General features: G+C 66.8%; 54 protein-coding genes (2 of these 54 running past the window's edge). 42 read left to right on the top strand and 12 right to left on the bottom strand.

Annotated elements, in window-relative coordinates; translation table 11 throughout:
- From infA to glmM, 10 genes are all read left to right on the top strand, one after another.
- Positions 1–142, top strand: the 3' portion of a protein-coding gene (gene infA / locus QNO00_RS05515; protein WP_055239372.1) for a translation initiation factor IF-1. It extends 80 nt beyond the left edge of the window; 142 of the gene's 222 nt are visible here — the last part of the coding sequence; its start codon lies beyond the left edge, outside the window; it ends in the stop codon at positions 140–142.
- A gap of 86 nt (positions 143–228) precedes the next feature.
- Positions 229–342 carry a 50S ribosomal protein L36 gene (rpmJ, locus tag QNO00_RS05510; protein ID WP_012397712.1) on the top strand — a complete coding sequence of 38 codons (114 nt, stop codon included), beginning with the start codon at positions 229–231 and terminating at the stop codon, positions 340–342.
- 157 nt (positions 343–499) lie between these two features.
- A complete protein-coding gene (gene rpsM, locus QNO00_RS05505; protein ID WP_210228092.1) occupies positions 500–877 on the top strand; it encodes a 30S ribosomal protein S13 in 378 nt (125 codons plus the stop codon).
- A 65-nt stretch (positions 878–942) separates the two neighbouring features.
- Positions 943–1,344 (top strand): 30S ribosomal protein S11, encoded by a 402-nt coding sequence (rpsK, locus tag QNO00_RS05500; RefSeq protein ID WP_104052715.1) that lies wholly within the window; start codon positions 943–945, stop codon positions 1,342–1,344.
- Between the two features lie 185 nt (positions 1,345–1,529).
- Complete coding sequence (locus QNO00_RS05495; RefSeq protein ID WP_210228094.1) at positions 1,530–2,540, top strand: DNA-directed RNA polymerase subunit alpha; 1,011 nt, start codon at positions 1,530–1,532, stop codon at positions 2,538–2,540.
- A 63-nt stretch (positions 2,541–2,603) separates the two neighbouring features.
- Complete coding sequence (gene rplQ, locus QNO00_RS05490) at positions 2,604–3,146, top strand: 50S ribosomal protein L17 (RefSeq protein ID WP_229964899.1); 543 nt, start codon at positions 2,604–2,606, stop codon at positions 3,144–3,146.
- Between the two features lie 37 nt (positions 3,147–3,183).
- Positions 3,184–4,125 carry a tRNA pseudouridine(38-40) synthase TruA gene (truA, locus tag QNO00_RS05485; RefSeq protein ID WP_284023884.1) on the top strand — a complete coding sequence of 314 codons (942 nt, stop codon included), beginning with the start codon at positions 3,184–3,186 and terminating at the stop codon, positions 4,123–4,125.
- Positions 4,126–4,367: 242 nt separating this feature from the next.
- Positions 4,368–4,811 (top strand): 50S ribosomal protein L13, encoded by a 444-nt coding sequence (gene rplM, locus QNO00_RS05480; protein ID WP_229964901.1) that lies wholly within the window; start codon positions 4,368–4,370, stop codon positions 4,809–4,811.
- Positions 4,812–4,850: 39 nt separating this feature from the next.
- A complete protein-coding gene (gene rpsI, locus QNO00_RS05475) occupies positions 4,851–5,348 on the top strand; it encodes a 30S ribosomal protein S9 (protein ID WP_229964902.1) in 498 nt (165 codons plus the stop codon).
- Between the two features lie 245 nt (positions 5,349–5,593).
- Positions 5,594–6,958, top strand: coding sequence for a phosphoglucosamine mutase (gene glmM / locus QNO00_RS05470; RefSeq protein ID WP_229964903.1), 1,365 nt, complete (start codon positions 5,594–5,596; stop codon positions 6,956–6,958).
- Between the two features lie 57 nt (positions 6,959–7,015).
- Here glmM and coaA read toward each other — a convergent pair whose 3' ends face one another.
- Positions 7,016–7,933, bottom strand: a complete 918-nt coding sequence (coaA, locus tag QNO00_RS05465) for a type I pantothenate kinase (protein WP_229965057.1) — start codon at positions 7,931–7,933, stop codon at positions 7,016–7,018.
- A 207-nt stretch (positions 7,934–8,140) separates the two neighbouring features.
- Between coaA and glmS the strand changes: the two genes are divergently transcribed.
- The 12 genes from glmS to tsaD all read left to right on the top strand — a co-directional run bounded on the left by glmS (position 8,141) and on the right by tsaD (position 23,490).
- Positions 8,141–10,036 (top strand): glutamine--fructose-6-phosphate transaminase (isomerizing), encoded by a 1,896-nt coding sequence (glmS, locus tag QNO00_RS05460; protein ID WP_229964904.1) that lies wholly within the window; start codon positions 8,141–8,143, stop codon positions 10,034–10,036.
- Between the two features lie 2 nt (positions 10,037–10,038).
- Positions 10,039–10,389: a holo-ACP synthase gene (locus QNO00_RS05455; RefSeq protein WP_229964905.1), complete on the top strand. Its 351-nt coding sequence runs from the start codon at positions 10,039–10,041 to the stop codon at positions 10,387–10,389.
- A 9-nt stretch (positions 10,390–10,398) separates the two neighbouring features.
- Positions 10,399–11,976, top strand: a complete 1,578-nt coding sequence (locus QNO00_RS05450) for an NAD(P)H-hydrate epimerase (protein WP_284023883.1) — start codon at positions 10,399–10,401, stop codon at positions 11,974–11,976.
- Between the two features lie 77 nt (positions 11,977–12,053).
- Complete coding sequence (gene glgX / locus QNO00_RS05445) at positions 12,054–14,243, top strand: glycogen debranching protein GlgX (protein WP_229964907.1); 2,190 nt, start codon at positions 12,054–12,056, stop codon at positions 14,241–14,243.
- Positions 14,240–16,582: a malto-oligosyltrehalose synthase gene (gene treY / locus QNO00_RS05440; RefSeq protein WP_284023882.1), complete on the top strand. Its 2,343-nt coding sequence runs from the start codon at positions 14,240–14,242 to the stop codon at positions 16,580–16,582. The genes glgX and treY overlap by 4 nt, the downstream gene beginning before the upstream one ends.
- On the top strand, positions 16,579–18,324 hold the full coding sequence (gene treZ, locus QNO00_RS05435; protein ID WP_284023881.1) for a malto-oligosyltrehalose trehalohydrolase: 1,746 nt from the start codon (positions 16,579–16,581) through the stop codon (positions 18,322–18,324). Before treY ends, treZ begins: the two co-directional genes overlap by 4 nt.
- A 35-nt stretch (positions 18,325–18,359) precedes the next feature.
- Positions 18,360–19,406 (top strand): L-glyceraldehyde 3-phosphate reductase, encoded by a 1,047-nt coding sequence (gene mgrA / locus QNO00_RS05430; RefSeq protein ID WP_284023880.1) that lies wholly within the window; start codon positions 18,360–18,362, stop codon positions 19,404–19,406.
- A 90-nt stretch (positions 19,407–19,496) separates the two neighbouring features.
- Positions 19,497–20,663: an alanine racemase gene (gene alr, locus QNO00_RS05425; protein ID WP_229964911.1), complete on the top strand. Its 1,167-nt coding sequence runs from the start codon at positions 19,497–19,499 to the stop codon at positions 20,661–20,663.
- Positions 20,660–21,253, top strand: coding sequence for a tRNA (adenosine(37)-N6)-threonylcarbamoyltransferase complex ATPase subunit type 1 TsaE (tsaE, locus tag QNO00_RS05420; protein ID WP_284023879.1), 594 nt, complete (start codon positions 20,660–20,662; stop codon positions 21,251–21,253). Before alr ends, tsaE begins: the two co-directional genes overlap by 4 nt.
- Before the next feature lie 10 nt (positions 21,254–21,263).
- Positions 21,264–21,932, top strand: coding sequence for a tRNA (adenosine(37)-N6)-threonylcarbamoyltransferase complex dimerization subunit type 1 TsaB (gene tsaB / locus QNO00_RS05415; RefSeq protein WP_284023965.1), 669 nt, complete (start codon positions 21,264–21,266; stop codon positions 21,930–21,932).
- A gap of 23 nt (positions 21,933–21,955) precedes the next feature.
- Entirely contained in the window at positions 21,956–22,426 is a 471-nt protein-coding gene (gene rimI / locus QNO00_RS05410; RefSeq protein ID WP_229964913.1) for a ribosomal protein S18-alanine N-acetyltransferase, read from the top strand.
- Positions 22,423–23,490: a tRNA (adenosine(37)-N6)-threonylcarbamoyltransferase complex transferase subunit TsaD gene (gene tsaD / locus QNO00_RS05405; RefSeq protein ID WP_229964914.1), complete on the top strand. Its 1,068-nt coding sequence runs from the start codon at positions 22,423–22,425 to the stop codon at positions 23,488–23,490. Before rimI ends, tsaD begins: the two co-directional genes overlap by 4 nt.
- Before the next feature lie 30 nt (positions 23,491–23,520).
- On the opposite strand, the gene QNO00_RS05400 is transcribed toward tsaD, so the two are convergent.
- Complete coding sequence (locus tag QNO00_RS05400; RefSeq protein WP_284023878.1) at positions 23,521–24,978, bottom strand: HNH endonuclease; 1,458 nt, start codon at positions 24,976–24,978, stop codon at positions 23,521–23,523.
- Between the two features lie 176 nt (positions 24,979–25,154).
- Positions 25,155–26,303: a glutamate--cysteine ligase gene (locus QNO00_RS05395; RefSeq protein WP_284023877.1), complete on the bottom strand. Its 1,149-nt coding sequence runs from the start codon at positions 26,301–26,303 to the stop codon at positions 25,155–25,157.
- Positions 26,304–26,460: 157 nt separating this feature from the next.
- On the opposite strand from QNO00_RS05395, the gene QNO00_RS05390 reads away from it, so the two are divergent.
- Positions 26,461–27,273, top strand: coding sequence for a shikimate 5-dehydrogenase (locus QNO00_RS05390; protein ID WP_284023876.1), 813 nt, complete (start codon positions 26,461–26,463; stop codon positions 27,271–27,273).
- A gap of 33 nt (positions 27,274–27,306) precedes the next feature.
- On the opposite strand, the gene QNO00_RS05385 is transcribed toward QNO00_RS05390, so the two are convergent.
- The gene (locus QNO00_RS05385) at positions 27,307–28,527 is read right to left on the bottom strand and encodes a THUMP-like domain-containing protein (RefSeq protein ID WP_284023875.1); all 1,221 of its coding nucleotides are present in this window, start codon (positions 28,525–28,527) and stop codon (positions 27,307–27,309) included.
- Between the two features lie 54 nt (positions 28,528–28,581).
- On the opposite strand from QNO00_RS05385, the gene QNO00_RS05380 reads away from it, so the two are divergent.
- Together QNO00_RS05380 and QNO00_RS05375 are read left to right on the top strand one after the other, a co-directional pair.
- On the top strand, positions 28,582–29,751 hold the full coding sequence (locus QNO00_RS05380; RefSeq protein WP_349643466.1) for a MalY/PatB family protein: 1,170 nt from the start codon (positions 28,582–28,584) through the stop codon (positions 29,749–29,751).
- Between the two features lie 123 nt (positions 29,752–29,874).
- Positions 29,875–30,264, top strand: coding sequence for a hypothetical protein (locus QNO00_RS05375; protein WP_284023874.1), 390 nt, complete (start codon positions 29,875–29,877; stop codon positions 30,262–30,264).
- Here QNO00_RS05375 and QNO00_RS05370 read toward each other — a convergent pair.
- The 4 genes from QNO00_RS05370 to QNO00_RS05355 form a co-directional block, all read right to left on the bottom strand.
- A complete protein-coding gene (locus tag QNO00_RS05370) occupies positions 30,261–31,019 on the bottom strand; it encodes an iron ABC transporter ATP-binding protein (RefSeq protein WP_229964919.1) in 759 nt (252 codons plus the stop codon). The two genes, QNO00_RS05375 and QNO00_RS05370, sit on opposite strands and share 4 nt — an antisense overlap.
- Positions 31,016–32,026 carry an iron chelate uptake ABC transporter family permease subunit gene (locus tag QNO00_RS05365; RefSeq protein WP_284023873.1) on the bottom strand — a complete coding sequence of 337 codons (1,011 nt, stop codon included), beginning with the start codon at positions 32,024–32,026 and terminating at the stop codon, positions 31,016–31,018. The genes QNO00_RS05370 and QNO00_RS05365 overlap by 4 nt, the downstream gene beginning before the upstream one ends.
- The gene (locus tag QNO00_RS05360) at positions 32,019–33,080 is read right to left on the bottom strand and encodes an ABC transporter permease (RefSeq protein WP_269439122.1); all 1,062 of its coding nucleotides are present in this window, start codon (positions 33,078–33,080) and stop codon (positions 32,019–32,021) included. Before QNO00_RS05360 ends, QNO00_RS05365 begins: the two co-directional genes overlap by 8 nt.
- Before the next feature lie 66 nt (positions 33,081–33,146).
- On the bottom strand, positions 33,147–34,097 hold the full coding sequence (locus tag QNO00_RS05355) for a siderophore ABC transporter substrate-binding protein (RefSeq protein WP_284023872.1): 951 nt from the start codon (positions 34,095–34,097) through the stop codon (positions 33,147–33,149).
- Positions 34,098–34,466: 369 nt separating this feature from the next.
- Between QNO00_RS05355 and groES the strand changes: the two genes are divergently transcribed.
- The 11 genes from groES (at position 34,467) to QNO00_RS05300 (ending at position 49,270) form a co-directional block, all read left to right on the top strand.
- Entirely contained in the window at positions 34,467–34,763 is a 297-nt protein-coding gene (groES, locus tag QNO00_RS05350; protein WP_152219702.1) for a co-chaperone GroES, read from the top strand.
- 80 nt (positions 34,764–34,843) lie between these two features.
- Complete coding sequence (gene groL, locus QNO00_RS05345) at positions 34,844–36,454, top strand: chaperonin GroEL (protein ID WP_229964922.1); 1,611 nt, start codon at positions 34,844–34,846, stop codon at positions 36,452–36,454.
- Positions 36,455–36,773: 319 nt separating this feature from the next.
- Positions 36,774–38,294, top strand: coding sequence for an IMP dehydrogenase (gene guaB / locus QNO00_RS05340; protein ID WP_284023871.1), 1,521 nt, complete (start codon positions 36,774–36,776; stop codon positions 38,292–38,294).
- 215 nt (positions 38,295–38,509) lie between these two features.
- Complete coding sequence (locus QNO00_RS05335; RefSeq protein WP_284023870.1) at positions 38,510–39,649, top strand: GuaB3 family IMP dehydrogenase-related protein; 1,140 nt, start codon at positions 38,510–38,512, stop codon at positions 39,647–39,649.
- 71 nt (positions 39,650–39,720) lie between these two features.
- The gene (locus tag QNO00_RS05330; RefSeq protein WP_229964925.1) at positions 39,721–41,445 is read left to right on the top strand and encodes a glycerol-3-phosphate dehydrogenase/oxidase; all 1,725 of its coding nucleotides are present in this window, start codon (positions 39,721–39,723) and stop codon (positions 41,443–41,445) included.
- Between the two features lie 55 nt (positions 41,446–41,500).
- On the top strand, positions 41,501–41,941 hold the full coding sequence (locus QNO00_RS05325; protein ID WP_229965062.1) for a PTS sugar transporter subunit IIA: 441 nt from the start codon (positions 41,501–41,503) through the stop codon (positions 41,939–41,941).
- Positions 41,942–42,028: 87 nt separating this feature from the next.
- The gene (locus QNO00_RS05320; protein ID WP_284023869.1) at positions 42,029–42,868 is read left to right on the top strand and encodes an SURF1 family protein; all 840 of its coding nucleotides are present in this window, start codon (positions 42,029–42,031) and stop codon (positions 42,866–42,868) included.
- Positions 42,865–43,287, top strand: a complete 423-nt coding sequence (locus QNO00_RS05315; protein WP_229964927.1) for a DUF3817 domain-containing protein — start codon at positions 42,865–42,867, stop codon at positions 43,285–43,287. The genes QNO00_RS05320 and QNO00_RS05315 overlap by 4 nt, the downstream gene beginning before the upstream one ends.
- Positions 43,288–43,392: 105 nt before the next feature.
- Positions 43,393–44,982: a glutamine-hydrolyzing GMP synthase gene (guaA, locus tag QNO00_RS05310; RefSeq protein WP_229964928.1), complete on the top strand. Its 1,590-nt coding sequence runs from the start codon at positions 43,393–43,395 to the stop codon at positions 44,980–44,982.
- A gap of 134 nt (positions 44,983–45,116) precedes the next feature.
- The gene (locus tag QNO00_RS05305) at positions 45,117–49,022 is read left to right on the top strand and encodes a DUF4011 domain-containing protein (protein ID WP_502863121.1); all 3,906 of its coding nucleotides are present in this window, start codon (positions 45,117–45,119) and stop codon (positions 49,020–49,022) included.
- Complete coding sequence (locus tag QNO00_RS05300) at positions 49,019–49,270, top strand: hypothetical protein (protein WP_284023867.1); 252 nt, start codon at positions 49,019–49,021, stop codon at positions 49,268–49,270. Before QNO00_RS05305 ends, QNO00_RS05300 begins: the two co-directional genes overlap by 4 nt.
- Before the next feature lie 77 nt (positions 49,271–49,347).
- On the opposite strand, the gene cpaB is transcribed toward QNO00_RS05300, so the two are convergent.
- The 3 genes from cpaB to QNO00_RS05285 form a co-directional block, all read right to left on the bottom strand.
- Positions 49,348–50,022, bottom strand: coding sequence for a Flp pilus assembly protein CpaB (cpaB, locus tag QNO00_RS05295; protein WP_284023866.1), 675 nt, complete (start codon positions 50,020–50,022; stop codon positions 49,348–49,350).
- A 115-nt stretch (positions 50,023–50,137) separates the two neighbouring features.
- On the bottom strand, positions 50,138–50,455 hold the full coding sequence (locus QNO00_RS05290) for an FmdB family zinc ribbon protein (protein WP_229964932.1): 318 nt from the start codon (positions 50,453–50,455) through the stop codon (positions 50,138–50,140).
- 91 nt (positions 50,456–50,546) lie between these two features.
- The gene (locus tag QNO00_RS05285) at positions 50,547–51,176 is read right to left on the bottom strand and encodes a 5-formyltetrahydrofolate cyclo-ligase (protein WP_284023865.1); all 630 of its coding nucleotides are present in this window, start codon (positions 51,174–51,176) and stop codon (positions 50,547–50,549) included.
- An 80-nt stretch (positions 51,177–51,256) separates the two neighbouring features.
- Between QNO00_RS05285 and galU the strand changes: the two genes are divergently transcribed.
- The 4 genes from galU (at position 51,257) to QNO00_RS05265 (ending at position 55,189) form a co-directional block, all read left to right on the top strand.
- The gene (gene galU / locus QNO00_RS05280) at positions 51,257–52,162 is read left to right on the top strand and encodes a UTP--glucose-1-phosphate uridylyltransferase GalU (RefSeq protein WP_229964934.1); all 906 of its coding nucleotides are present in this window, start codon (positions 51,257–51,259) and stop codon (positions 52,160–52,162) included.
- A 4-nt stretch (positions 52,163–52,166) separates the two neighbouring features.
- The gene (locus QNO00_RS05275; RefSeq protein ID WP_284023864.1) at positions 52,167–52,781 is read left to right on the top strand and encodes a GNAT family N-acetyltransferase; all 615 of its coding nucleotides are present in this window, start codon (positions 52,167–52,169) and stop codon (positions 52,779–52,781) included.
- Between the two features lie 90 nt (positions 52,782–52,871).
- Positions 52,872–53,876 (top strand): hypothetical protein, encoded by a 1,005-nt coding sequence (locus tag QNO00_RS05270; protein WP_284023863.1) that lies wholly within the window; start codon positions 52,872–52,874, stop codon positions 53,874–53,876.
- A 14-nt stretch (positions 53,877–53,890) separates the two neighbouring features.
- Positions 53,891–55,189 carry a phosphotransferase family protein gene (locus tag QNO00_RS05265; RefSeq protein WP_284023862.1) on the top strand — a complete coding sequence of 433 codons (1,299 nt, stop codon included), beginning with the start codon at positions 53,891–53,893 and terminating at the stop codon, positions 55,187–55,189.
- Between the two features lie 7 nt (positions 55,190–55,196).
- Here QNO00_RS05265 and QNO00_RS05260 read toward each other — a convergent pair whose 3' ends face one another.
- Positions 55,197–55,670: an Lrp/AsnC family transcriptional regulator gene (locus tag QNO00_RS05260; protein WP_229964938.1), complete on the bottom strand. Its 474-nt coding sequence runs from the start codon at positions 55,668–55,670 to the stop codon at positions 55,197–55,199.
- A 208-nt stretch (positions 55,671–55,878) separates the two neighbouring features.
- On the opposite strand from QNO00_RS05260, the gene QNO00_RS05255 reads away from it, so the two are divergent.
- Together QNO00_RS05255 and QNO00_RS05250 are read left to right on the top strand one after the other, a co-directional pair.
- Positions 55,879–57,120, top strand: a complete 1,242-nt coding sequence (locus QNO00_RS05255; RefSeq protein ID WP_284023963.1) for an MFS transporter — start codon at positions 55,879–55,881, stop codon at positions 57,118–57,120.
- Positions 57,121–57,186: 66 nt separating this feature from the next.
- Positions 57,187–57,520, top strand: the start of a protein-coding gene (locus QNO00_RS05250) for an N-acetylglucosamine kinase (protein WP_284023861.1). It continues 593 nt past the right edge of the window; 334 of the gene's 927 nt are visible here — the first part of the coding sequence; the start codon lies at positions 57,187–57,189; its stop codon lies off the right edge, out of view.

The raw sequence follows: 57,520 nt of genomic DNA, 5'->3' as shown, positions 1-57,520 counted from the left end.
GGCCAATGGCCACATTGTGCTCGCACACATCTCGGGAAAGATGCGTCAACACTACATTCGCATCCTCCCCGGAGACCGCGTTGTGGTGGAACTCAGCCCGTACGACCTCACTCGGGGCCGTATCGTCTACCGCTACAAGTAAGAACCGCTGCATCGGCAGGCTGTGTCCCGGACAAGTGGGACGCCGGCTGCGAGCGGCTTAACCCTGCAACCACGCAAAGGATAACCATGAAGGTCCAGCCGAGCGTCAAGCAGATCTGCGATAAGTGCAAGGTGATTCGCCGTAACGGTCGAGTCATGGTGATCTGCGAGAACCCGCGCCACAAGCAGCGCCAGGGCTAATTTCCTGCTCTCAGGGACAGCCCACGCGTAGTAGTAATTGAATATGGCAGTGCAGCGTTGATACGCGTAACGCATACCCCCGGCCCGGAGGCCGGGGACCTGGCAACAGGGATGCACTGCTTCAGACCTCCGGTGACACAAAAGGAGAACCGCCGATATGGCACGTCTCGCTGGCGTTGACATTCCCCGCGAAAAGCGGGTTGTGATTGCGCTTACTTATATCTACGGCGTGGGTAAGACCCGTGCAGACCAGACCCTGGCAGAGACCGGCATCAGCCCGGAAACTCGCGTCAAGGACCTCACGGATGCTGAACTCGTTCAGCTGCGTGACTACATCGAGGGCAACTTCAAGGTTGAGGGTGACCTCCGCCGCGAGGTAGCCGCCGACATTCGCCGCAAGGTTGAAATCGGCAGCTACCAGGGTATCCGCCACCGTCGTGGCATGCCCGTACACGGCCAGCGCACGAAGACCAACGCTCGTACCCGCAAGGGCCCGAAGCGTACGGTTGCCGGTAAGAAGAAGGCCGCCCGCTAAACCTAGCGGTGTGAGGCCATGGCCCCTCGCGGGCCACCTAAACCAAACTCTTTGTAGGAGAAGTAATGCCCCCCAAGACTCGTGGAGCGGTCCGCAAACCGCGTCGCAAGGATAAGAAGAATATCGCGCTTGGCCAGGCGCATATCAAGAGCACTTTTAACAACACCATCGTTTCCATCACGGATCCGTCGGGTGCTGTTATCTCATGGGCTTCCGCCGGTGAGGTTGGCTTCAAGGGCTCGCGTAAGTCCACCCCGTTCGCTGCGCAGATGGCTGCTGAAGCCGCTGCAAAGCGCGCCCAGGAGCACGGCGTCCGCAAGGTCGACGTCTTCGTAAAGGGTCCGGGTTCAGGCCGCGAAACCGCCATCCGTTCGCTCCAGGCCACCGGCCTGGAGGTTGGCTCCATTTCGGATGTCACCCCGAGCGCGCACAACGGCTGCCGTCCTCCGAAGCGCCGCCGCGTTTAAGCAGCACTGCGGTACCGGTTGTATCCGGCGGGCGGTCCATCCTTCGGGGCGGGCCGCCCATCGGACGCCTCCGGCTCCGGGCACGTGGCTGCTAGCCGTCCAAGACGCCCGCGGAAGACCCGTCGTCGTCGTTTCCACCATTTGTGTTGCGTCATATAGCGGACGCTCGCTGAAAGGAAATGCAAGTGCTCATTGCACAGCGCCCTACCCTCACTGAAGAAGTCGTAGCTGACAACCGCTCGCGGTTCATCATTGAACCGCTGGAACCCGGTTTCGGCTACACCCTTGGCAACTCCCTTCGCCGTACGCTCCTGTCCTCGATCCCCGGTGCTGCAGTAACCAGCATTCGGCTCGAAGGCGTGCTGCACGAGTTCACCACGGTTCCGGGCGTGAAGGAAGATGTCACCGAGATCATCCTGAACGTCAAGAACCTGTCGGTCTCCTCCGAGCACGACGAACCCGTTGTCGCCTACCTGCGCAAGCAGGGTCCCGGCGTCGTGACGGCTGCGGACATCGCTCCGCCGGCCGGCGTGGAGTTCCACAACCCGGATCTGCACATTGCCACCCTGAATTCGAAGGGCAAGTTCGAACTCGAGCTGACCATCGAACGCGGGCGCGGCTACGTTTCCGCCAGCCAGAACAAGTCCGGTGACCAGGAAATCGGCCGTATTCCGGTCGACTCCATCTACTCACCGGTCCTGAAGGTGACCTTCCGCGTGGAGGCCACCCGTGTTGAACAGCGCACCGACTTCGATCGCTTGATCGTTGACGTTGAGACCAAGGATGCCATTGCACCCCGCGACGCCGTCGCGTCCGCCGGCACCACCCTGGTTGAACTGTTTGGCTTGGCTCGCGAACTGAACAGCGCTGCTGAAGGTATCGAAATTGGTCCGAGCCCGACGGATGCCGCACTGGCAGCCGACATGGCCCTGCCGATCGAAGACCTTGAGCTGACCGTGCGTTCCTACAACTGCCTCAAGCGTGAAGGCATCCACACTGTGGGTGAACTCGTTGCCCGCTCCGAGGCTGACCTGATGGACATTCGCAACTTCGGTGCAAAGTCCATTGATGAGGTAAAGGCAAAGCTGGTCGAGCTTGGTTTGTCCCTGAAGGATTCCCCTCCCGGATTTGACCTGGCCGCCCGTGCCGCAGCTATTGAAGAGGACGAGTCCGAATACTCGGACGACGAGCTCTAACACACGCAAAATTTTGCCGTCCGGGCCCAAGCCCGGTGCGGCACCGTTTGAGGAGAAAATGTAATGCCTACACCCACCAAGGGTAAGCGCCTCGGAGGCAGCCCGGCCCACCAGCGGCTGATGCTTGCGAACCTGGCTGCCCAGCTGTTCGAGCACAAGCAGATCACCACCACGGTGACGAAGGCCAAGCGCCTGCGTCCCTACGCCGAGCGCCTGATCACGTTCGCAAAGCGCGGAGACCTGTCTTCACGCCGCCGCGTCCTGGGCCTGATCTCGGACAAGGGCATCGTCCACGAGCTCTTCACCGACATTGCTCCGGCAGTCGAGAAGCGCGACGGCGGCTACACCCGCATCACGAAGATCGGCAACCGCAAGGGCGACAACGCTCCCATGGCTGTCATCGAACTGGTTCTCGAGCCCGTCTCGGCCAAGCAGGCCGTAGTGGCCGAAGCCGAAACCGCTGCAGCCGTTGCTGCTCCGGCGCCGGTTGAAGAATCCGCTGAGTCCGCCGACTCTGCCGATTCCGCTGAGTCTGCCGATTCGGCCGAGTCCGCTGAGTCTGCCGATTCCGCTGACGAAGCAGTGGAGACTGAAGAGAAGAAGTAATTTTTCCTTCAGCTCCGTGTCCCTTAATATTGAGGGCATGAGTATCGAAAGGCCCGCCGCGCCATCACTGGACGGCGGGCTTTTTCGTGTCCGGATGGATCTCTCCTACGACGGCGCCTCGTTTTACGGGTGGGCCGTCCAGGATGGCCTTCCCACCATCCAGGGCACCCTTGAAGCGGCCCTGGAGGTCCTGGTCCGGCGCCCGATCCGGCTGACGGTCGCCGGCCGGACGGATTCGGGCGTGCACGCCCGGGGGCAGGTGGTCCACTTTGACCTCACCCGCGCCGAGTGGGAGGGCCTTTCCCGGGGTGCTGCACTGACCCCGGAGGAGGCGCTGATCCGCCGCATGAGGGGGATCCTGAACAAGGACCTCACCATGCCGCTGCGCAAGGCCAAGGCACCCAAACGGGTCATCCACGCCATGGAGGGCGCCATTACGGTCCACTCCGCGTCCCTGGCCCCGGAGGGCTTCGACGCCCGCTTCTCCGCCCTGTGGCGCCGCTACAGTTACCGGATCGCCGACCGGGAGGCCAGCCGTGATCCGCTCACCCGGACGGTCACGCTCTGGCACGACTTTGCGCTGGACGAGCACCGGATGAACGCCGCAGCCCAGGCGGTCCTGGGCGTGCGGGACTTCCTCTCCTACTGCAAGCCCCGCGCCAGGGCAACGACGGTCCGGGAGCTGCAGGAGTTCTCCTTCCTGAGGCGGCCCGACGGCGTGATCGAGGCTCACCTGCAGGCCGACGCCTTCTGCCACAACATGGTCCGGTCGCTCGTCGGCGGAGCCATGCTGGTCGGGGCGGGGGAGCGGACCCCCGAATGGCTGGGGGAAAGGCTGCAGGCGCGGATCAGGGATTCGAAGTCCCTGCTGGCCGCTCCCCACCCGCTGATCCTTGAAGAGGTAAGGTATCCGGCCGATGAAGAAATGCAGCGGCGGGCCGAAAGCACGCGCACCCTGCGCGCGCTGTCCGGCTTTTGACCTGACTCCGTAAGCAGGCTATTGTTTATAGTCGTTGTGCGTGTCCTACCTCGATAGGTCTATGCCCACGGGAGCGGCTCGGTTGCAGAGCCACCTGGCCCCGGGGAAATAGCCGAGTACATCAGGACCACTGGTTACATCAGTCCTCACCTGACCATCCGGTAAACGCATAGAGAAGCTGTGGCTCATATGGCCTCCATGTGAGCCGCGCCACCTAAGAAGAAGAAACGAAGGCAAAAACCGTGCGTACGTACACCCCGAAGCCCGGCGACATCAACCGCCAGTGGCACGTCATTGACGCCACCGACGTTGTCCTAGGCCGTCTTGCCAGCCAGACCGCAACACTGCTGCGCGGAAAGCACAAGCCGACCTTCGCTCCCCACATGGACATGGGCGATTTCGTCATCATCATCAACGCTGAGAAGGTAGCCCTCACCGGCGCCAAGCTCGAACAGAAGCGTGCCTACCGCCACTCGGGTTTCCCGGGCGGTCTGTCCTCCGTCAACTACGCAGAACTGCTGGAGTCGAATCCGGTACGTGCAGTTGAGAAGGCCATCCGCGGCATGCTGCCCAAGAACTCCTTGGCTGCACAGCAGATCAGCAAGCTCAAGGTCTACCGCGGTGCAGAGCACCCGCATGGAGCCCAGCAGCCCAAGACCTTCGAAATCACCCAGGTCGCCCAGTAGTTCTGGCCCGCCAACTAAAGAATTTAATCAAGGAGAATCGTGGCTCAGAACACTGAAGAGCTCAATGAAACAACCGAGGAGCTTTCCAGCTACACCTCGGAAACCCCTGATGCAGCCGAGGCTGCGGTCAAGGAACGCCCGGCCCTGACGGTCGCCGGCTCCGCCGTTGGCCGCCGCAAGCAGGCAATTGCCCGCGTGCGCGTTGTTCCGGGCACCGGCAAGTGGCTGGTAAACGGCCGCGACCTGGCTGCTTACTTCCCGAACAAGCTGCACCAGCAGGATGTCAACGAGCCGTTCAAGGTCCTCGACCTTGACGGCGCCTACGACGTCATCGCCCGCATCCACGGCGGCGGCGCTTCCGGACAGGCCGGCGCGCTGCGTCTGGGTGTTGCCCGCTCGCTGAACGAGATCGACCGCGACAACAACCGCGCGACGCTCAAGAAGGCCGGCTTCCTGACTCGTGACGCACGCGTCATTGAGCGCAAGAAGGCTGGTCTCAAGAAGGCACGCAAGGCTCCGCAGTACTCGAAGCGCTAATCCAGCGCTACACGAAGAAGCCCGTTACGGAAGTCCTCGGACTCCCGTGGCGGGCTTTTTCGTGGCAGCTGCCGGACGCTCAGCAGCTTCAACTATTTACCTGAATTACCCGTGGCCTTGGCCCGTGAAACCACCTCGCAGCCTCCGGTGCTTAGTCGCCGGCGGTGCAGGAGTGGCACAATGGCCCAGTGGGCTCTCCCGCCTGAATGCCTACGGCCCCGCCCCAAGTTTGAGGATTATGTGCGATGACTAGATTGTTTGGAACCGACGGTGTCCGTGGATTGGCCAATGGCCTGATCACCGCCGAAGTGGCCTTGGGGCTGGCACAGGCGGCCGCCGTCGTTCTGGGGCACCGGCGTGTGCAGGGCGGCCGCAGGCCCGTGGCGGTAGTGGCCCGGGATCCCCGCATCAGCGGGCATTTTATTTCCGCGGCTGTGGAAGCCGGACTGGCGAGCTCCGGCATTGACGTGTTCGACGCCGGCGTCCTGCCGACTCCCGCAGCGGCCTTCCTGGTGGCTGATCTTGATGCCGATTTCGGCGTGATGATTTCCGCCTCGCACAATGCGGCTCCGGACAACGGCATCAAGTTCCTGGCCCGCGGCGGCCAGAAGCTCGACGACGCCGCCGAAGACGCCATTGAAACCGAAATGGCAAAGCCCAGCCTGCGCCCCACGGGAGCCGATGTGGGACGCATCCACCGGTTCGCCGATGCCGAGGACCGCTACGTCATCCATTTGCTGCAGACGCTGCCGAACCGGCTGGAGGGGCTCAAAGTCGTCCTGGACTGCGCCCACGGTGCTGCCAGCGGCTGCTCGCCGCAGGTCTTTGCCGACGCCGGCGCGGAGGTGGTGGTCATCGGAGCAGAGCCCGACGGCCTGAACATCAACGAGGGCTGCGGCTCCACCCATCTGGAAATGCTTCAGGCGGCAGTCCTGGAACACGGGGCCGACCTGGGCGTTGCGCATGACGGGGACGCCGACCGGTGCCTGGCGGTGGACCATGAAGGAACCGTCATCGACGGTGACCAGATCATGGCCATCATGGCCGTGGCGCTGAAGGACGCCGGCAAGCTCAAGGACGACACCCTCGTGGCCACGGTGATGAGCAACCTGGGCCTGAAGCTCGCGCTGCGCGACGCCGGCATCACTCTCCTGGAGACCGGAGTGGGGGACCGGTACGTTCTGGAGGGCATGCGCGCCGGCGGCTATAGCCTTGGCGGCGAGCAGTCCGGACATGTGATCTTCTCCGAATTCGCCACCACCGGTGACGGCGTCCTGACCGGCCTGCAGCTCGCAGCGCAGGTGAAGCGCACCGGGAAGACGCTCAAGGAGCTGGCGCAGGTCATGAACAAGCTGCCCCAGGTCCTGATCAACGTCAAGGGCGTCGACAAGGCTGCGGTAAGCAGCAACGAGGCCGTTCTCCAGGCAGTCCTGGACGCCCGGATGGTTCTGGGCGAAACGGGCCGGGTGCTGCTCCGTCCCTCCGGCACCGAGCCCCTGGTGCGGGTGATGGTGGAAGCCGCGGACATGGAAACCGCTGCCTCCGTGGCCTCCAAGCTGGCCGAGACGGTGGAAAACCACCTCGCCCTGGAACCCTTCGCCAAGGCCTGAGACGCGCGCCTGACGCGGATCCGGATGCTTCCGCGCCGGCCCCGGCCCGGAACGGGCCTACGTTTTGCGCAGCAGCATCCGGGTCACTGAATGGTCCGAGTCCTTGGTCAGCACCAGCTGGGCACGACCGCGCGTCGGCAGCACGTTGGTGACCAGGTTCGGTTCATTGATGCGCTTCCAAATGCCCAGCGCCGTGGCCCGGGCTTCCTCATCGGTGAGTCCGGCGTAGCGGTGAAAGTATGAGTCCGGATTGGCGAACGCGCCGCCGCGCAGAGACATGAAGCGCTGGACATACCATTCCTCGATGTACGAGGTCCTCGCGTCCACGTAGATGGAGAAGTCGAAGAAGTCGCTCAGCGCGAGCCCTGCCCGGCCGTCGGCCCGCGTCCGCGCCGGAGCGAGGACGTTCAGGCCCTCCACAATCAACACGTCGGGGCGCCGGACCACAATCTCCGCTTCGGGCAGGATGTCGTAGGTCAGATGCGAGTACCTTGGCGCCCTGACCTCCTCCGCTCCGCTCTTGACCGCGCTGACAAAGCGCAGCAGCGCGCGGCGGTCGTAGGACTCGGGGAACCCCTTGCGGTCCATGAGCCCCCGCCGCTTGAGCTCTGCGTTGGGATAGAGGAATCCGTCGGTGGTGATCAGCTCAACGTTCGGCGTCTCGGGCCAGCGCCGCAGCATTTCGCGCAGCACGCGCGCCGTCGTCGACTTGCCGACGGCCACCGACCCGGCGACCCCGATGACGAACGGGGTCCGGGTGGTCTTCTCGCCCAGGAATGTGGTGGTGGCGCTGTGCAGCCGTCCGGCCGCGGCAACGTAAAGGTTGAGCAGGCGCGAGAGCGGGAGATACACCTCCCGCACTTCATCCAGGTTCAGTTTTTCGCCCAGGCCGCGGAGCCGCAGGATGTCGTCCTGGTTCAGCGGGGACCGGATTTCGTTGGAAAGCCGGGACCAGGTCTGCCGGTCCAGCTCCACGAACGGCGAAAAACCGCTGTCGGCGCCGTTTCCGGAGGAGGCCTTGGCCGGATGAGGGGCTGCCTTTGATGTACGGTCTGTCACTTTACGATTCTGCCCTGCCGGGCAGCCAATCCAAAACGCCCGTTGCAGGCAACCGGATTTGGGCCGGCGGCACTCCAGCTGCGCTTTGCCGGTGTGGCTGCGGCTGCCGGTAGTCTTAGCTGTATGTGTGGAATCGTTGGATATGCAGGCCGCCGCCCCAGTGCCGCCGCCGCAGGGCAGCTTAAGAGTCATGAGCATGGTGCGCTCGACGTCGTCATGGAGGGCCTGCGCCGGCTGGAATACCGCGGGTATGACTCCGCCGGAGTCGCAGTCCTGACCGAGACCGGGATCGAATCCCGCAAGAAGTCGGGCAAACTTGCCAACCTGACGGCCGAGCTCGCCGCAGCCCCGCTTCCCGCGGCAACCACCGGGATCGGCCACACCCGCTGGGCAACCCACGGCGGTCCGACGGATGAGAACGCCCATCCGCACCTGGCGGATGACGGGCGCCTGGCCGTGATCCACAACGGCATCATCGAGAACTTCGCCGAGCTCAAGGCCGAGATGCTCGAAGCCGGGGCCGTTTTCAGCTCCGAGACCGACACCGAGGTGGCAGCCGCCCTTCTGGCATCCGTCTACCGCGGCGAAGGCGGCCAGGACCTGGCCGTGTCCATGCAGCTGGCCTGCCGCCGGCTCGAGGGCGCGTTCACCCTGCTGGCCATTCACGCCGATTCGCCCGACGTCGTCGTGGCCGCCCGGCGCAACTCGCCGCTCGTCGTCGGCCTGGGCGACGGCGAGAATTTCCTGGGCTCCGACGTCTCCGGCTTCATCGACTTCACCCGCCGCGCGGTTGAACTGGGCCAGGACCAGATCGTCACGATCACGCCCGAGGCCGTCGAGATCACCGACTTCTACGGCAACCCCGCCGAGGGCACCGAGTTCAAGGTGGACTGGGACGCCGCCGCTGCGGAAAAGGGCGGATACCCCTCCTTCATGGAGAAGGAAATCAACGACCAGCCGCAGGCCGTGGGCGACACCCTGCTGGGCCGCTCCGACATCGAGGGCCGCCTGACCCTGGACGAGCTGCGCATCGATCCCGAAGACCTGAAGTCGATCAACAAGATCATGGTCCTGGCCTGCGGAACCTCCGCATATGCCGGCCAGGTTGCCAAGTACGCCATTGAGCACTGGTGCCGGATCCCCGTGGAGGTCGAACTCAGCCATGAGTTCCGTTACCGCGATCCGATTGTCAACGAACATACGCTGATCGTCGCCATTTCCCAGTCCGGCGAGACCATGGACACGCTCATGGCCGTCCGCTACGCCAAGGAGCAGGGCGCCAAGGTGCTGGCGATCTGCAACACCAACGGCTCGACCATTCCGCGCGAGTCCGATGCCGTGCTTTACACCCATGCCGGACCGGAGATCGCGGTGGCTTCCACCAAGGCCTTCCTGGCACAGATCACCGCCGCCTACCTGCTGGGCCTGTACCTTGCCCAGCTGCGCGGCGACAAGTTCCAGGGCGAGATCAAGGACATGCTGGCCGACCTGGCCAAGGTGCCGGCGAAGATCCAGCAGGTGCTGGATTCCTCGGAGCAGATCAAGGAGCTGGCCGCCATCATGGCCGACGCCAAGTCGGTGCTGTTCCTGGGCCGCCACGTAGGATTCCCGGTCGCCATGGAAGGCGCCCTGAAGCTGAAGGAACTGGCCTACATCCACGCTGAAGGATTCGCCGCCGGCGAGCTCAAGCACGGTCCGATCGCCCTCATCGAAGAGGGCCAGCCCGTCTTCGTGGTGGTGCCTTCGCCGCGCGGCCGCGACTCGCTGCACGCCAAGGTGGTCTCCAACATCCAGGAAATCCGTGCCCGCGGTGCCAAGACCATCGTGATCGCTGAAGAGGGCGACGACGCCGTCAAGGCGTACGCCGAGCACGTCTTCTACGTGCCGGAGACGCCCACCCTGCTGGCGCCGCTGCTGACCACGGTTCCGCTGCAGATCTTCGCCTGCGCCCTGGCCACCGCCAAGGGCTACGACGTTGACCAGCCGCGCAACCTCGCCAAGAGCGTAACGGTCGAATAGCGGTGATCATCGGCATTGGCGTGGATGTGGTGGACGTGCCGCGCTTTGGACGCCAGCTGGAGCGGACGCCGGGCCTGCGGGCCCGGCTGTTCGTGCCGGCCGAACGTGAGCTGAACCTGCGGTCCCTTGCGGCCCGGTTTGCCGCAAAGGAAGCGGTCGCCAAGGCCCTCGGCGCTCCGGCCGGCATGAACTGGCAGGACTGCCAGGTGGACCTCGATGCCGCCGGCGCCCCCAGCGTCAGCGTTCGGGGCACGGTGGCCGCGGCCGCCGAAGCCAAGGGCGTGCGCACCTGGCACCTCTCGCTCAGCCACGACGGCGACGTCGCGACTGCCATGGTGGTAGCCGAGGGTTAGTCTGTAGGCATGATTCGTGCGTACTCCGGCACCGCTGTGCGGGCCGCGGAACAGCCCTTGCTCGCCGCCGGCTTCGGCCCGGAACTGATGCAGCGGGCGGCGTACGGATTGTACGCCGCCGCCGTCCGCGAGTTACTGGACCGCTGCGGGTCCGTCTACGGAACACGCGTGTGCGTGCTGGCCGGCGCCGGCAACAACGGCGGCGACGCCCTGTACGCCGGAGCCCGGCTGGCCCGCCGCGGCGCCGGGACCACAGCGGTCCTCACGGCTCCGACGGCACATCCGGAAGCCCTGGCCGAATTCCGGCGGCAGGGCGGCCGCGTGCTCGCCCTCTCCGCCGGCGTCGAGGAGGACGCAGGGATCTGTGCGGCAGCAGACCTGGTCATCGACGGCATCCTGGGAACCGGCGGCAGGGGCGGGCTGCGCGGACCGGCTGCCGAACTGGCCCGGAAGCTCACGGACCCGGGCACCGGCCCGAAACCGCCGCTGATCATCGCCTGCGACCTGCCCAGCGGCGTGGACGCGGACACCGGGGAAGCCGACGGCGAGCACCTTGCCGCGGACCTGACGGTCACCTTCGGGGCCGTCAAGACCGGCCTGATGGCCGGTCCCGGCGCGGTTGCGGCCGGCCGGATCGAGTACGTGGACATCGGGCTGGCGGCCTTTGCCGCCCCGGCACTGCTGCGGCTGGAACCGGCCGACCTGGCCGGGCTGCTGTCCGCCCCCCGGAAAACCGATCACAAGTACACCCGTGGCGTGTTGGGCATCGCTGCCGGCTCCGCCACCTATCCCGGCGCCGCTGTCCTGGCCACCGGAGCAGCACTGGCCGCGGGCGTCGGCATGATCCGCTACTTGGGGCCGGAGCCGATCGGCCGCCTCATCAACGCCGTTCATCCCGAAGCCGTCTGCGGCACCGGCAGCGTCCCGGACACCCATGTCCAGGCCTGGCTCGCCGGACCGGGAGCCGGAGCCGATGAAGACCAGCGCCGGCGCGCCCTGGACGCCATGGCGTCAGGGCTTCCCGCCGTCGTCGACGCCGATGCCGTGGCCTGGGCGGAGCCGGGCCTCGGACCGCAGGTGGTCCTGACCCCGCACGCCGGCGAACTCACCGCCCTCCTCACCAGACTTGGGGAGCCCGTTCCCCGGAAGCAGGTGGAGGCGGATCCGCTTCGCTCCGCCCGGCGCGCCGCCGAACTGACGGGGGCCACCGTCCTGCTCAAGGGCTGGGCCACGATCACTGCAGCCCCCACCGGTGAGACCTTCAGCCAAGCCGAAGCGACACCGTGGCTGGCGGCAGCCGGCAGCGGCGACACCCTCTCCGGCATCCTGGGGGCGCTGCTCGCGACGGACCGCGCGGGCCGGGCCGGCGAACGGCCCCCGCCGGGGCATTATGCGGCTCTTGCCGCTGCTGCCGCGAGCATTCACGGCCGGGCGGGAACCCTCGCCGCCGCGTCCGGGCCGGTGGCACCCTCAGCCCTGCCGGCCGCCGTCCGAACCGTGATCGGGGACCTTTCCCCCGCTCAGCCGGCAGGTTTGGGCACTCCGGTCCGGGGCCGCCCGCGGAGGGTAGTAAAGCGGGCTGTTTAATGCTGGGCCAAGTCTGAGGTAAAAAGTAAGTAGACATACTATGTACTTGTTGTTATTGAACTAGTCAGGAGCTTTACATGGAAGTTTGGCCGGGAGAAGCTTATCCGCTGGGCGCGACCTACGACGGAAACGGCACTAACTTTGCGCTCTACAGCGAGGTTGCCGACTCTGTCACGCTGTGCCTGTTCGACGACGAGGGCAACGAAGAGTGTGTGCGCCTGACCGAGGTGGACGGCTATGTGTGGCACTGCTACCTGCCCCAGGTTCTGCCCGGGCAGAAATACGGATACCGGGTTGACGGCCCGTCCGACACCGAACACGGCAACCGCTGCAACCCCAACAAGCTGCTGCTGGACCCCTATGCCAAGGCGGTCTCCGGCGAGATCGACTGGGACCAGGCGCTGTTCGGCTACAACTTCGGCGACGAGAACTCACGCAATGACGAGGACTCCGCCCCGCACATGATGATGGGTGTTGTCATCAACCCGTTCTTCGACTGGGACGGCGACCGCAAGCCCAAGATTCCGTACCACCGCTCGGTGATTTACGAGGCCCACGTCAAGGGCCTCACGGAGCTGCATCCCGACGTCCCCGAGGAACAGCGCGGCACCTATGCCGGCGTCGCGCACCCTTCGGTCATCGCACACCTGCAGAAGCTGGGCGTCACAGCCATTGAGCTGATGCCCGTGCACCAGTTCGTCAACGACTCCACGCTGCAGGAGAAGGGCCTGTCCAACTACTGGGGCTACAACACCATCGGCTTCTTCGCCCCGCAGAACACCTACAGCGCCACCGGCGATGCGGGCCAGCAGGTCCAGGAGTTCAAGGCGATGGTGCGCGCACTGCACCTGGCCGGCATTGAAGTGATCCTGGACGTGGTCTACAACCACACGGCCGAGGGCAACCACTTGGGCCCCACGCTGTCCTTCCGCGGCATCGACAACCAGGCCTACTACCGGCTGATGGATGACGACAAGCGGTACTACATGGACTACACCGGCACCGGCAACTCCCTGAACGTGGGCAACCCGCATTCACTGCAGCTGCTCATGGATTCGCTGCGCTACTGGGTCACCGAGATGCACGTGGACGGTTTCCGCTTCGACCTGGCCTCCACGCTGGCACGTGAGTTCTACGACGTCGACAAGCTCTCCACCTTCTTCGAACTGGTCCAGCAGGATCCCGTGGTGTCCCAGGTGAAGCTGATTGCCGAGCCCTGGGACATTGGCCCCGGCGGGTACCAGGTGGGCAACTTCCCGCCGCAGTGGACCGAATGGAACGGCAAGTACCGCGACACCGTGCGCGACTTCTGGCGCGGAGAGCCGTCCACCCTGGGGGAGTTCGCTTCCCGCATCACCGGTTCCGCTGACCTGTATGAGTCCTCGGCCCGCCGCCCGGTGGCCTCGATCAACTTCGTCACCGCCCACGACGGTTTCACGCTGCATGACCTGGTGTCCTACAACGAGAAGCACAACGAAGCCAACGGCGAAGACAACAACGACGGCGAATCCCACAACCGGTCCTGGAACTGCGGCGCTGAGGGCCCCACCGACGATCCGGCGGTGCTCTCGCTGCGCGCGCGCCAGCAGCGGAACTTCCTGGCCACCCTGCTGCTCTCGCAGGGCGTGCCCATGATTGCCCACGGCGACGAGCTGGGACGCACCCAGCAAGGCAACAACAACACCTACGCGCAGGACTCCGAGTTGAGCTGGATCAACTGGGAGACGATGGACACGCCGCTGATGGAATTCACCGCAGCCGTCAACACGCTGCGGGCCGAACATCCCACGTTCCGCCGCCGCCGCTTCTTCGACGGCCGGCCCGTGCGCCGCGGCGAGGGCGAGGCGCTGCCGGACATCGTCTGGCTCACCGAGGACGGCACGCCCATGTCCCCGGACGACTGGGACACCCCGGTCAGCCGGTCCCTGGGCGTGTTCCTCAACGGGCAGGGCATTTCCGGCAAGGACGCCCGCGGACAGCGGATCACTGACCTGAACTTCCTGCTGTACTTCAACGCCCATGACGAGGACGTCAAAGTGACGGTCCCCGCCAAGGAATACGCACCCATGTGGGACGAGGTCATCGACACGGCGGGGGAGTACGCCGACTCGGCCCCGATTCCCGCCGACGGCCAGTTCACCGTCGCCGCCAAGTCCATGGTGGTGCTGCGCGCCCATGAGGAGGAAGAGGAGCACGACCACTCAGTGGCCGCGTCCCTCGCAGCATTGGCGGGGTCCAAGGCCCACAGCAACGAGGTGGACGGATGAGGACACCGCTCTCCACCTACCGGCTCCAGATCCGCCCGTCATTCACCCTCTTCGACGCCGCGGATCTGGTTCCGTACCTGGCGGACCTCGGCGTGGACTGGGTGTATCTCTCGCCCATCCTCACCGCCGAGGAAGGCTCGGACCACGGCTACGACGTCACTGACCCGTCCGCCGTCGACCCCGCCCGCGGCGGCCCCGAGGGACTCAAGGCCCTCTCCGACGCCGCCCATGCCGCCGGCCTGGGCGTGCTGGTCGATATTGTTCCCAACCACATGGGCATCGCGACGCCCCACCGGAATCCGTGGTGGTGGTCAGTGCTGAAGGAGGGACGCGGCTCGCGGTACGCGGAGGCCTTCGACATCGACTGGGACGCGGCAAACGGCAAGCTCCGGCTGCCCGTCCTGGGCGACGGACCCAACGAGTTGGCGGAACTGAAGCTGGCCGACGGCGAACTGCACTACTACGACCACCGGTTCCCGGTGGCCGAAGGCACCGCAGCGGAAGGGGACAGCGCGCAGGACGTGCACGCCCGCCAGTCCTACGAACTGGTGAACTGGCGCCGCGCCGACAACGAGCTGAACTACCGCCGGTTCTTCGGGGTCAACACCCTGGCCGGCCTCCGGGTGGAGGAACCGTGGGTCTTTGACGAATCGCACGCCGAAATTCGGCGCTGGTTCGACGAAGGACTCGTGGACGGCCTGCGCATCGACCATCCGGACGGTCTCGCCGATCCCAAGGGTTACCTGGCCCGGCTGCGCGAGATCACCGGCGGCGCGTACATCCTGGTGGAAAAGATCCTGGAACCGGGCGAAAAACTCGCCGCGGACTGGGAAACCGAGGGCACCACCGGCTACGACGCGCTGGCCGACATCGACCGGCTCTTCGTGGACCCCGCGGGCAATGACACGCTCACCGCACTGGTGCCCATGGAACCGTACGCACAGATGATCCACGGCACCAAGCGGGTCATCGCGGACAACCTGCTGCACTCCGAGGTGCAGCGCCTCGTGCGCCTGCTCCCGGCGGACAGCGGGCTGGACCCGGAAACGGCTGCAGATGCGCTCGCGGAGCTGCTGGCCTGCTTCCCGGTCTACCGCAGCTACCTGCCTGAAGGCGCCGGCTACCTGACCGATGCCTTGATTGCCGCGAAGGTCCACCGCCCGGATCTCGCGGCAGCGTTGGACATCCTGCATTCGCTGCTGAACCCGCTGGCGGACTCAGACAGCGCTGAAGCGGTCTCCCTTTCCCGTCTGGGGGAGCTGGCCGTGCGATTCCAGCAGACCTCCGGCATGGTGATGGCCAAGGGCGTCGAGGACACGGCGTTCTACCGTTACTCCCGCCTGACGTCCCTGAACGAGGTTGGCGCCGACCCGGCGCACTTCTCCGTGGCGCCGGGTGAAATGCATGCACGCCTGATCCGCCGGCAGCTGGAACAGCCGGCAGCCATGACGGCCCTGACCACGCACGACACCAAGCGCAGCGAAGACACCCGCGCCCGGATCTCCGTGCTTGCGGAAATCCCGGACGAGTGGCGCGAGGCGTTCACGCGCCTCGACGCCCTGGCTCCGATGAATGACGCGCCGATGGCGAACCTGCTGTGGCAGACCTTCGTCGGTGCCTGGCCGCTGAGCCGGGAACGCGCACACGCCTACGCCGAGAAGGCCTCACGGGAAGCGTCCAGCAGCACCACCTGGACGGCTCCCAACGCGGAATTCGAGGAACGGATGCACGCGGCCATCGATGCAGCGTTCGACGATCCGGACGTCAACTCGGTGATCACCGCACTGGTGGAACGCATCCGCGAGGCGGGGTACAGCAACTCGCTCTCCGCCAAGCTCCTGCAGCTGACCATGCCCGGTGTGCCCGACGTCTATCAGGGCACTGAATTCTGGGACCGCTCGCTCGTGGACCCGGACAACCGCCGCCAGGTGGACTTTGCCCGCCGCCGCGAGGTCGCGGCGGCGTTCGCCGCTGCCGACGCCGGTGCCCCCGCACTGGACGAGGACGCGGCAGCGAAGCTGCTGGTCACCACCCGGGCGCTGCAGCTCAAGCACGGCCGGCCCGAGCTGTTCACGGGGTACGTTCCCGTGGCGGCGGAAGGGCCTGCGGCAGAGCACCTCTTCGGGTTCGACCGCGGCGGCGCCGTAACACTCGTGACCCGTCTGCCGCTGGGACTTCAGCGCTCCGGCGGCTGGCAGGACACCGCCGTCGTCCTGGCAGCTGGCACCTACCGCGACGTGATCAGCGGAAAAACACACGAAAGCGGCGGCCGGCTGGCGGCTGCCGATCTGTTCGGCACCTATCCGGTGGCGCTGCTGGTTCGGGAGGACGGCGAATGAGGACCAACTTCGAGGTGTGGGCGCCCAAGGCCGGCACCATGACGCTGCTGGCCGACGGCCGGCACCTGTCGATGACCCGCGGCGAGAACGGCTGGTGGCACGCCCAGCACGCCGAACTCACCGAGGACATCGACTACGGCTACCTCATAAACGACGCCGAGACGCCGGTGCCGGATCCCCGGTCCCGGCGGCAGCCCGAGGGCGTGCACGCACTTTCGCGCACCTTCGATCCGGATCTGTACCAGTGGCATGACGCCGGCTGGGTCTCCCCGGGGCTCGACGGCAGCGCGATCTACGAAATGCACGTGGGCACCTTCACCCCCGAAGGCACGCTGGACGCGGCGATCGGCCGGCTGGACTACCTGGTGGACCTGGGTGTCCGCTTTGTCGAACTGCTGCCCGTCAATGCGTTCAACGGAACCCACAACTGGGGTTATGACGGCGTGCTCTGGTACGCCGTGCAGGAAACCTACGGCGGGCCCGAGGCCTACCAGCGGTTCGTGGACGCGGCCCACCAGGCCGGACTCGGCGTCATCCAGGACGTGGTCTACAACCACCTTGGACCCAGCGGCAATTACCTGCCGATGTTCGGCCCCTACCTCACCGAGGGAAAGTCGAACACCTGGGGGGACTCGGTCAACCTGGACGGTCCGCTCTCGGATGCCGTCCGCGAGTACATCGTGGACAACGTCCTGATGTGGTTCCGCGACTACCACGTGGACGGGCTGCGCCTGGATGCGGTGCACGCACTGCACGACGAACGCGCCGTGCACATCCTCGAAGAGATGGCCGCGGCAACGGATGAGTGCGCCGAAGCCCTGGGCAAGCCGCTGTTCCTGATCGCGGAGTCGGACCTGAACAACCCCCGGCTCATTACCCCCCGGAACGTCAACGGCTACGGCCTTGCGGGCCAGTGGTCCGATGACTTCCACCATGCCGCCCACACCAACCTCACCGGTGAAAACGGCGGCTACTACGAGGACTTCGACTCGGTTGGTGCGTTGGCGAAGGTCCTGCAGGAAGGGTTCTTCCACAACGGAACGTTCTCGACCTTCCGGGAACGCGCCCACGGCCGTCCGCTGGACAAGGAGACGGTGACCGCACGCCAGCTGGTCACCGCCATCCAGAACCACGACCAGATCGGCAACCGGGCAGCCGGTGACCGGCTGAGCGCCACCCTGGGGTACGAGCAGCTCGCCCTCGGTGCTGTGCTCAGCCTGGCCTCGCCGTTTACCCCCATGCTGTTCATGGGCGAGGAGTTCGGGGCGTCCACGCCCTGGCAGTTCTTCACGTCCCATCCGGAACCCGAGCTGGGGAAGGCCACGGCCGAGGGCCGCCTGAAGGAATTCGAGCGGATGGGCTGGGATCCGGCCACGGTTCCGAATCCCCAGGATCCGACGACCTTCACCAACTCCAAGCTGGACTGGTCCGAGGCGGAAGAAGGGGACCACGGACGGCTGCTGGACCTGTACCGCAGGCTCCTGAAGCTGCGCCGGGAAACCCCCGACCTGATGGATCCGGACCTGCGCAACGTCCGGGTGGACTATGACGAAGAGGAACGCTGGCTGGTGATGCAGCGCGGTTCCACGGCGGTGGCGCTGAACTTTGCCGACACCCCGCGGGAGGCCCCGCTGCCGTTCACCGCGCCGGCCAAGGTGCTGCTCGAGACCGCGCCGTCCCGGATGGACGGCGGCACCGTTCAGCTGCCCGCTTACGGGGCCGCTGTCCTGGCATCGGAGTAGGCGGGATTGTCCGCGGCAGTGGCAGGATGTAACCCATGACATACATTGCCGCGGACAACCGCTACGATTCCATGCCCTACCGCCGAGTCGGCCGCAGCGGGCTGCACCTTCCCGCCGTGTCCCTCGGCCTGTGGCACAACTTCGGCGACGACAAGAATTTCGAAACCCAGCGTGCCATCCTGCGCCGGGCCTTTGACCTGGGCGTCACCCACTTCGATCTGGCCAACAACTACGGGCCGCCCTACGGTGCGGCCGAAACCAACTTCGGCCGGCACTTCAAGGACGACTTCCGGCCGTACCGGGATGAGCTGGTCATCTCCTCCAAGGCCGGTTACGACATGTGGCCCGGACCCTACGGGAACTGGGGATCACGCAAGTACCTGCTGGCCAGCCTGGACCAGTCCCTGGACCGCATGGGCCTGGACTACGTCGACATCTTCTACAGCCACCGCCCCGATCCCGAGACCCCGCTGGAAGAAACCATGGGCGCACTGGATACCGCCGTGCGCTCCGGCCGGGCCCTGTACGCAGGCATCTCCTCCTACTCGCCGGAAAAGACGCTGGAGGCTGCCCGCATCCTGCGCGAGATGGGCACTCCGCTGCTGATTCATCAGCCCTCGTATTCAATGCTGAACCGGTGGGTCGAGCAGGGGGACCCGAACCTGTTCGCGGCACTGGATGAGGCCGGCGCCGGCTCCATCGCCTTCTCGCCGCTGGCCCAGGGGCTGCTGACCAGCAAGTACCTCAACGGGGTGCCTGAAGACTCCCGTGCAGCCGCCGGCAAGTCGCTGGAAAAGTCCCAGCTGTCCGAGGACAACCTCCGGCGGGTGCGGGCACTGGACGGCCTGGCGCAGGCCCGCGGCCAGAGCCTGGCGCAGATGGCCATCGCCTGGGTGCTGCGACCGCAGGCCGGCGGCGGCGCCGTCACCTCCGCGCTGGTGGGCGCGTCCAGCGTGCAGCAGCTTGAAGACAGCCTGGCCGCAGTGACCAACCTGAGCTTCACCCCCGAGGAGCTGGCCGCCATCGACACGTATGCGGTGGACTCCGACATCAATCTGTGGGCCTCGGCGCTGGACGCCTGACGGCTGCGGCTGCAACCGGTTTCTCCCGGTTGCAGCCGCCGGGAGGCCCCGGAGCACCGGGCAGGCCCGGGTGAATGAAACAATGGTCAGGTGAATGACCAACAAGCTCCTCCCGCTGCAGAACGCCAGGCCCTCGTCGATCTGGCCGCCGTGCGGCACAACGTCCGCCACCTCGTTCGGCTGGCCAGCCCGGCCCGGGTGATGGCAGTCGTCAAGGCCGATGCCTACGGCCACGGCGCTGTCCCGGTTGCCCGCGCCGCACTGGAGGCCGGCGCCTCCTGGCTCGGTGTCGCCCACATTTCCGAGGCCCTGGCCCTGCGCGGCGCCGGCATCACCGCTCCGCTCCTGGCCTGGCTGCACACCGTGGACAGCCAGTTCTCCGAGGCAGTCGCGGCCAACGTGGACCTGGGCCTCTCCGGATGGGAACTGGAACACGTCGCTGCGGCTGCGCGGGAACTGCAGATCCCGGCGCGGGTGCACCTGAAGATCGACACCGGGCTCGGCCGCAACGGCTGCCCGCCCGAGAAATGGGAATCCTTCGTGGGCCGCGCCCTGGCCTACCAGGAAGAGGGACTGCTGCGCGTCGTCGGGATCTTCTCCCACTTCTCCGTCGCCGACGAACCCGACCGTCCCGAGACCGACGAGCAGCTGGAGAGATTCCGCACGGCCGTCGCCGTCGCCGAGGACGCCGGTGTGGACCGCGAGGTGCGGCACATCGCCAACACCCCCGCCGCACTGTCCCGCCCGGATTCCCACTTCGACATGGTGCGGGTGGGCCTGGGCCTGTACGGGCTGTCGCCCTTCCCCGGGCAGACCCCCGATGAACTGGGCCTGCGTCCGGCCATGACCCTGAAGACCACCATTGCCAACTGCAAGGAAGTTCCTGCCGGGCAGGGCGTCTCCTACGGGCTGCGCTACACCGCGCCGGAAGCCACCACGCTGGCGCTGGTTCCCCTGGGCTACGCCGACGGCGTTCCCCGCATCGGCACCGGAGGCCCGGTCTGGGTGGACGGAACCGTCTATCCGGTGGTCGGTCGCATCGCCATGGACCAAATGGTCATTGATCTCAACACCACGGGCATCGCGGGCACCGGCAAGGACCTCGTTGGCCGGGAGGCAGTCCTGTTCGGCGGCGTCGGACTGCCGTCCGTCGATGAGTGGGCCGAGGCCTGCGGCAGCATCAACTACGAAATCATCACCCGCATCAGCTCCCGCGTGGAGCGGAAGTACACCGACACGGAGGCCACCGAAGCATGAGCGCAGCACAGGGCAACGTTGATGCCCCGCCGGTCTGGGAAGAGGAAATCCGCACCGCCGACGCCCAGCAGACGCAGGCAGTGGCCGAACAGCTCGGCCGCCGGCTGGCCGCCGGCGACCTCATCCTGCTCACCGGTGAGCTCGGCGCCGGGAAAACAACCTTCACCCAGGGCCTGGGCCGCGGACTGGGCGTCCGGCCCGGCATCATCTCGCCGACCTTCGTGCTGGTCCGCATTCATCCCAGTCTCTCGGACGGCCCCGATCTGGTGCATGTGGACGCTTACCGGCTCGGGTCCAGCGCGGAAATCGACGACATCGATCTGGAAAACACCATGGACACCTCGGTCACCGTGGTGGAGTGGGGCCGCGGACTGGTGGAGCACCTCTCCGGCAACCGGCTGGAAATCACGCTGGTCCGGCCGACCGGGTCCGATACCGGCCGGGCGCCGGGAGACGGCGGCCTGACTTTCGACTTCGACGATGACCCGGACGAAGAGCGCGTGATCCGGATGGCCGCCTACGGCCCGCGGTGGGCGAACTTCCGGCGGCCCGCCGGGGCTGCGGAAAGGGCGCAGCCGAAGGAGACGTAAAATGGGCACCGTGCTTATTCTCTCCATTGACACCTCCGCCATTGCCAGTGCGGCGCTGCTGACCGGGGAAGGGGAGGTCCTGGCTGAGTTTGCCACGGAAGACACCCGTTCCCATGCCGAAGTGCTGGCCCCGGGCATCCGCGACCTGATGGTCTCCGCTGACGTCACCGCCGCAGACCTCGACGCCGTGGTGGTGGGGGTGGGACCGGGACCGTTCACCGGCCTGCGCTCCGGCATCGCCACGGCCCGCACCCTCGGCTTCGCCTGGAACAAGCCGGTGCACGGGGTCATGAGCCTTGACGCCATCGCTGTGGACGCCGCGCTCGACGCGTGGCGGCTGGGCATTGACGAGTTCGCCGTGGCCACCGATGCCCGGCGCAAGGAAGTGTACTGGGCGCACTACCGCAGCACCGGCGGCACGGCCGAACTCCTGGCCGGCCCGTTCGTGAGCGACCCGGCGGAAGTGCCGGCGCTGCCGGTCTACGGCGTGGGCGCCGGCCTGTATCCCGAGGTGCTGCACGGCGTTGCCGGTTTCACCGGCACCCAGCCCACGGCTTCGGCCCTCGGCCGCACCGCCGTCGTCCGCCTGGTCCGCGGGCTTCCGCTGCTGGACACCACGCCGCTGTACCTGCGCGAATCCGATGCCAAGGTGCCCGGACCCCGGAAGCGTGCACTGTGACCGGCCCGGCCATGATCCGGTCCATGACCTTCGACGACATAGCCGCCGTGGACGGGCTCGAACGGGCGCTGTTCCCCGTAGATGCGTGGCCGCTGCAGATGTTCTACGACGAGCTGAACCAGGCGGACACCCGCTCCTACTATGTCGCCGAGGACGCTGACGGCCGAGTTGTCGGCTACGCGGGGCTGATGTGCGTGCTGCCGATCGCCGATGTGCAGACCATCGCCGTCGCACCCGAGGCCGAAGGCGCGGGCATCGGATCGGCGCTGCTGGCCACGCTCATCAACGAGGCCAAGGAGCGCGGCGCCGACGACGTCCTGCTGGAAGTGCGCGCCGACAACCCCCGCGCCCAGCGGCTCTACCGCTGGTTCGGGTTCGAACAGATTCACATCCGGCCGCGCTACTACCGCGACGGCGCGGACGCACTCATCATGCGGCTGGCTCTTTCCGCTTGGAACGGATCCCCGCGCGTTACAACGAAGGACACCGAATGAACCGCACCGACCCGCTGGTGCTTGGCATCGAATCATCCTGCGACGAAACCGGCGTCGGCATTGTCCGCGGCGGCAAGCTGCTGACCAACACGGTGTCCTCCTCCATGGAGGAGCACGTGCGCTTCGGCGGGGTCATTCCGGAGATTGCCTCCCGGGCGCACCTGGACGCCTTCGTACCCACGCTGCGCCAGGCCCTGGACGAAGCCGGCGTGACCCTGGACGACATTGACGCCATCGCCGTCACATCCGGACCCGGACTGGCCGGCGCGCTCATGGTGGGCGTCTGCGCCGCCAAGGCGCTCGCCGTCGCCACCGGCAAGCCGCTGTATGCCATCAACCATCTGGTGGCCCATGTGGGGGTGGGCGTGCTCGACGGCGACGAGCTGCCCGACAACCTGGGTGCGCTGCTCGTTTCCGGCGGCCACACCGAGATCCTCCGGGTGAAGTCGCTGACCGGCGACGTGCAGCTGCTGGGCTCCACCATCGACGATGCCGCCGGCGAGGCCTACGACAAGGTCGCCCGCATCCTCGGACTGGGCTATCCCGGCGGGCCGGCCATCGACAAACTGGCTCGGGACGGCAATCCGAAGGCCATCCGGTTCCCCCGCGGCCTGACCCAGCCCAAGTACATGGGCACGGCCGAAGAACCCGGACCGCACCGCTACGACTGGTCCTTCTCCGGACTCAAGACCGCCGTGGCCCGGTGCGTCGAGCAGTACGAGGCGGCCGGCGAGGAACTCCCCGTGGCCGACATTGCCGCTTCCTTCCAGGAAGCGGTGGTCGACGTGATTACGGCCAAGGCGGTCCTCGCCTGCACCGAACACGGCATCACCAACCTGCTCCTGGGCGGGGGAGTGGCTGCCAACTCCCGGCTCCGGGAGCTGACGGCTCAGCGCTGTGCTGCGAAGGGCATCACCCTGCGGGTGCCGCCCATCTCGCTCTGCACCGACAACGGCGCCATGGTTGCCGCCCTGGGCGCCCAGGTGGTGATGGCCGGTGCCGAGCCCTCGGGCCTCGGTTTCGCTCCGGATCCGTCGATGCCGGTCACCAGCATCCATCTCTAGCGGGCACCGATCTCTGGCCGGCACCGACTTCTAGCCGGCACCCGTTCGGTCCGGGCCTGCCGGTCCGGGAAGCGGCGGCGCCACCGACAAATAGGCGTGGCCCGTGGGGGTGACGGTTTCGACGGTGTGCCGGCCATTGTGCCGGCCGTTGTGACTGCCGGGCGGAGCTGATCGAGAGGTCCATCCGGGGGCTCCCTTGGCCTGGTTGCAGGCCTCGCACAACCCCTGCAGGTTCTCCGCGCTGGTCGGACCGCCCTCATGGACCGGCCGAATGTGGTCATAGTGCCGGATCGGCGCCCCGCACCACGGCATCCGGCAGATCTGGTCCCGGACCGCGATGAGCCGGGCCAGGCCCTTCGGCACCAGCCGTGCCTTGGAGTCCATGCCCACCAGCGCTCCGGTGGAGGGAACCGTGTAGAGCCGCCGCAGCCAGGTCCGGTTTTCCCCGCGGGGGTTGCCGGTTGTTCCGTCCGGCGCGCCGGGTTTCCTTGGACTGGCGTTGCTGTTGCGGCCGCCCCTGTCGCTGCCGCCCTGACGGACCAGATCCCGGGCCAACTGTGCCGGAACCACCCCGTATCCTGCGAGCACGGCAGGTTCCGCGGACCCGGCCAACAGGGTCCGGTCCGTCATGATCAGCTGCACCTCCACCCGGACGTCTTCAGCACGGGCCTGGCCGGTGGTGCGTTCCACGAGGGTGTCGGCCATGATCTGGCCCTTCGTCCGCGGGTCCCCGGCAGCCCGCAGCCGGTCCGCGTCCCGGGTCAACGCCGCGAACACGCCCACCCCCTGGGCAACCGGCAGCAGTGCGGTCAGATACGTCATGGTGTCCGGAGCCGGACGGCAGGAGACAAAGCGCTCCGAGGTTGCGTGGGCGGTCCGGTTCACCACAGCGTGCGGATCCATTGCATAAGACAGAGATTTGATCCGGGAAATGAGCTGGCGGTCTCCGAGCTGCTCCAGCTCCGTCAGGTTTCCGGCGACTCGTTCGTCGATCTTCTGCCGGTCCTCCAGGGTCAGGCAGGCGGTCTCGCGGACCAGGAGCGTGGCCCGGTACTCGCTGATCACGCCCAGGCTCAGGGCGTGCAGGGTGTGCGGCATTTCAGTGGTCAGGATCCGGGCCAGGCCCAGCAGCTTGGCACCGTTATGCGGAGAGTCCCGCCGCGCCAAGCCGATCTGCGCGCCCACGCCTTTGCCGAGCTGCTCGGCCTTTAGGCCGGCCCGTGCCTGGGAGCGGCGGATCATCGCATCAAATATGGCTGTCGCCCTGACCTGAGCCGCGGACGCCGCAGCCTTGACCTCCTCCAGGGCGCGAATCTGATCGATAAGGGCGGCCAGCAGCGCAGGTTCAGCGGATTCGGCATTCCCCCGGAGCTCAGTTCCGACAGGTCCCGTGGCGTTTCCGGACAGCGCTCCGGTCAGTCCGCCGACGGCAGAGGGTTCCTTCGGCGGTGCTGTTCCGCTGACCGGATGGCGCTTGAGTTCGTACATGTGTTCTATTTTAGTGGCGCCGATCACCCAAAATGAGGGTGTTCATTACGGGAGCAATACCCGATTTATTGGTCAGGCCTGAGGGGCCGGTCAGCCGGGCATCGGATCTTCCATGGCGCTTCGCCCGGCCGCCCGCCCGGCCGCCCGCCCGGCACCCAACCCGGCCCCCGGTGACCCTAAGCTTCGCCGCGCAGCTGCCGGATGCCGTCCTGGACGACGGCACGCAGGTCGCCGCCGTTTTCTGCGGCCACGCGACGCTGCCGCTGGTAGCCGGCGCCGCGCTCGATGATCACGGCCACGTCGGCCAGCTCGGCTGCACAGCCCAGTTTTTCGGCGACGGGTGCCAGACGCGGCAGGACATCTTCGAGAAGGTGGTCGGTGACCAGCTTCTCGTTGCCGGCAGCATCCAAGATGATGATGGCATCGAGGCCGTAGCGGGCGGCACGCCACTTGTTCTCCTGCACATGCCACGGGGGCATGGTGGGGATGCTGCCGCCGTTGTCCAGGATGGTGGAGAACTCCTCCACCAGGCACTGGGTGAGGGCTGCCACGGCGCCGACGTCCTCAATGGTGGCCATGCCGTCGCAGACCCGCATTTCGACGGTGCCCAGGTTGGGCACGGGGCGGATGTCCCAGCGGATCTCGCTGATTGAGTCGATCACTCCGGTGGTGTACATGTCCTGCACATAGGACTCGTACTCCGCCCAGGACCCGAATTGGAAGGGCAGGCCGGCGGTGGGCAGCTGCTGGAACATAAGGGCCCGCTGGGAGGCATAGCCGGTGTCCTCGCCGGACCAGTACGGAGAGGACGCTGACAGCGCCTGGAAGTGCGGGAAATAGTTCACCAGGCCGTCCACGACGGGCAGTGCCTTGTCCCGCGAATCCAGGCCCACATGCACGTGCACTCCGTAGATCAGCATCTGCTGGCCCCACCACTGGGTGCGGTCAATCAGCTTGGCGTAGCGTTCCTTGTCAGTGATGGGCTGCGACCGGGGAGCGCTGAACGGATGAGATCCGGAGCAGAACAATTCGACGCCCATGGGGTCCGTGACCCGGCGCAGGGCTTCAAGGGATCGAGAGAGATCCGCTTTTGCATCAGCGACCGTGTTGCAGACGCCGGTCACCAGCTCCACCGTATTCTCGAGCAGCTCCTGCTTGATGTGCGGGTGCTCGTCATCCTCGGTGAGGCCCGGATAAGCGGCGCTGACGCCGCGCAGGACCTTGTCAGCCACGGAGACCAAATCTCCCGTGGTCCGGTCGACAAGGGCCAGTTCCCATTCAACGCCGAGTGTTGACTGGGCCGACTGGGCGAAACCGATTTGCAAACTGACTCCTGCTGTACTGCGTAATCTGTGGAGGACCCGGTCCCGCATCATCGCGCTTGAGAACCCGGTTCAATCCTAACTGTCAAGTGCCGGCAATCCATCAACGAGCCGGCCCGCGCACCATTCCCCCGGAAGCCTCGAAGGCCATAATGGGATCGTGCCCATTCTGAATAAAGACATGACCCTGTGTGTTTCCCTCGCTGCGCGGCCGTCCAATATCGGAACGCGCTTCCACAACTACCTCTACGACCTGCTGGACCTGAACTACGTCTACAAGGCCTTCGCGCCCACGGATCTGGCCCAGGCAATTGCGGGAGTGCGCGGCCTGCCGATCCGCGGCTGCGCCATTTCCATGCCGTACAAGGAAGACGTCATCGCGCTGGTGGACCGGATGGATCCGTCGGCGGAGGCGATCAGCTCGGTCAATACGATAGTGAACGACGACGGCGTCCTCACCGCCTACAACACCGACTACTTGGCGATAGCCCGGCTGCTGGCCGACCACCACATCCCCGTCGCCTGGTCCGTGCTGCTGCAGGGATCCGGGGGCATGGCCAAGGCGGTCGCCGCTGCGCTGCGGAACGCCGGATTCTCCGACGTCACCATTGTGGCCCGCAACGAAGGCACCGGACGGGCACTTGCCGACCGCTACGACTTCAACTGGCAGGCAGAGGCGGCGGGCATTACGGCCGACCTCATCATCAACGTCACTCCGCTGGGCATGACCGGGGAACACGAGGCGGTCCAGTCCCTGGACGACGCGGCGGTTGCGGCCGCGCGGACGGTGTTCGACGTCGTCGCGCTCCCCGCCGAAACGCCCCTGGTTCTCGCAGCGCGCGCAGCGGGCAAGAAGGTCATCACCGGTGCCGAAGTGATCGCCCTCCAGGCGGAGGAGCAGTTTGTGCTCTACACCGGGGTCCGGCCCACGCCGGAGCAGGTGCGGGCTGCCAGCGAGTTCTCCCGCGCCTGACCCGGCCGTCTCCGCGCGGATCTCCGCATCTGCCTAGGCGGCGGAGACCACCGGCTCCACCACAATGGCCACCCGGTCCTCACCCAGCCGGGTCAGGACCAGCGTGGCCTTGTTCGGTCCCTTGCCGGACCCGGTGAGCAGCTGCTTGCGCAGCTCCTCGGGAGTGACCGACATGCCGCGCTTCTTGATGTCCAGGACACCGATGCCGTTGGCCTTCACCCAGGCCTTGAGCGCCTTGACGTTGTAGGGGCGCACCTCGAGCACCCGGTAGGCGCGTGCGAAGGGCGTCGCCATCAGCTCGGGAGCACCGATGTAGGCAATGTGCGGATCCAGCAGGTGACCGTCCAGGGAGCGGGCAACGTCGGCGACAAGCCCCGCGCGGATGACCGCGCCGTCGGGCTCGTACAGGTAGGCATCCACGGGACCGACGGCGACGTCCTCGCCGCCGGGCACGTAGTCGAACGGTGAGGTCAGCTCCGCGGCACCGTTGGCTCCGATTACCAGGGCCGCGCGGCGGACTCCGTCACGGCGCAGGGCATTGAACCACAGGGTCGCCTCGGTCACGTCGCCGTCCACTGACACCCACTGCGCTTCGCAGTTCTTCGGCAGCGCCTCGTGCGGAATTCCGGGGCCCATCTTCACGCCCACGGGCAGGCCGGCGTCGGCCAGTGATTCCACGAAGGACAGCGGCGGAGAAAACGCTTCCGGATCAAAAATGCGGGTGGTGCCGGAGGTCGAGGTGGTCCGGCGCGCCGGATCCAGCCACACGCCGTCGAACCCGCCGAGGTCGAACTCTTCGGCGGCGCCCTGGACCACCTTGGCGTTGGGCCAGGGCATCAGGTTGATGGTGGCCGCGGCGGCGGTGATTTCATCAAGCTCGACGGCGGTCACCTGCCGGTCCAGCGTGGCCAGCGCCAGGGAATCCGCGCCGATTCCGCACCCCAGGTCAGCGACCTTCTCCAAGCCGGCCTGAACGTACCGCTGGGCATGCAGCGCCGCGACATTCAGGCGGGTGGCCTGCTCCAGCCCCGGCGCGGTGAAGAGCATGTGCTCGGCGAACGGGCCGAACTTGCCCCGGGCCTTCATCCGCAGTTTGGCCTGGGTCAGGACGGCGGCCACCACCTCGGGGGAGTGCCCGGCCTTGCGCAGATCGTTGTTGAGCTTAAAGGACTCGGACTCCAGGTACGGGCCGAGGGAGTTCAGCAGTTCCCAGCCTTCGGAGGTCAGAACATGGGCGAGGGAGGTATCCGGCATGCCTACCAGCCTAGTTCTTCTGCCGCCGGGCACGTTAGCTGTAGGTTGGGCGGCATGATGAAGATCGCGGCGGAGCCGCTGGCCGCGCTGCGAGCCCGGACCAGCGCGAAATGGCAGACCTACCCGGCGGACGTCCTGCCGCTGTTCGTGGCGGAAATGGACTATCCGCTGGCCGAGCCCGTGCAGCAGGCCATCATTCACCGGGTCCTGGCGTCGGACACGGGTTACATTGCCGGCCCGGAACCGGTCGCCGGTGCCTTTGCCGGGTACGCCGGGCGGACCTGGAACTGGGCGGTGGATCCCGGGGACGTGCGGACCACCACCGACGTCAGCGTGGCCATCGTCGAGTGCCTGCGGCAGACGGTTCCGATGGACGGCAGCGTGGTCATCACCCCGCCGGTCTATCCGCCCTTCTATGAGCTGCCGCCGGAAGCCGACGCCTCGGTGGTGGAAGTTCCACTGCTGCTCACGGGGAGGGGCTGGCAGCTGGACCTGCCGGCGCTGGAACGCGCGTTTGCCAAGGGAGCCGACGCCCTGCTGCTGTGCAATCCGCACAATCCGCTGGGCCTGGTGCATTCGGCTGAAATCCTCCGGGCGCTCGCCGACCTGTCGGCCAAATACGGAGTGGCCGTGATCAGCGATGAAATCCATGCTCCGCTGACCTACGCGCCGGGCTCGTTCACGCCTTACCTCTCCGTCTCCGCGAATGCCCGCGAGTACGGCCTGTGCGTGACCGCAGCCAGCAAAGCCTGGAACATTGCCGGCACCAAGTGCGCGGTGATGGTGGCCTCCAGCGAACGCACCCGGCTGCAGCTGGACTCCATGCCGGACGAGGTTGCCGCCCAGACCAGCATTTTGGGCCTGCACGGCACCGTGGCCGCGTATAACGACGGCGGGCCCTGGCTGGAGGCCGTCATGGCCGCGCTGGAGGATAATCGCCGGCTGCTCGGCGAGCTGCTGGCGGCCCGGCTGCCCGGACTCGTATACCGTCCGCCCGCCGCCGGATATCTGGCCTGGCTGGACTTCCGGGGGCTCGGCTGGGGTGAGGATCCGGCTGCCGTGGCCCTGGAACGGGCCCGGGTGGCGCTGGAACCGGGGCACCGGTTCGGGCCGCAGGGCAGCGGCTTCGCCCGGTTGAACTTCGCCTGCTCCCCGGAGGTGCTGGCCGAGGCGGTGGAGCGGCTGGCACGGGTGCGGGCGTCGTCGTCGGACGGGACCGCCTAGATGACCACCGGCCGGCCTGAATGAAGGACAGCGATAGGCTTGTTGGGCCAGGGGCGAAGATAGAGACCGCCAGGCACATCACCGTGAACGGCGGGAAATACCGCAAGAAGGCAGGCAAACGGAATGGACCCGACCACCAACTACTGGGCGCTGTTTGCCATCCTTTTCCCGTGGGGCCTTTTCCTTTGCCTCGTGGGGATCCTCACCTACCGGAAAAAGTTCCTTCGGTTTCTGGCGGTAGACGACTTTTTCCCCGGTAAGCCTTCGCTGGCCACCACCTATCTGGGTACCTTCATCATGCTGATAGCCTCTGCCCATTTTGTCTCGGTTGCCGACCTCGAGGCCCTGACGGTGCCTTTTGGCCTGGCACTGTTTACCAGTTGGCTGCTCGGCGTTGGCGGAATATTTTGGATGCCGAAATTCCTCCAGCCGGCATGGATGAAGGAAGCCGACCGGTTGATGGCGCGGGGCGAAGATCTGTTCGCCAAGAGGTTCCTGCAGGGAGGAAGCTAGGCGAAGTAGACGCCGATCCGGTTGCCGTCGATCTCCTCGATCCGGATGTCGATGTCGTAGATGTCCCGCAGCACCTCCGGCTGCATGATCTTCACCGGCGGCCCCTGGTGGATCAGCCGGCCCTCGCGCATGGCAATAATGTCGTCGGAGTAGCAGGAGGCGAAATTGATGTCGTGGATGACCAGCACCACGGTCTTGCCGAAGTCGTCGGTGAGCCGGCGCAGCAGCCGCATCATCTCCACCGAGTGCTTCATGTCCAGGTTATTCAGCGGTTCGTCCAGCAGCAGGTAGTCGGTGCCCTGGGCCAGGACCATGGCGATGAACGCGCGCTGGCGCTGTCCGCCGGAGAGCTCGTCGACAAACCGGTCCGCCAGGGCCGTCAGGTCCAGATAGGCCATGGCCTCGTCGATGAAGGCCTTGTCCGCGATGGTCGGGCGTCCGCCGTTGTGCGGGTAGCGGCCGAAGCCCACCAGATCACGCACGGTCAGCCGGACCGTGAGCTGGTTGTCCTGGCGCAGGATGGCCATCTTCCGGGCCAGCTCCTTGCCGCCGGTGGCGCTGACATCCAGCCCGTCCACCAGCACCGATCCGCTGTCCATGCGCAGCAGCCGGGAAATCATCGACAGCAGGGTGGACTTGCCGGCACCGTTGGGCCCGATGATCGAGGTGATGCCGCCTTCCTTGATGTCGGCGCTCACGCCGTCGACCACCAGTTGGTTGGCATAGGACTTGGAGACGCCGGTTATGGAGATCATTTGACGTTGCCTCTCAGCAGCAGGATAAGGAAGACGATGCCGCCGACGAATTCGATGACGATGCTCAGTGCCGTGTCGAACGCGAAGATCCGTTCCAGGACCAGCTGCCCGCCGACCAGGGCGATGATGCCGAGCAGCACGGCGATGGGCAGCACCGCGGCGTGGCGGAAGTGCGAGCACAGCTGGTAGGCCAGCGAGGCCACCAGTAGGCCGAAGAACGTCACCGGGCCCACCAGGGCGGTGGAGACGGCGACCAGGACGGAGCAGATGATCAGCGTGGACGTCACTGCCTTCTTATGGTCCACGCCGAGGTTGACGGCCATGTCCCGGCCCAGGGCCAGGACGTCGAAGGAGCTGCGCATCCGCCAGGCCATGATGCTGACCAGCGCGACGGCGACGGCTGAGTAGCCCAGCAGGGCACCGTCCACGTTGTTGAAGGAGGCGAAGAACAGGTCCTGCAGGATGATGAACTCGCTGGGATCGATCAGCCGCTGGAGCAGGGACGAGAAGCCCCGGAACATGGTGCCGAAGATGATTCCCACCAGCAGCATCAGGTGCAGGGACTTGCCGCCGCCGGTGAACAGCCAGCGGTAGAGCAGGAAGGAGAAGCCCACCATGAGCACGAGCTCGATGATGAACAGCACGGGCTCGGACATCGTGAGCACGGCCTGGCCGCCGATCACGAACACCAGGGCGGTCTGCAGCAGCACGTACAGGGCGTCAAAGCCCATGATCGACGGCGTCAGGATGCGGTTGCAGGTCACCGTCTGGAAGAGCACGGTGGAGACCCCGACGGCGTAAGCCACCAGGATCATCGACGCCACCTTGACGGCGCGGCGCGGCAGGATGTAGCCGAGGTTTCCCCGCAGCTCGATGGTCATGAACACCGCGACGAGGGCTGCCGCGGCAATTCCCAGGGTGATGATCCAGAACTTCGGCGGCAGAGAGCGCACCGGGTGCCGGCGGGAGGAGACCATCGCCGTCGGCAGCGGGTTGGAGTTAGCCACGGGCGGCACGCTTTCGCAGGAGCAGGTACAGGAAGAGGACGCTGCCGATGGCGGAGACGATCACGCCCACCGGAATTTCGTATGGGTAGCGGATGGTGCGGCCGATGATGTCGCAGGCCAGGACAAAGCCGGCGCCGAAGACGGCGACCCAGGGCACCGCCCGCCGGACGTTGTCGCCGATCATCAGGGAGACCAGGTTCGGCACGATCAGGCCCAGGAACGGAATGGAACCCACGCTGACGACGACGACGGCGCTGATCAGGGACACGATGACCAGGCCCAGCATCATCACGCGGTTGTAGTTCAGGCCGAGGTTGGTGGTGAAATCGGCGCCCATGCCCGCGACGGTGAAGCGGTCGGCGGCGAGGTAGCCGATCACCGTCAGGATGCCGACGATCCAGAGCAGCTCATAGCGGCCCCGCAGGACGCCCGAGAAGTCTCCGACCATCCAGCTGTTCAGGGTTTGCAGCAGGTCGGTGCGGTAAGCGAAAAAGGTGGTGACGGCGGAGATGACGCCGCCGAGCATGATGCCGACCAGGGGAACGATCAGCGTGTTGCGCATCGGCAGGCGGCGCAGGATGAGCAGGAACAGTGCGGTTCCGGCTGCCGCGAACAGGGTGGCGGTGGACATCTTCATGATCATGGAGGCGCCGGGAAGCAGGACGGTGACCACCAGGATGCCCAGGGATGCGGACTCCACGGTGCCGACGGTGCCCGGTTCCACGAACTTGTTGCGGGCCATCAGCTGCATGATGAGCCCGGCGACGCTCAGGGCCATGCCGGCGAGGATGATGCTCAGGGTGCGGGGAACGCGGCTGACCCAAAAGACCTGCCACGCCACGGGATCCCCGGCCAGCAGCGAGGGCAGCGAAACGTCGCTGACCCCGATGAACATGCTCGCCACAGCCAGCACGAAGACCGCTGCGGACCCCAGCGCCAGGCTGGCCGCGGTACGCGGAAACCGCCGTCGTCGGGTGACGGCGGCGGAAGTGGAGGGCGGGGGCAATGCGGGGGGAGAAGCGGGGCCTGGGGCAGGCGCGGCGGGAGCGCTCATGAGAAAAGTCCGGTCTCGCCTTAGGTTCCGGCAGCGGTGCCGGAACCTAAGGCGGTGAGAGGGATGTTAGGAAATACCGTTCTGGACTTCGGTGACCATGCTGTCCACGTTGGTCAGGCCGTAGCCCACGAGGTACCAGCTGTTGGCGTCCAGCGTGGTGATGCGGTCGTTCTTGGCGGCGTTGGTGCCGTTGACCAGTTCGTTGTCCAGCACGGCAACAGCTGCCTCGCCGCTTTCGCCGACTGCAGTGTCGCGGTCGATGACGAACAGGTTGTCGGGGTTCTTGGTGGCGATGTATTCGGCGGTGACGGACTCGCCGTGCTTGCCTTCGGACTTGATCTCCGCGACCGGAGTCACGCCGAGGACGTCGTGGATGATGCCGAAGCGGGAGCCGGCGCCGTAAGCAGTCATTTCGCCGCCGCTGGTCATGACGATCAGGCCGGTTCCTGCGTCAGCTGCAGCGGTTTTGGTCTCTTCGATCCGCTTGTCGATGGCGGCGAGCTTCTCGTCAGCGGCTTCTTCCTTGTCGAAGATCCGGCCCAGCGTGCCCGTTGCTTCCTTGAAGGAAGCCATCGGATCAGCCGCATCAACGCTCAGGTCGATGGTGGGCGCAATCTTGCTCAGTTCCTCATAGGAGGCAGCAACACGGCCCGAGATGATGATCAGGTCCGGTGCGCCTTCGCTGATGGCTTCGAAATCCGGTTCCTTCATAGAGCCGATCTTCGTGTAATCATCACCGGCGAACTTGGAGAGGCTGTCGGGGAAGTTGGCTGCCGGAACGCCGTCGACATCAACGTCGAGGGCATCCATCGTGTCGAGGGCACCCAGGTCGAAGGTGTAGACGGTTTCCGGGTTCACCGGAACTTCAGTGGTTCCCTGGGCATGCTCAACGGTGACGTTGGTCGGCTCGGGAGCTTCTTCGGCGGTGGCGGCCGTCTCGGCTCCGCAGGCGCTCAGCGCGAGGAGAGAGGCCAGCGCGGTGCCCGCGACGATGCGGGACTTGAGGGTGTTTTTCACAGTAATGGGCTCCAGCTGCTTGGGTCCGGGTCCGCGCGGCGGAGAAACCCCGCAACCGGAAACGGAAAAAATGCCAATAGGACACAGAAGTGTTTGCTAATCAATGCGCGCCCCTGAAAACTATCTGTTAGGTAAGGCTAAGGCAAGTTAAGCGCAGCACATTTCGTTATATCGCCTCCCGGCACCCGGGTAGCCGGAGCCAATATTGGCACTCGCCTTGACCGAGTGCTAACCGTTGCATAAGTTAGGAACCAGCACTCTCCCAGTGAGGGTGCTAATTCCTGAGGGAAGCGCCATCCGGCACCGCGACGACGGCCAGCGCCTACCGACGGTCCACATCCGTTAGTAACTACGCAAAGGAGAGCCCGAGTGTCGGTCTCGATTAAGCCCCTTGAGGATCGTATTGTTGTCCGCCCCCTCGAAGCCGAGCAGACCACTGCTTCCGGCCTCGTCATCCCGGACACCGCCAAGGAAAAGCCCCAGGAGGGCGAAGTTGTCGCAGTAGGCCCCGGCCGCGTTGACGACAACGGCAACCGCGTTCCCGTGGATGTTTCCGAAGGCGACGTCGTCATCTACTCCAAGTACGGCGGAACTGAAGTCAAGCACGGCGGCCAGGAATACCTGGTGCTGTCCGCCCGCGACGTACTGGCCATCGTCGTTAAGTAGTTGAAAAAGGAAGACCCCGGCCAATCTGGCCGGGGTTTTCTGATGCAGGTGCAGATGTAGCTGTCGGAAAGGACACACACATGGCAAAGCAATTGGAGTTCAACGACTCCGCCCGCCGCTCGCTGGAGGCCGGCGTCGACAAGCTGGCCAACACCGTCAAGGTGACCCTCGGCCCGCGCGGCCGCAACGTAGTGCTCGCCAAGACCTGGGGCGCTCCCACCATCACCAACGACGGCGTGACCATCGCCCGCGAGGTGGAGCTGGATGACCCCTACGAAAACCTCGGCGCCCAGCTGGCCAAGGAAGTAGCCACCAAGACCAACGATGTTGCCGGCGACGGCACCACCACGGCAACCGTCCTGGCGCAGGCACTGGTCAAGGAAGGCCTGCGCAACGTTGCTGCCGGCGCAGCTCCGGGCCAGCTCAAGCGCGGCATGGAAATCGCCGTGGAGGCAGTTGCCGCACGGCTGCTGGAAAACGCCAAGGAAGTTGAAGGCAACCAGGTTGCGCACGTCGCTGCCATCTCCGCGCAGAGCATGGAGATCGGCGAACTGCTGGCCAAGGCTTTCGACACCGTCGGCAAGGACGGCGTCATCACCATCGAGGAATCGTCCTCGACGCAGACCGAACTGGTCATCACCGAAGGCATGCAGTTCGACAAGGGCTACCTGTCCCCGTACTTCGTGACCGACGCCGAGCGCCAGGAAGCCGTCCTCGAGGACGCGCTGATCCTGATCAACTCCGGCAAGATCTCCTCCGTCGCCGAGTTCCTGCCGCTGCTGGAGAAGGCGCTGGGAACCTCCAAGCCGCTGTTCATCATCGCCGAGGACATTGAGGGCGAAGCCCTGTCCACCCTGGTGGTCAACAAGATCCGCGGAACCCTGAACGTCGTGGCCGTCAAGGCTCCCGGCTTCGGCGACCGCCGCAAGGCCATGATGCAGGACATCGCCACCCTTACGGGTGCGCAGGTTGTCTCGCCCGACCTGGGCCTGAAGCTGGACCAGGTTGGCCTTGAGGTGCTGGGCTCCGCCCGCCGCATCACGGTCACCAAGGACAACACCACCATCGTTGACGGTTCCGGTTCGGAATCCGACGTGGCGGACCGCGTTGCCCAGATCCGCGCCGAAATTGAGCGCACGGATTCCGACTGGGACCGCGAGAAGCTGCAGGAACGCCTGGCCAAGCTCTCCGGCGGCATTGGCGTCATCAAGGTCGGTGCAGCCACCGAGGTTGAGCTGAAGGAAAAGAAGCACCGCATCGAAGACGCAGTGTCCTCGACGCGTGCAGCCCTGGAAGAGGGCATCGTGGCCGGCGGCGGTTCCGCGCTGGTCCACGCAGCCAAGGCCCTGGACACCGATCCCGAGGTTGTTAAGCTCGAAGGCGACGCCGCCACCGCTGTGGGCCTGGTCCGCCGCGCCCTGGCGCAGCCGCTGCGCTGGATCGCCGAGAACGCCGGCGCCGAAGGCATGGTTGTTGTCGCCAAGGTCACCGACCTGGAGGTCAACAACGGCTTCAACGCCGCAACCGGCGTGTACGAGAACCTGATCGAGGCCGGCATCATTGACCCGGTCAAGGTCACGCGCTCGGCGCTGCGCAATGCCGCGTCCATCGCGGCACTGGTACTCACCACTGAAGCCCTCGTGGTGGAGAAGCCGGCCGACGACGAAGAAGATCACGGACACCAGCACTAAGTAACGGTTGGAGCCCCGGTGCCGCAGCGGAATTCCGCTGCGGCACCGGGGCTTTTTTCGGTTCGGCCCCTGCCGCCGGGGACGACGGCGGACGTGCCGGCACGGGGGAAGGCACGGGGAGGGCACGGGGGAAGGCACGGGGGAAGGCACGTGGGAATCCCGCTCTCGGCGGGCCGGGAAGGAACGGCTGTGACCGATGCCACCCGTAAGGTTTTGGAATAGGGACGGGCGGTCTTTCGTTTTAGGATGTAGGTGAGCCAACCGGTCCCTTTCCGGTTTTCCCTCCATCCCTCCGGTCCTTCGCGAAAGAGGCGTAGTTTTGAGCCAGCAGTCCCCAGAGCATGACCCGTTCGGCTTCATTGGCCTGACGTACGACGACGTCCTGCTGCTGCCCGGCCCCACGGACGTCATTCCGTCCGAGGCAGACACGTCTTCGCGCCTGTCCAAGCGGATCACTGTGCACACGCCGCTGCTCTCCGCGGCCATGGACACGGTGACGGAATCCCGCATGGCGATCGCCATGGCACGCCAGGGCGGCCTCGGCGTGATCCACCGCAACCTCTCGATCCCGGACCAGGCCGAGCATGTGGACCGCGTCAAGCGCAGCGAGTCCGGCATGATCACCAATCCGGTCACCATCGCCCCGGACGCCACCCTGCTGGAACTGGACGATCTGTGCGCCCATTTCCGCGTTTCCGGCCTGCCGGTCGTGGACGAGGACAACAAGCTGCTCGGCATCGTGACCAACCGCGACACCCGCTTCATCCCGCGCGCCGATTACCCCCGCCGCCTGGTCAACGAGGTCATGACCCGGATGCCGCTGATCACCGGCCGGGTTGGGATCAGCGCCGAGGAAACCGTTGAACTGCTGGGCAAGCACCGCATCGAGAAGCTTCCCCTGGTTGACGACGACGGCCGCCTGCAGGGCCTGATCACGGTCAAGGACTTCGACAAGGCCGAGCAATACCCGCTCGCCACCAAGGACGAGGAAGGCCGGCTGCGCGTCGGAGCCGCCATCGGCTTCTTCGGCGACGGCTACGAGCGCGCCATGACCCTGGTCGAGGCCGGCGTCGACCTCCTAGTCGTCGACACCGCCAACGGTCACAGCGCCGGCGTGCTGGAAATGATCGCCCGCCTGAAGAAGGATCCGGCAGTCGCGCACGTGGACATCATCGGCGGCCAGGCCGCCACCCGCGAAGGCGCGCAGGCCCTCATCGATGCCGGTGCCGATGCGATCAAGGTCGGCGTCGGTCCGGGCTCGATCTGCACCACCCGCGTCGTTGCCGGCGTCGGCGTTCCCCAGATCACCGCCATCTACGAGGCCTCCAAGGCCGCCATCCCGGCCGGCGTGCCGCTGATCGCCGACGGCGGACTGCAGTACTCCGGCGACATCGGCAAGGCCATTGTGGCCGGCGCCGATACCGTGATGCTCGGCGGCCTGCTCGCCGGCGCCGCGGAGAGCCCGGGCGACCTGGTGTTCGTCAACGGCAAGCAGTTCAAGTCCTACCGGGGCATGGGCTCCCTGGGGGCCATGCAGAGCCGGGGCAAGAACACCTCCTATTCCAAGGACCGCTACTTCCAGGCGGATGTTCCCTCCGACGAAAAGCTGATTCCGGAGGGCATCGAAGGCCAGGTGCCGTACCGCGGCCCGCTGTCCGCCGTCGCCCACCAGCTGGTGGGCGGACTGCGCCAGACCATGTTCTACACCGGTGCACGCACCATCGCGGAACTGAAGCAGAAGGGAAAGTTTGTCCGGATCACTCCGGCCGGCCTGAAGGAATCCCATCCGCACGACATCATGATGACCGCCGAGGCGCCGAACTACGGCACCCGCCGCTAAACACCCGGTTCTCTCGTCGAAGGGCAGCCGCTGCGCACCACGCAGCGGCTGCCCTTCGGGGTTTAGGGCACTGGGCCGCCGGGGTTCGGGGCACCGCGCCCATGTGCCGCCCGAACCGCCCAAAACCCGCCGGAACCCCCGCCCGAAACCCGCCCCGCCGGCACCAATACCGGGCGCTTTCGGGCCGACGACGCGCACTGGGATAACCTAGGGGTGTGAGTAACGAGATTGAAATTGGCCGTGGCAAGCGTGGGCGCCGAGCCTACTCCCTCGATGATGTGGCGATTGTGCCGTCCCGGCGTACCCGGGACCCGCAGGACGTTTCAATCAGCTGGCAGATAGATGCCTATGAGTTTGACATGCCGGTGATGGGTGCGCCGATGGATTCGGTGATGTCACCGGCCACCGCCATCGCCATGGGGCGGTTGGGCGGAGTGGGCGTGCTGAACCTGGAGGGGCTGTGGACCCGCTACGAGGATCCGCAGCCGCTGCTGGATGAGATCGCGGTCCTGAGCGAAGACAACTTCAACCCCGCAGCGACCCGCCGGCTGCAGGAAATCTACGAAGCGCCCATCCAGGCTGAGCTGATCACTTCGCGCCTGGCCGAGGTCCGGGAAGCCGGCGTCACCGTCGCCGGATCGCTGACGCCGCAGCGCACCCAGGAGTTCTACAAGACCGTCCTGGCTGCCGGCGTGGACATCTTCGTCATCCGCGGCACCACCGTATCGGCAGAGCATGTCTCCAAGACGGTCGAGCCGCTGAACCTCAAGCAGTTCATCTACGAACTGGACGTTCCGGTCATTGTGGGCGGCGCCGCCGGCTACACCCCGGCGCTGCACCTGATGCGCACCGGCGCCGCGGGTGTCCTGGTGGGCTTCGGCGGGGGAGCGACCACCACCACCCGGCGCGCGCTGGGCATCCATGCTCCGATGGCGACCGCCATTGCTGACATTGCCGAAGCGCGCCGGGACTACATGGACGAGTCCGGCGGACGCTACGTGCACGTGATCGCCGACGGCGGCATGGGCACCAGCGGCGACATCGTCAAGGCCATTGCCATGGGGGCCGACGCCGTGATGCTCGGTTCCGCGCTGGCCCGCGCCGAGGAAGCACCGGGCCAGGGATGGCACTGGGGCCAGGAGGCCCACCACAGCGAGCTTCCGCGCGGCGACCGGGTCCGGCTGGACACCGTGGGACCGCTGCAGGAAGTCCTCTGGGGACCCTCGCACCACACCAACGGCACGTCCAACCTGATGGGTGCCCTCCGCCGCGCCATGGCCACCACCGGATATTCGGATGTGAAAGCGTTCCAGCGCATCGAGGTCTTGGTTTCTCCCTACCTATCCAACATGTAGTTGCCTAGAGTTGCAGGGAGCAGCTGCAGGGGAGCGCAGCGGGGGCAGGATCCAGAGAGGAAATCTTGACTATGAGCAAAGATGCACTCAGCCCGGACAACCGGGAGGACGCCCTGGCCGCACTGCGTTCCACTGCGGAGCCCGGCGGTGAACTGGATATCCTGATCGTCGGCGGCGGCGTGGTCGGCGCCGGTGCCGCGCTGGACGCAGTGACCCGAGGGCTCAAGGTCGGCATGGTGGAGGCCCGGGACTGGGCCTCCGGCACGTCGTCGCGCTCCTCCAAACTCATCCACGGCGGGCTGCGCTACCTGGAGATGCTGGACTTCGCGCTGGTCTCCGAAGCCCTGAAGGAACGCGGCCTGCTCATCCAGCGGATCGCCCCGCACCTGGTGCGGCCGGTGCCGTTCCTGTACCCGCTGACCCACCGCTTCTACGAGCGCCCCTACGTGGGTGCCGGCATCATGCTCTACGACACCATGGGCCTGACCTCGGGTAACTCCCGCGGCGTGCCCAGGCACAAGCACCTCACCAAAAAGGCAACGCTGCGGGCCGCGCCCAGCCTCAAGGATGACGCCATGATCGGCTCCATCCGCTACTACGACGCCCAGGTCGACGACGCCCGGTACGTCGCCAACATGGCCCGCACCGCGTCGCACTACGGCGCCGTGGTGGCCAACCGGGTCTCCGTGGTGGACTTCCTGCGCGAAGGCGAGCGTGTGGTTGGCGCCCGGGTCAAGGACACCGAATCGGGGCGGGAATTCGACGTCTTCGCCCGCCAAGTGGTGAACGCCACCGGCGTCTGGACCGATGAGACCCAGGCCATGGTGACTGACCGCGGCCAGCTGAAGGTTCGGGCATCCAAGGGCGTGCACCTGGTGGTGCCCCGGGACCGGATCCAGTCCACGGTCGGCATGATCCTGCGCACCGAGAAATCGGTCCTGTTCGTGATTCCGTGGGGCCGGCACTGGATCGTCGGCACCACCGACACAGACTGGCACCTGGACAAGGCCCATCCTGCCGCGACATCGGCCGACATCGACTACCTCCTGGACCATGTGAACAAGGTGCTCAAGACGCCCTTGACGCGGGAAGACGTTGAAGGCGTGTACGCCGGGCTGCGTCCGCTGCTCGCGGGGGAAAACGACTCCACGGCCAAGCTTTCCCGCGAACACGTTGTCGCCCATCCGGTCCCGGGTCTGGTGGTCGTTGCCGGCGGGAAATGGACCACGTACCGGGTGATGGCCAAGGACGCGGTGGACGAGGCGGCACGCGCCCTGGACGAAAAGGTACCTGAAAGCTGCACCTCCACCATCCCGCTGCTGGGCGCCGTGGGCTACAAAGCGGCCTGGAACCTCAGGCACCGCACAGCCGAGCACTACGGCGTGCATGTGGCCCGGGTGGAGCACCTGCTGAACCGCTACGGATCCCTGGCCACCGAGGTGCTGGAGCTCATCCGTGAAAACCGTGAGCTGGGGGAAGCACTGCCCGGAGCTGATGACTACCTGCGGGCGGAAGCAGTCTATGCAACCACCGCCGAAGGCGCCCGCCATGTGGAGGATGTCCTGGCCCGCCGGACCCGCATTTCCATCGAGTCCTGGGACCGGGGGGTGTCCGCCGCGCCCGTCGTGGCCGAGCTGATGGCCCCCATCCTGAACTGGGACGAGGAACGGGTGATGCAGGAAGTGGCCCACTACCAGGCTCGGGTGGAAGCGGAACGGCTCAGCCAGGAACAGCCCGACGACGTGTCGGCGGACGCCGCCCGCCTCAGGGCCCACGACATAACGCCGCTGGCCTGAGGTGGACTCGGAGCTCTCCCTGACCGCCAAGGGCGCGGTCCTGACCGTGCCCGACATGGTCATCCTCGAACTGGAAGCCGCCGACCGCACCGATGCGGCAGCGCAGCTCGCCGAGCGGATGTACCGGCAGGGACGCATTCGCAATCTGGAGGCGTTCCTGGAACAGGTGAATGCCAGGGAGCACCAGATGGCCACCGGACTGCCCGGCGGCATTGGCATGCCGCATGCGCGCAGCGAACACGTGGTGGAAACCTCGATCGCCGTGGGCATCACGCGGTACGGCCACAGCATTGATTTCGGCGCCTCGGACGGTCCGGCCACCGTGATACTGCTCATAGCCACGCCCGCCGGCGCCTTCTCGGAACACCTGGAAGTCCTGGCCACCCTGGCCCGGTCGTTGTTCCGCCCGGCCTTCCGGGAGTCGCTGCGGCGGGCCCACGATGCCGAAGTCATTTCGGAACTGATCAATTCCTCGCTGGTGTTTTTTGACCACTGACGGCCGCCCGGGCTCCGAACGAGGCGGCGGCCTGCGCGGGCCGGAAGGCATTGGGTTTTCTACACGCTGACGAAGTACGGTTAAGGCGTGCTGAAAACTGCCCTGCAACTCCGCTGGATCGCCGCGCTGCTCTTTGCCCTTGCGATCTCCACGGTCTTCGTCCTCCTAAGCCAGTGGCAGTTTTCGACGGCGGAGAGTGACCTCCCGGCCTCGACCGACCGCACCGAAGCGGTACGGCCGCTGACCGAAGTCTTCACTCCGGGCGTGGAACTGTTCGGAACCACCGCCGACCAGATGGTCTCGATGACCGGGTCCTTCCGCACCGACGACACGGTGCTGATCGACAACCGGCTCTACGACGGGGAGGAAGGCTACTGGGTGGTCACCGCCTTCGCCGTCGACGGAGCACCCGGAGAGGCCGTCATGCCGGTGGTCCGCGGTTGGATTGCCGACCCCGACGACGCCGTTCCGGCACCCTCCGGCGAGGCCGCCGTCGTCGGCCGCCTGCTGCCTCCGGAAGCGCCCGTGGCCCAGCCGGCAGAGGACGGGATCCTGCCCAGCCTGGCCAGTGCCGAGCTGATCAATGTCTGGGACACCCCGGGATACTCGGCGTTCGTGACCGCAGACTCGGTCACCGTGAACGGGGAAGCCGCCGAGGCCGGGGACATGCGCGTCGTGGACGTGGATGCCCAGCCGCAGGAAACAACGGTGAACTGGATGAACATTTTCTACGCCCTGGAATGGGTGGTGTTCGCCGGGTTCTCCGTGTTCCTGTGGTGGCGCCTGGTTGCCGATGCCCACCGCCGTTCCCTCGAGGACGACGAATACTACGACGACGATGAATACGACGACGACGACGACAACGACGGCGATGGCGGCGGCCAGCCTGCCGGCCGTCCGGTCCCAAGCAGTGAGGTACAAAAGTGAGCGATCCAGCCCCCGCAGCAACCAAGAGGCCACGCCGGAAGAAGCGCCGGTTCGGCGGCACCCACGCCCAGATACGGTCGGCCCTGACGTTTTACAAGGTGTCCTCGTACGTCACCGGCGTATTCCTGCTGCTGCTGTGCATCGAAATGATCCTCAAGTACGGCATGAAAATCGAAGAGATTTCAGTGGGACCGCTGAACCTCTTCACCGGCGTCCTCATCGCCCACGGCTGGCTGTACGTGGTCTACCTGCTGGCCGACTTCCGGCTGTGGCAGCTCATGCGCTGGCCCTTCTCCAAGTTCGTCCTGATCGCCCTGGGCGGTGTTGTTCCCTTCCTCTCCTTCATCGTGGAGAGCCGGACGCACAAGCAGGTCCTGGCGGAGCTGGCGGCCCATCCGGAAGCGGCCAAGCGCTACTGACGCGCCCTCGGGCTGCTGAATCCGGCGGCATCGGGGCCGCATCGCGCTGCAGTCGCCGATGCGGCCGATGTGCGGCACCGATGCTCCGGCGACTATCCTTGAACCGTGACTAATTCCGCGACCCCTCCCATTGAAGAGCGCCCTGTCCTCGTTGTGGACTTCGGCGCCCAATACGCCCAGCTCATTGCCCGCCGGGTACGCGATGCAGATGTCTATTCCGAGGTGGTTCCCCACACCTACACCACGGAACAGATCCTGGCGAAAAACCCGGCAGCCATTATTCTTTCCGGCGGCCCCTCCAGTGTTTACGCGGAAGGCGCTCCCGCCGTCAGCGAAGGCCTGTTCGAAGCAGGCGTTCCCGTCCTGGGCATCTGCTACGGGTTCCAGGCCATGGCGAATGCCCTCGGCGGCACGGTCGCGAAGACCGGCCTGCGTGAGTACGGCTCCACCGACGCCACCGCAGTGAACGGCTCGCGTTCCATCCTGGAGGGCACCCCGGACCACCAGAACACCTGGATGAGCCACGGTGACAGCGTCCAGGAAGCACCCCCAGGATTCGATGTCCTGGCCACCACGGCCGGCGCCCCGGTTGCAGCCTTCGCCAACGAGGAAAAGCGCCTCTACGGTGTCCAGTGGCACCCCGAGGTCAAGCACTCCGCACACGGCCAGTCAGTGCTGGAAAACTTCCTGTTCAAGGGCGCCGGCCTGGAACCGAGCTGGACCACCCGCAACATCGTTGAGGAGCAGGTCGAGCGCATCCGTGCCCAGGTGGGCAACTCCCGCGTCATCTGCGGCCTTTCCGGCGGCGTCGACTCCGCCGTCGCGGCTGCCCTGGTGCAGCGCGCCGTCGGCGACCAGTTGACCTGCGTCTTCGTGGACCACGGCCTGCTGCGCGAGGGTGAAGCAGAGCAGGTGGAACGCGACTTCGTGGCGTCCACCGGCGTCAACCTCTACGTCGCCAACGAGCAGAAGCGCTTCCTCGAAGCCCTCGCCGGCGTCACCGACCCGGAGACCAAGCGCAAAATCATCGGTCGCGAGTTCATCCGCGCCTTCGAAGAGGCCGAACGCGCCATCATGGCCGAAGCCGCGGCCGCGGGCGAACCCATCCGCTTCCTGGTCCAAGGCACCCTGTACCCGGACGTCGTCGAATCCGGCGGCGGTGAAGGTGCAGCCAACATCAAGAGCCACCACAACGTCGGCGGCCTGCCCGAAGACCTGAAGTTCGAGCTCGTCGAGCCGCTGCGTGCCCTGTTCAAGGACGAAGTCCGCGCCGTGGGCGCCCAGCTGGGCCTGCCGGCGGAGATCGTCGGCCGCCAGCCCTTCCCCGGCCCCGGTCTGGGCATCCGCATCATCGGTGAAGTCAACCAGGAACGCCTGGACCTGCTGCGCCGTGCCGACGCCATCGCCCGCGCCGAGCTCACGGCAGCCGGCCTGGACAACGAGGTCTGGCAGATGCCGGTCGTGCTGCTGGCCGATGTCCGCAGCGTCGGCGTGCAGGGGGACGGCCGCACCTACGGCCATCCGATCGTCCTGCGCCCGGTCTCCAGCGAGGACGCCATGACCGCTGACTGGTCACGCCTGCCCTACGACCTGCTGGCACGCATCTCCAACCGCATCACCAACGAAGTCGACGGCATCAACCGAGTCGTTCTGGACGTCACGTCCAAGCCGCCGGGAACCATCGAGTGGGAATAGATTGATCACGGGGGACAGCCGACCGGCTGTCCCCCGCGTTGCTATGCCGGGGAAAGCCGGTCGGAAGCGATAGTTTGGAAGGTATGCCAATTTGGTCAAGAACGCCGCGCGGAAGTGCAGAAAAGAGGGCACCAGTGTCTGAGCAGAATCCCGAGGACAATGCCTCGGACTTCCTGCTGCCCTGGCTGGGACAACTGGGACAGCAGGCCGGAACGGACACGTTGCTCCATTTCACCCCCTCAGCCTCCAACAGCATCGACCTGACCCACGCGCATCCCTCGGGCCTGGCCCAGCTGCTGGCAGGACGCCGGACCCGGCTGTCCACGCTGCTGCGCGACTCGGAGCAGTACGGGGCCGCGATGAAGGCCGGGCGCCTCCTGCGCGCCAAGATCTACGAACTGGGCACCGACCGCGGGATCGACGTCGGATACCTGGCGGCGGGCACGGCCTCCTGGCGCTACGCCGACGACGACGCCGTCCGCCCGGAATCGCTGACCGCACCGGTGCTGCTGACCCCGGTGTCGCTGACCGTGCATCCGTCGCAGGACGACTATGAGCTGCAGCTGACCGACAAGGCAGCGCTGAATCCGGCGTTTGTGCGGCACCTGCAGCAGGAGCAGGGCCTGGACATCGACGTGGAGGCCCTCGCCAGGCTGGCCTACGGCACCGCGCGCTTTGACCCCCATCCGGTGCTGGAGAAACTGCGGGCCGTCACCGAGGGCGTCCGCGGCATCAACATCGAGCACCGGCTCCTCGTCTCCACCTTCGCCGATCTCTCGGACCTCGCCGACGACGCTGCGCTGGACCCCGCCCACCCCATCCTGCGGGGCCTGATGGACGCCGCCCGGGGGAAGAGCACTGCCGCCCCCGATGCCACCGACCCGGGGCTTCCGCCGCTGGACGACCGGCTGCCTGCCGATGAGCTCCTGCTGCTGGACGCCGACCGCGAACAGCAGGACGTCCTGGACCTGATCCTGGACGGCCAGTCCCTGGTGGTTTCCTCACCGCCCGGCACCGGACAGACGCAGACGGCGCTCAACGCCGCTGCGGCGCTGGTCCACGCCGGAAAATCGGTCCTCGTCGTTGCGGAACGCCGCGGCACGCTGAACCAGTTTGTCTCCGAGCTCGACGCGCTGCACCTGGGCTCCGCCGTCCTCCAGCTGAATGCCGGGCTCACCGAGCAGCAGCTGAAGGACCAGCTGGTCCGCGCCATTGTCCGGAACGAGAAGGCTGCCGCGCCCGAGCTGGAGAGCCTGCACAAGGTCCTCCTGTCCAACCGCCACCAGCTGCGCGACCATGTGAAGTCGCTGCACAACGTGCGACGCCGCTGGGGCTGCTCTCCCTATCAGGCCATGCAGTCCCTCGCCGAGCTCACCTCCATGACGCCGGCTCCCGCAACGACCGTCCGGCTCAAGCGCAGCGTCCTGGACAGCATCACTGACCGCACCGAACTGACGGGCCGGCTCCGCCGGGCTGCCGAATTGGGCAGCTTCAGCCGTGCCGCCACCAGCAGTCCGTGGTTTGGTGCCAAGCTGCTCAACCGCAAGGAAACCGAAGAGGCCTACGAGCTGACGCAGAGCCTGGCCCGGGATCTTCCCGAGCTGCGCGCCAAGGTCCAGGCCGTTGCCGAGCATTCGCAGATCCGCCTGGGCGAGACCTTCGCCCAGTGGGGCGAGCAGCTGGAACTGCTGGTTGCCGTGCGGGAAAGCCTCGACAAGTTCACCCCGGACATTTTCGACCGTCCGGTCAGCGACCTGATCTCCGCGACCGCGTCCTCCTCCTGGCGCCGTGAGCGTGCCGTGGACATGAGCTCCATGACCCGCTCCCGGCTGCGCCGCGTGGCGAAGGAGTACATCCGGCCGGGCGTGCACATTTCGGACCTGCACTCCTCGCTCGTCGAGGTGCAGCAGCAGCGCGCCGTGTGGGCCCACTATGCCACCACCCAGCGCCATCCGTCAGTGGCCACGGGCCTTGCGGATATCAACCGTTCCTACATCACCGTCAAGGAACAGCTGGATACCCTCACCGGGATCCTCGACGGCACGCCGGCCAAGCCGGATCTTGCCGAGCTGACACTGGACGAGCTGGAAAAGCAGCTAGATGCGCTGGCGGGGGACCGTGAAACCCTCGAAACCCTGCCCGAGCGGACCCTCCTGCTCGACGAGATGCGCGGCCAGGGCCTGGGTGAACTGCTGGACGATCTGGAAGCCCGCGAAGTCCTGCCCCGCCAGGTGGGCTACGAACTCGAACTCGCCTGGTGGCAGTCCGCGCTGGAGGCGATGATCAGCGGCGACGATTACCTCGCCATGAGCGACGGCGACAGCCTCCGCCGGCTCGAAGCCGAATACCGGCTGGCGGACAACGCCCACATCGCCTCCGGCAGCGCCCGGGTGCGGTCTGCCCTGGCCGACCGCTGGCGCCGCGGAGTCAAGGCCGCAGCCTCCGACGCCGCGACCCTGCGGGATGCCATCAAGAACGGGCCCCTGGCGCTGCAGGACCTCTGCTTCCAGTCCGAGGAGCTCGTTTCCGCACTGCTGCCCATCTGGGCCGCAAGCCCGCTGGTGCTGCCCATGGTGCTGCCCGGGAACCGGACCTTCGATACCGTCATCGTGCTGGACGCCGAGTCAACCTCGCTCCAGTCCGCCGTGCCGGCACTGGCCCGGGCCACCCAGGTTGTTGCCTTCGGCGACGGCCAGCTCGGCGGACCGCGTCCGTTCACCATCGGCGTCGAAGCGGTGCGGCCGGCGGGGGAGCAGCACGACCTCGTCAGTGCGTTCGAAGCCCTGACCCAGGTTCTGCCGACCCGGACCCTGTCCACCGTATACCGCGGCACGGACCGGGACCTGATGCGTCAGCTGAGCCGAAGCTTCTATCAGGACCGGCTGACCACACTGCCGCGCGGCAGCGAGGTTTCCTCGGACGATGGTGCGCTGACCGTGGAGTATCTGGCGGACGGCACGGGTATGCCCAGCGCCGACCATGAGGGTGTCGAAAGTGTCGCAGCCGAGGTCAACCGGGTTGTGGATCTGGTCTTTGAACACATCCGCCGCAGGCCGCACCAGTCGCTCGCCGTCGTCACCGCCAGTCCGCGGCACGCCGTGCGTGTGGCTGAAGCGATCCGCGTGCAGATGGCCAATTTCCCCTGGGCCGCCGACTTCTTCACGCCGGGCAAGGAATCCTTCCGCGTGGTTCCGGTGGACCGCGCCGCCGGCCTGGTGCGGGACTGCGTGATTTTCTCGCTCGGTTTCGGGCGGACCCCGCACGGACGCGCACTGCACAACTTCGGCCCCCTGTCGGCATCCGACGGCCGCGGCAAGTTCCTCACCGCCATGACGCGGGCGGGGGCCAAGCTGCATGTCCTGACCTGTTTCCAGCCCGAGGATCTGGACAAGTCGCGGCTCGGCTACGGCGCCCTCGACTTCTACGAGCTCATCAACCGTGAGCTGAGCCCGTCCGCCCGGACCGGCGCAGTCCGAAGCTCCGATGCAGCGGTTACCTTCACCGGTTTCTCAGGCATTGACGGCGCAGGCGGAATCATGGAAGAGGACGCCTTGGTGGCCGATCTGGTCAACCGGCTGCGGGCCCGCGGCGCGAAGGTCTGGGACCACTATCAGGGGGCCATCGACATCGTGGCCACCGTTGACCGCACCGGCGGCGAGAGTGATCCCACGGTACCCATGGCGATCGAATCCGACGGGACCGAGCGGTACCGGACCATGAGTGTTCGGGAGCGCAGCCGGTTGCGGCCGCAGCTCCTGGAACGGCTGGGCTGGCGGTACATGCCGCTGTGGACCATTGAGGTCTTCAGCGACCCGTCGGCCTGCGCGGATCTGGTGGGGCGCTACCTGAACCTGCCGGCGCCGAGGGACGGCGATGAAAAAGCCGGCCGGTCCGTTGCCCCCGCGCGGGGATCGCTGGCGCGCCGCGGCAGCCAGTCCGTCGTTCCCCACGGCAGCAGCCGGAGCCGGGAACGCGGAACCGTTGCAGAGGACAAGGAGACCGGCCCGCAGGCGCCCAACCAGGAGGCGCACCGGCCGTGACCCCGCGGAAGCCGCACCGGCGGGCCAGCGGCGGAACCCCGCCGCCCCGGCCCCCGGCTCGGGGCGCCCCGGCGGCGCCGGCAACTGAGCCGGCCGCTGAGCCGGCGGCGCCGGCCGGATCTTCGCCGCCGGCCGAACCGTCGGTACTGAAGGCCAAGGCCGCTGACGATGATCCGCGGGTCTGGGGCGATTCTCCCGAGGACCGCGACTCCTGGCTGCTGGAGCAGCGTCCGCCGCACTGGGACTGAATTTCCGGCGGCGGACCATCAAATGCAGCGGACATCGAATGCAGCGGACGATCAAATGTCGCAGCACGGCGGTGGGGTCAGCCGCCGGTCAGGATCAGGTGGAGGTTTCCGCTTCCCGATGAGGCGGCCAAAGCCGCTGCCTGATCGGGAAGCGCGGCCAGGACCACCACAGCGCCGCTTTCCTGCGATCCGGGCCACGATGAGGCGCCGTCCGAGCCCGTCCACAGGACCGGGGCATCCGCCGCCAGCACTGCAGGGGCGCCTCCGGCCTGCTCTGCGTCCGGACTTCCGAGGACAACATCCACGAGCTGGCCGGGCGAGAGCAGCTGCACGATGGCAGGGTCCGCAGGGCGGACGGATACGGCTACTGTGCCGGGCGGAGCGCCGGTCAGGAGCCCCGTGCCCACCAGGGAGGTCTGCATCAACGGACTGCCCTGTTTCAGGGGCGTGGCGAGCCGCCGGCCGGTCACCGCATCCACGGCGGCGAAGGAACCGGGCGGAACGGCTGCTGACGCTGCCGGGACAGCACGCAGGTCCTGCGCGGTGAGCAGTGCTCCCGCGGGGAGATCGGCAGCGGCGACCACCAGCGAAACCTCACCCGGGTCCGGCGGCAGCAGGGCCTGAACTGCGGTACCGGCAGCCGCGCAGCACAGCAGGGCGGCAAGCAGGCGCCGCCGGCGGACCACTAAACGCCGCAGTCGCATCATCAGGGAAGAGCCGGGGCCGGGACGCGGCGCAGAAAAAGGAAGCACGGTCCGACCCTAGGAGCCGATGCGTGTTGGAGCAGGGTGTCCCCGCCGGACGGTGGATATGTTCAGTTCCGGACCCGGCAGAAACGCGCTGGGGAGGAGCTGCTGCGCGCAGGAGCTACTTTGCGGAGGAACCGGTTCCCGATGCCGCTCCGGCAGTGGGTGCGGCAGAGGAGCCCGACGAGGACTGGGCAGGCGAGGCTGCGGCTCCGGAGGAGCTGTCGGACTTGGCCGGAGCCGCCGGAACGCTGTTCTTGGCCTCGCGTGAATCAGTGCGGTAGAAGCCCGATCCCTTAAAGACCACGCCTACGCTGTTGAACTTCTTGCGCAGGTTTCCGCTGCAGGAAGGGCAAACGGTCAGGGTGTCGTCGGTGAAGGACTGCTGGATGTCGAAAGCGGAACCGCAGTCCTTGCAGGCATAGGCATATGTAGGCACTGTTACTTACTCCTCCTGAGAACCAAGATGTCAGGCCCCTGGCCCGGCTGGACGTCGAATAACGGCAGCTGGCACTCGGTGGCCTTGAGTGCTAACTATACACCGGGCGCTGCGCCAGCCCGGTCCACCCCGAGGGCGTCAGTACCGCGTCCATCGGCTCGTCGAAGGGATCTGGCGTCCAGTGGCCGGCGGGCGCCAGTTCATGGTCGTACACGATGCCCACCGCCGGAGCGGGGTTGCCGCCCGACCGAAGCTCCGACAGGAACCGGTCGTAATAACCGCCGCCCTTGCCCATTCGCACGCCGTTCCGGTCGACCGCGAGGGCGGGCACCAAAAGCAGGTTCAGGTCCGGCAGTTCGGCGGGGGACAGGCGCGGCCCTGCGGGTTCCGGAACCGAGGGGAAGAGTCCCGGAAGGAGCGGTGTTCCGGGTTTCCAGCGGCACCAGGAGAGCCTGCGGTCCGGCTCGCAGACGGGGACGACGACGTCGTACCCCATCTCCAAGAGGTTCTCCAGCAGCGGCGCGGTCCCCGGTTCACGGCCCGCTGACAGATAGCCGGCGACAGTGCTGCCCGGCCGCACCAGGTCCGGAAGAACCGCCGCTGCATGGATGGCCAGGGACCGGCCGGCAGCGAGCGGGGCATCCGGCGGCAATTCCCGGCGCAGCCGCCGGTACAGCTGCCGGGCCAGTTCCTTGGAGGTGGGGGCAGCGGGGTTCGTCATGTTTCCATTGTCGCAATAGTCCCAGCCGCAACAGATTGCGTTTTGGTGAAAAGAGGCTGTGCTTCTGTACTCTTACGGACATGACTTCACGCGCGACCGTAACCAAAGCCGTAATTCCCGCCGCCGGGCTGGGTACCCGATTCCTGCCGGCCACTAAAGCCATGCCGAAGGAAATGCTCCCCGTGGTGGATAAGCCCGCCATCCAGTACGTGGTGGAAGAGGCCGTCAATTCCGGGATGTCCGACATCCTGATGATCACCGGCCGCAACAAGCGGTCCCTGGAAGACCATTTCGACCGGGTTCCGTTCATCGAAAAGACACTTGAAGACAAGGGTGATCTGGAACGGCTCGCCATGGTCCGGGCCGCGTCTGAGCTGGGTGAAATCCATTACCTCCGCCAGGGCGACCCCAAGGGCCTGGGACATGCGGTCCTGCGCGCGAAACTGCATGTGGGCAACGAGCCCTTTGCCGTACTGCTCGGCGACGACCTCATCGACGCCCGTGATGACCTCCTGAAGCAGATGGTGGAGGTCCAGGCCAAGACCGGCGGTTCCGTGGTTGCCCTCATTGAGGTTGAACCTTCGCAGATCAGTGCCTACGGCTGCGCCGACATCTCCGTCGTTGAGGGTGAAGACTACGTCCGGGTCAACAAGATGGTGGAAAAGCCTGCCGTTGAAGAGGCTCCGTCCAACCTCGCCGTCATTGGCCGCTATGTGCTGCACCCGTCCGTGTTCGGCGTGCTGGAGGAAACCGGCCCCGGACGCGGCGGCGAAATCCAGCTGACCGACGCCCTGCAGACCCTTGCCGCCCAGGAAGAGGGGGAGGGTGCCGGAGTCTACGGCGTCGTCTTCCGCGGGCGCCGGTACGACACCGGTGACAAGCTCAGCTACCTCAAAGCAGTGGTGACCCTGGCCTCCGAGCGTGAAGATCTGGGCCCGGACCTGCGCGAGTGGCTCAAGAGCTTCACCGGTACGCTCGAAAGCTGATGCCGTGTGGGGGTCGGCCATTTGGCCGGTGACGCTGGAATGCGGCGACCTGGGGCTGCGGCCCATCCGCTACCGCGATCGTCGGGAATGGACGGCCCTCCGCATCCGCAACGCCAAATGGATGGCGCAGTGGGAGGCGAGTAATCCGCTGCCCGGCGGTGAGCTGCCAACCTATGCGGCCATGGTGCGCAGCCTGAACCAGCAGGCCCGCGAGGCCTCGGCGCTTCCGTTCCTGATCACCGAACGCCGCGGCGGGCTGCGCACGCCGCCAGCGATCGTCGGACAGCTGACTGTCTCGACGATTGTGTGGGGTTCGGCGCGCATGGCCACCCTTGGCTACTGGGTGGATGAGGAGCGGGCAGGCCGCGGGATAGCGCCGACGGCGGTGGCCCTGGCGACTGACCACTGCTTTGGCGTGCTGGGGCTGCACCGCATGGAAATCAACATCAAACCGGACAACAGGGCGAGCCTGCGGGTGGTCGAAAAGCTGGGCTTCCGAGATGAGGGGCTGCGGGAACGGTACCTGCACATTGCCGGACAGTGGGCGGACCACCGCAGCTTTGCACTGACCACTGAAGACGTGCCGGATGGCCTGCTGACTCGCTGGCTGGCCCGGTGACGGCCGCCGGCTACGGGTTTTTTGGCACCGAACCCCGACACACCGCCAGTAATGCGCGCTCCGGTGTGCATTAGCTCATAACGTCGTAGTGTGGACTTCCCTCTCAACAGCTCCCTGATCCTGGCCGTTACCGTTGGCCTCTGGCTGCTGTGGGTTGCTCCGTACGTTTTCCGCCGGTCCGACCTGTCCGCAGCGCCGGCAGCCGCGGGCATGCCAGCTCCCTCGTCTACAGCCATCCGCTCTTCCATCACCGCCGATGGACTGTCCCAGCAGGGGAACATTATGCACAACACCTCCATCCGGCCCGGAAATTCCACCGGCACATCGGAGCCCTACACCGGCGCTCCGGCACCGGTCCAGTTCAGGCAGCCGGTATTCCGGATCCACTACGGCCGCACCGCCCTGGCCCTGGCCGGCGCGCTGGCCCTCGCCCTGGTTGTGATCGGATTGCCGCTGGCTGCCTTCGGAGTTGCTTCCTGGTGGCTCCCCGTCGGTGCCTTGGCGGTGGGCGGCGCAGCGATTGCCTCACTCCGCGCGCTTGCCGTGCAGGCACGCCGGAGCAGGGTTGACGCCGCCTTCCGCGCGGCGATGAGTGTCGGCCGGCCGGCACCGCCGCGGCCGGCAGCTCCTGAGGCCCCCGCCGCAGAGCCGGTGCGGCATTACCCCGAAACCGTCCTGTTCGACGCCCAGAGCGTCTCCGGCGCGGGCCGTCCGGCGGCCACTGCGCCGGCCGGCGCTGCCCCTGAGGCCTCGCTCACCACTGCACCGGGAGCTCCGGACCGCAGGCCCACGGCAGCGGAACTGCGCAGCGCTGCGCTGGAAGTTGCCGCAAAAGCGGCACCCGCCGGACCGCCGAAGACCTCCACCACCCCCTGGGAACCGGTGGCGGTTCCGAAACCGATCTATGTGGAAGCCCCGGTTGCCTCACGCCCGGCACCGGAACCGCTCGTCCTGCCGGAAACCCCCAAGCCCGCAGCACGGACGCCGCTCCGCGCCCCGGCCGCCGCGGCCGAAAGCGCCGAGTCCGGCAGCAGCGGCGCACCGAGCACCGGCAAGATCAACCTGGACGACGTCCTCCAGCGCCGCCGCGCCTAGGCGCCGCTCCCTGCATGAACCGCGGCAGCCGGACCGGCGCGCGAGGAGACCGCGAGGCCGCGTCCAAGGCGCTGCTTGAAAGTTCCGACATGTCCGGCCCGCTGGCGGCCGCTCTGCGTCCCCTGGGCCTCAAGCCGGTTGCTTGGGCCCACGTTCGCTCCCATCATCGGCCCGGCGCCGGCATCAGTGCCCTGTACCGGGTCGAAGCCGTTCCCCGTTCCGCGGCTGCGGGACACCGGCCCCTGCACCTCCAAGTGGGAGCCACCACAGATCTCAACGCGGCCGACGGCGGCGCCACGGCCCGGGGCACGGTCGGCGGCACTGCGGTCCGCCTGTGGGTCCATCCGCGCGACCCGGTCCTGCTGGGCCTGCCCTGGGCGACCAGCGCCGAAGCGGTGGCCCGCGATGTCTTCGGCACAGACACCGATGCAGCGCGTGCAGCCCTGAACCTGGTGGCCTACCGGCCGCTGCGCCGGGCTGTCGTCCGGGCAACCTTGGAACGGCCGGACGGGTCAGCCGGGCCAACCGTTTACCTCAAAGTTCCGCAGCCGCACCTGGCTGCCGGCCTGCGCCTGCGCCTGCAGCTGGCGGCGGCTGCCGGGCTGCCCGTTCCGCCGCTGCTCGACACGGTGGCCGGTGCCGACACGGTGTCCGGTGCCGGCCCGGCTGCCGGCGTTTTGATCCTGGGCGGCCTTCCGGGGCGATCGCTGCACCGGGAGCTGAGCGCAGCCGGGACCCCGGCGCTGGACCCCGAAGCACTGGCCCGGCTCCTGGACCGGCTTCCGGCGGCGGGCCTGGCCCTGCCGCGCCGGCCGGCCTGGTCCGAGCGCATCATGGACTACGCTGCCGGCGCCGCCGTCGCGCTGCCGGACGGGGCAGAACGGATTACCCGGTGTGCACGAGCAATAGCCGCCGGAGTCCGCTCGACCGATCCGGGACCGGTGGTGCCCACGCACGGGGACTTCCACGGCGGAAACCTGCTTGCCGGCACGGGCAACGCGGCACTGCGGATCACCGGCATGCTCGACGTTGACGCCCTGGGACCGGGACACCGGGTGGATGACCTTGCGTGTTTCCTGGGCCACCTGTGGGTGCTCGCGGCCCTGTCCCCGGAGAACACCGGGCTGCAGGATGCGGCCGGACGCTGTGCCCGGGTCTTCGCCCGCCAGACGGATGCGGCGGCCCTCTACTGCCGCTCCGCGGCGGTGGCCCTTACCCTCGTTGCGGGAGCCGCCGCACGCGGCTCCGGGGCGGCCCGGCGGACGGTGGCCGCGGCGGAGGAACTGCTGAACCGGTCCCACGGCCCGTTCTAAGCGCCCGCTAGGCCGGAGGCACCAGCTTTTCCAGCAGCGGCTCACTCCGGTAGGGAATGTGCTCGTGCAGGGCCAGCACCGTCTCGGTGCGGATCACACCCTTGATCCGCAGCACGAAACGCAGGGCCGTCTGCAGCTGCTGCGTGTCAGTGGCCGCCAGCCGGCACCAGACGTCGCCGTGCCCGGAGATCTCGTGAACCTCCAGGACCTGCGGCAGGGTGCGGAGCCCGGCAATCACGGTATCCAGTTCCCGGTGCGAAACCTCAATGGTGACAAACGCCAGCACGTCGTAGCCCAGCCGTGCCAGATCCACGTCCCGACCGCCCGGGCGGATCAGCCCGGCCCGGTCCAAATGCTTCAGATGGCTCTGGGTGGTGTTCCGGGCGATGCCCAGCGTTTCGCTGAGGTCGCCGATCTGGGCCCGCGGGTTCCGCACCAGCTCCAGCAGCAGCTTCAGATCAACCGCGTCCAAGTTGCCCATTGCGCGCATCTCCTCTCAGGGATTACGGAGAATATTGATCGAAACCGTCAATTGCTGGGACTTTTGTGCATCATCAGGCCCGGCACAGCCCATCCTATAGTGGAATTGGTCAAGAATTCCGATGTGGTGAAAGCGCCCCGCGACCTCGTCCTGAACGGGCCGGAATGCTGGACGAACTCGGCGAATGCAGAAGGGTATTGGACACGCGTTGACAGTCCTCAATGAACTTCGTATGCGGCCCGCCGCGGCCGGGCGCCGCGAATGGGATGCATCCCGGCGGCCCCGGCTGCTGCTGACACTGGCAATCATGACCACCCTGCTGGTGGGCGCCAACCTCGCCACGCCGCTTTATCCGCTGCTCGGGGAGCGGCTGGGGCTGACCCACTTCGGGGTGACAGTGGCCTTTGCCGCCTATGTGCTGGTCCTGGTGGCCGGTCTGCTGCTGGTGGGGCACTGGTCCGACTTCATTGGCCGCCGGGCAGCACTGGTGCTGGCCAGCGTTGTCAGCCTCCTCGGCGGCGTGCTGTTCGGAACCGCCACCGGCATGGGCGCGCTGATCGCCGGCCGTGCGCTGCAGGGAGCGTCGGTGGCCCTGGCCACCGGTGCCAGTTCCGCGGCGCTGCGGGAGCTGCTGCCGCACCGGCCGGAGTGGGCCACCCGGTTTACGCTTCTGGTCTCCGCCGGCGGCGTGGCGGCCGGTCCGGTGATCGGCGGCCTGCTGTCGCTGCTGCCTGCCCCCACCCTGACCCCGTTCCTGATCCATTTCGTGGTCCTCGCCGGGCTGCTGGTTCCGCTGTGCCTGCTGAAGGCACGCCCCGCCATTGCCGTGCCGCCGCTGGGCCGGGCGCTGGCCGCCCTGCGTCCGCGCCGCCTGGCGGTCTCCCACCAGGCTCGGTCCCAGTTCTGGATGGCCTCCGTCACCGGATTCCTGAGCTTCGCCGTTTTCGGCTTTTACCTGTCCCTGGCGCCGACCTACTTCGCCGGCATCGCCGGCACCTCCTCCCGCCCCGTCGTCGGGCTGCTGGCCGCCCTGGCGCTGGCGGCCTCGGCCGTCAGCCAGCTCACCGGTGTCCGCGGACGCCTGGTGGTGCCGGCCGGGCTGGCGCTGATGGGAACCGGCGTCGCGCTGATCCCGGCGGCGGGCGCCCTGGGCAGCGTTCCCCTGCTGGTGTCCGCCTCCCTGGCGGCCGGCTTCGGCCAGGGGATGGCCTTCCGGACGGTGTTCAACGACGTCGCGGCAAAGGTGGAACCGGCACAGCACGCCCAGATCATCAGCACGGTTTACGTGATCACCTATCTGGGCAGCGCCATTCCCGTGCTCGGACTGGGCGCCGCCGGTGCGGCATGGGGCCTGCCGTCGGCCGTGGCCTGGTTCTCCGCGGCCATCGCCCTCAGCTGCGCCGTCCTGTGCGTGTTCGCGCTGATCCGGTCCCGCAAAAAAGCCGCCTGACGACCTGCACGCCGCCGCACCAGGCCCGGCATACCCAGCGGCCCCGGCGGAAAGTAGGCTGGTCGCATGCAGAATTCCAGTGAGGCACCCGCCGCCGGGTCCGGGCCCAGCATCATCGGACTCGACATCGGCGGCACCAAGACCCACGGACTGCTCCTGCGCGACGGCGCTCCCGCCGCGGAAGCGACAGCCGGCAGCGCCAATGTGCAGAACGTCAGTCCGGCACAGGCCGCAGCCAATCTTGCCGAGATCTTCACAGCGCTGGGAGCCGGTTCGGTTGACCGCGTCATCGCCGGCTCCGGCGGCATTGACACCGACGACGACGCCGCCGCCCTCCGCGCGCTGATCGCTCCGCACGCTCCGGAGGCAGTGGTGGACGTCATCCACGACACCCGGCTGA

This window comes from Arthrobacter sp. zg-Y1219 (assembly GCF_030125545.1).
Taxonomy (GTDB): Bacteria; Actinomycetota; Actinomycetes; order Actinomycetales; family Micrococcaceae; genus Arthrobacter_B.
This window is presented reverse-complemented; position numbering and strand designations above follow the sequence as displayed.

Excerpts from the sequence above, each read along its gene's own strand:
- rpmJ (WP_012397712.1), top strand. The coding sequence starts at position 229 with ATGAAGGTCCAGCCGAGCGTCAAGCAGATCTGCGATAAGTGCAAGGTG.
- QNO00_RS05385 (WP_284023875.1), bottom strand. The coding sequence starts at position 28,527 with ATGCCGGATACCTCCCTCGCCCATGTTCTGACCTCCGAAGGCTGGGAA.
- QNO00_RS05375 (WP_284023874.1), top strand. The coding sequence starts at position 29,875 with ATGGACCCGACCACCAACTACTGGGCGCTGTTTGCCATCCTTTTCCCG.
- QNO00_RS05400 (WP_284023878.1), bottom strand. The coding sequence starts at position 24,978 with ATGTACGAACTCAAGCGCCATCCGGTCAGCGGAACAGCACCGCCGAAG.
- QNO00_RS05265 (WP_284023862.1), top strand. The coding sequence starts at position 53,891 with ATGAACCGCGGCAGCCGGACCGGCGCGCGAGGAGACCGCGAGGCCGCG.
- glmM (WP_229964903.1), top strand. The coding sequence starts at position 5,594 with ATGACTAGATTGTTTGGAACCGACGGTGTCCGTGGATTGGCCAATGGC.
- galU (WP_229964934.1), top strand. The coding sequence starts at position 51,257 with ATGACTTCACGCGCGACCGTAACCAAAGCCGTAATTCCCGCCGCCGGG.
- truA (WP_284023884.1), top strand. The coding sequence starts at position 3,184 with ATGAGTATCGAAAGGCCCGCCGCGCCATCACTGGACGGCGGGCTTTTT.
- QNO00_RS05370 (WP_229964919.1), bottom strand. The coding sequence starts at position 31,019 with ATGATCTCCATAACCGGCGTCTCCAAGTCCTATGCCAACCAACTGGTG.
- QNO00_RS05285 (WP_284023865.1), bottom strand. The coding sequence starts at position 51,176 with ATGACGAACCCCGCTGCCCCCACCTCCAAGGAACTGGCCCGGCAGCTG.
- treZ (WP_284023881.1), top strand. The coding sequence starts at position 16,579 with ATGAGGACCAACTTCGAGGTGTGGGCGCCCAAGGCCGGCACCATGACG.
- QNO00_RS05260 (WP_229964938.1), bottom strand. The coding sequence starts at position 55,670 with ATGGGCAACTTGGACGCGGTTGATCTGAAGCTGCTGCTGGAGCTGGTG.
- tsaE (WP_284023879.1), top strand. The coding sequence starts at position 20,660 with ATGAGCGCAGCACAGGGCAACGTTGATGCCCCGCCGGTCTGGGAAGAG.
- QNO00_RS05380 (WP_349643466.1), top strand. The coding sequence starts at position 28,582 with ATGATGAAGATCGCGGCGGAGCCGCTGGCCGCGCTGCGAGCCCGGACC.
- treY (WP_284023882.1), top strand. The coding sequence starts at position 14,240 with ATGAGGACACCGCTCTCCACCTACCGGCTCCAGATCCGCCCGTCATTC.
- QNO00_RS05325 (WP_229965062.1), top strand. The coding sequence starts at position 41,501 with ATGGTCATCCTCGAACTGGAAGCCGCCGACCGCACCGATGCGGCAGCG.
- tsaD (WP_229964914.1), top strand. The coding sequence starts at position 22,423 with ATGAACCGCACCGACCCGCTGGTGCTTGGCATCGAATCATCCTGCGAC.
- rplQ (WP_229964899.1), top strand. The coding sequence starts at position 2,604 with ATGCCTACACCCACCAAGGGTAAGCGCCTCGGAGGCAGCCCGGCCCAC.
- rimI (WP_229964913.1), top strand. The coding sequence starts at position 21,956 with ATGACCTTCGACGACATAGCCGCCGTGGACGGGCTCGAACGGGCGCTG.
- mgrA (WP_284023880.1), top strand. The coding sequence starts at position 18,360 with ATGACATACATTGCCGCGGACAACCGCTACGATTCCATGCCCTACCGC.
- QNO00_RS05360 (WP_269439122.1), bottom strand. The coding sequence starts at position 33,080 with ATGAGCGCTCCCGCCGCGCCTGCCCCAGGCCCCGCTTCTCCCCCCGCA.
- QNO00_RS05450 (WP_284023883.1), top strand. The coding sequence starts at position 10,399 with ATGATTCGTGCGTACTCCGGCACCGCTGTGCGGGCCGCGGAACAGCCC.
- rpsK (WP_104052715.1), top strand. The coding sequence starts at position 943 with ATGCCCCCCAAGACTCGTGGAGCGGTCCGCAAACCGCGTCGCAAGGAT.
- rpsM (WP_210228092.1), top strand. The coding sequence starts at position 500 with ATGGCACGTCTCGCTGGCGTTGACATTCCCCGCGAAAAGCGGGTTGTG.
- glmS (WP_229964904.1), top strand. The coding sequence starts at position 8,141 with ATGTGTGGAATCGTTGGATATGCAGGCCGCCGCCCCAGTGCCGCCGCC.
- glgX (WP_229964907.1), top strand. The coding sequence starts at position 12,054 with ATGGAAGTTTGGCCGGGAGAAGCTTATCCGCTGGGCGCGACCTACGAC.
- QNO00_RS05330 (WP_229964925.1), top strand. The coding sequence starts at position 39,721 with ATGAGCAAAGATGCACTCAGCCCGGACAACCGGGAGGACGCCCTGGCC.
- groL (WP_229964922.1), top strand. The coding sequence starts at position 34,844 with ATGGCAAAGCAATTGGAGTTCAACGACTCCGCCCGCCGCTCGCTGGAG.